The sequence below is a fragment of the Microbacterium sp. CR_7 genome (assembly GCF_041954755.1).
Classification (GTDB): domain Bacteria; phylum Actinomycetota; class Actinomycetes; order Actinomycetales; family Microbacteriaceae; genus Microbacterium.
Genome location: NZ_JAVAYF010000005.1, coordinates 1 through 56,068 on the forward strand (window position 1 = coordinate 1; position 56,068 = coordinate 56,068).

At 69.7% G+C, this 56,068-nt stretch carries 56 protein-coding genes and 1 pseudogene (1 of these 57 cut by a window edge); 23 read left to right on the forward strand and 34 right to left on the reverse strand.

All coding sequences use genetic code 11. The annotated features are described in order from the left end of the window. Positions 1–128 precede the first annotated feature (128 nt). From RAC81_RS11835 to RAC81_RS11845, 3 genes are read right to left on the reverse strand one after another with little or no spacing between them, the layout of a single operon-like run. Complete coding sequence (locus tag RAC81_RS11835) at positions 129–785, reverse strand: hypothetical protein (protein ID WP_375082527.1); 657 nt, start codon at positions 783–785, stop codon at positions 129–131. Next, positions 782–1,249, reverse strand: coding sequence for a MarR family winged helix-turn-helix transcriptional regulator (locus tag RAC81_RS11840; RefSeq protein ID WP_375082528.1), 468 nt, complete (start codon positions 1,247–1,249; stop codon positions 782–784). The genes RAC81_RS11835 and RAC81_RS11840 overlap by 4 nt, the downstream gene beginning before the upstream one ends. Positions 1,250–1,300: 51 nt before the next feature. Continuing rightward, on the reverse strand, positions 1,301–1,891 hold the full coding sequence (locus RAC81_RS11845; RefSeq protein WP_375082529.1) for a hypothetical protein: 591 nt from the start codon (positions 1,889–1,891) through the stop codon (positions 1,301–1,303). A 154-nt stretch (positions 1,892–2,045) separates the two neighbouring features. On the opposite strand from RAC81_RS11845, the gene RAC81_RS11850 reads away from it, so the two are divergent. Together RAC81_RS11850 and RAC81_RS11855 are read left to right on the forward strand one after the other, a co-directional pair. Beyond that, positions 2,046–3,284, forward strand: a complete 1,239-nt coding sequence (locus RAC81_RS11850) for a glycosyltransferase (protein ID WP_375082530.1) — start codon at positions 2,046–2,048, stop codon at positions 3,282–3,284. Positions 3,285–3,293: 9 nt separating this feature from the next. Further along, positions 3,294–4,499 (forward strand): glycosyltransferase, encoded by a 1,206-nt coding sequence (locus tag RAC81_RS11855; protein WP_375082531.1) that lies wholly within the window; start codon positions 3,294–3,296, stop codon positions 4,497–4,499. Here RAC81_RS11855 and RAC81_RS11860 read toward each other — a convergent pair. From RAC81_RS11860 to RAC81_RS11870, 3 genes are all read right to left on the reverse strand, one after another. After that, positions 4,493–4,978 carry a hypothetical protein gene (locus RAC81_RS11860; RefSeq protein WP_375082532.1) on the reverse strand — a complete coding sequence of 162 codons (486 nt, stop codon included), beginning with the start codon at positions 4,976–4,978 and terminating at the stop codon, positions 4,493–4,495. The genes RAC81_RS11855 and RAC81_RS11860 overlap by 7 nt on opposite strands. A gap of 13 nt (positions 4,979–4,991) precedes the next feature. Further along, the gene (locus tag RAC81_RS11865; RefSeq protein ID WP_375082533.1) at positions 4,992–5,669 is read right to left on the reverse strand and encodes a hypothetical protein; all 678 of its coding nucleotides are present in this window, start codon (positions 5,667–5,669) and stop codon (positions 4,992–4,994) included. Between the two features lie 81 nt (positions 5,670–5,750). Beyond that, positions 5,751–5,912, reverse strand: coding sequence for a hypothetical protein (locus RAC81_RS11870; protein WP_375082534.1), 162 nt, complete (start codon positions 5,910–5,912; stop codon positions 5,751–5,753). 87 nt (positions 5,913–5,999) lie between these two features. On the opposite strand from RAC81_RS11870, the gene RAC81_RS11875 reads away from it, so the two are divergent. Next, positions 6,000–6,971: a helix-turn-helix domain-containing protein gene (locus RAC81_RS11875; protein WP_375082535.1), complete on the forward strand. Its 972-nt coding sequence runs from the start codon at positions 6,000–6,002 to the stop codon at positions 6,969–6,971. Between the two features lie 83 nt (positions 6,972–7,054). Here the strand turns inward: RAC81_RS11875 and RAC81_RS11880 are convergent, their stop codons facing one another. Next, complete coding sequence (locus RAC81_RS11880) at positions 7,055–7,753, reverse strand: NRDE family protein (RefSeq protein ID WP_375082536.1); 699 nt, start codon at positions 7,751–7,753, stop codon at positions 7,055–7,057. A 67-nt stretch (positions 7,754–7,820) separates the two neighbouring features. On the opposite strand from RAC81_RS11880, the gene coaBC reads away from it, so the two are divergent. Both coaBC and RAC81_RS11890 read left to right on the forward strand, forming a co-directional pair. Beyond that, positions 7,821–9,035 (forward strand): bifunctional phosphopantothenoylcysteine decarboxylase/phosphopantothenate--cysteine ligase CoaBC, encoded by a 1,215-nt coding sequence (gene coaBC, locus RAC81_RS11885; RefSeq protein ID WP_375082537.1) that lies wholly within the window; start codon positions 7,821–7,823, stop codon positions 9,033–9,035. 70 nt (positions 9,036–9,105) lie between these two features. After that, positions 9,106–11,322 carry an ATP-dependent Clp protease ATP-binding subunit gene (locus tag RAC81_RS11890; RefSeq protein ID WP_375082538.1) on the forward strand — a complete coding sequence of 739 codons (2,217 nt, stop codon included), beginning with the start codon at positions 9,106–9,108 and terminating at the stop codon, positions 11,320–11,322. Between the two features lie 124 nt (positions 11,323–11,446). Here RAC81_RS11890 and RAC81_RS11895 read toward each other — a convergent pair whose 3' ends face one another. The 4 genes from RAC81_RS11895 to RAC81_RS11910 form a co-directional block, all read right to left on the reverse strand. Further along, entirely contained in the window at positions 11,447–12,952 is a 1,506-nt protein-coding gene (locus RAC81_RS11895) for an amino acid permease (RefSeq protein ID WP_375082539.1), read from the reverse strand. Positions 12,953–13,019: 67 nt separating this feature from the next. After that, on the reverse strand, positions 13,020–13,949 hold the full coding sequence (locus tag RAC81_RS11900) for an acetamidase/formamidase family protein (RefSeq protein WP_375082540.1): 930 nt from the start codon (positions 13,947–13,949) through the stop codon (positions 13,020–13,022). After that, positions 13,946–15,361: an APC family permease gene (locus tag RAC81_RS11905; protein WP_375082541.1), complete on the reverse strand. Its 1,416-nt coding sequence runs from the start codon at positions 15,359–15,361 to the stop codon at positions 13,946–13,948. Before RAC81_RS11905 ends, RAC81_RS11900 begins: the two co-directional genes overlap by 4 nt. A 16-nt stretch (positions 15,362–15,377) precedes the next feature. Next, a complete protein-coding gene (locus RAC81_RS11910; RefSeq protein ID WP_375082542.1) occupies positions 15,378–16,271 on the reverse strand; it encodes a proline iminopeptidase-family hydrolase in 894 nt (297 codons plus the stop codon). A 78-nt stretch (positions 16,272–16,349) separates the two neighbouring features. Here RAC81_RS11910 and RAC81_RS11915 point away from each other — a divergent pair, with 78 nt between their 5' ends. Then, entirely contained in the window at positions 16,350–17,069 is a 720-nt protein-coding gene (locus RAC81_RS11915) for a FadR/GntR family transcriptional regulator (protein ID WP_375082543.1), read from the forward strand. A 181-nt stretch (positions 17,070–17,250) separates the two neighbouring features. On the opposite strand, the gene RAC81_RS11920 is transcribed toward RAC81_RS11915, so the two are convergent. The 4 genes from RAC81_RS11920 to RAC81_RS11935 all read right to left on the reverse strand — a co-directional run bounded on the left by RAC81_RS11920 (position 17,251) and on the right by RAC81_RS11935 (position 19,969). Further along, on the reverse strand, positions 17,251–17,838 hold the full coding sequence (locus tag RAC81_RS11920) for a nitroreductase family protein (protein ID WP_096714510.1): 588 nt from the start codon (positions 17,836–17,838) through the stop codon (positions 17,251–17,253). A gap of 260 nt (positions 17,839–18,098) precedes the next feature. Continuing rightward, a complete protein-coding gene (locus tag RAC81_RS11925) occupies positions 18,099–18,467 on the reverse strand; it encodes a hypothetical protein (protein WP_375082544.1) in 369 nt (122 codons plus the stop codon). After that, positions 18,460–18,981 carry a hypothetical protein gene (locus RAC81_RS11930; RefSeq protein WP_375082545.1) on the reverse strand — a complete coding sequence of 174 codons (522 nt, stop codon included), beginning with the start codon at positions 18,979–18,981 and terminating at the stop codon, positions 18,460–18,462. The genes RAC81_RS11925 and RAC81_RS11930 overlap by 8 nt, the downstream gene beginning before the upstream one ends. 79 nt (positions 18,982–19,060) lie before the next feature. Continuing rightward, on the reverse strand, positions 19,061–19,969 hold the full coding sequence (locus RAC81_RS11935; protein ID WP_375082546.1) for a LysR family transcriptional regulator: 909 nt from the start codon (positions 19,967–19,969) through the stop codon (positions 19,061–19,063). 142 nt (positions 19,970–20,111) lie between these two features. Between RAC81_RS11935 and RAC81_RS11940 the strand changes: the two genes are divergently transcribed. After that, positions 20,112–23,576: a bifunctional proline dehydrogenase/L-glutamate gamma-semialdehyde dehydrogenase gene (locus RAC81_RS11940; protein ID WP_375082547.1), complete on the forward strand. Its 3,465-nt coding sequence runs from the start codon at positions 20,112–20,114 to the stop codon at positions 23,574–23,576. Positions 23,577–23,687: 111 nt separating this feature from the next. On the opposite strand, the gene RAC81_RS11945 is transcribed toward RAC81_RS11940, so the two are convergent. From RAC81_RS11945 to RAC81_RS11970, 6 genes are all read right to left on the reverse strand, one after another. Continuing rightward, positions 23,688–24,803 (reverse strand): ABC transporter permease, encoded by a 1,116-nt coding sequence (locus tag RAC81_RS11945; protein ID WP_375082548.1) that lies wholly within the window; start codon positions 24,801–24,803, stop codon positions 23,688–23,690. Next, positions 24,800–25,693 carry an ABC transporter ATP-binding protein gene (locus RAC81_RS11950; RefSeq protein WP_375082549.1) on the reverse strand — a complete coding sequence of 298 codons (894 nt, stop codon included), beginning with the start codon at positions 25,691–25,693 and terminating at the stop codon, positions 24,800–24,802. Before RAC81_RS11950 ends, RAC81_RS11945 begins: the two co-directional genes overlap by 4 nt. A gap of 122 nt (positions 25,694–25,815) precedes the next feature. Then, entirely contained in the window at positions 25,816–26,991 is a 1,176-nt protein-coding gene (locus tag RAC81_RS11955; protein ID WP_375082550.1) for a hypothetical protein, read from the reverse strand. 9 nt (positions 26,992–27,000) lie between these two features. Then, the gene (locus RAC81_RS11960; protein ID WP_375082551.1) at positions 27,001–28,209 is read right to left on the reverse strand and encodes a benzoate/H(+) symporter BenE family transporter; all 1,209 of its coding nucleotides are present in this window, start codon (positions 28,207–28,209) and stop codon (positions 27,001–27,003) included. Between the two features lie 23 nt (positions 28,210–28,232). Beyond that, positions 28,233–28,940, reverse strand: a complete 708-nt coding sequence (locus RAC81_RS11965) for a response regulator (RefSeq protein ID WP_375082552.1) — start codon at positions 28,938–28,940, stop codon at positions 28,233–28,235. Further along, positions 28,937–30,232, reverse strand: a complete 1,296-nt coding sequence (locus RAC81_RS11970; protein ID WP_375082553.1) for a sensor histidine kinase — start codon at positions 30,230–30,232, stop codon at positions 28,937–28,939. The genes RAC81_RS11965 and RAC81_RS11970 overlap by 4 nt, the downstream gene beginning before the upstream one ends. 79 nt (positions 30,233–30,311) lie before the next feature. On the opposite strand from RAC81_RS11970, the gene RAC81_RS11975 reads away from it, so the two are divergent. The 4 genes from RAC81_RS11975 to RAC81_RS11990 all read left to right on the forward strand — a co-directional run bounded on the left by RAC81_RS11975 (position 30,312) and on the right by RAC81_RS11990 (position 33,349). Then, positions 30,312–31,472 carry an MFS transporter gene (locus tag RAC81_RS11975; protein ID WP_375082554.1) on the forward strand — a complete coding sequence of 387 codons (1,161 nt, stop codon included), beginning with the start codon at positions 30,312–30,314 and terminating at the stop codon, positions 31,470–31,472. 69 nt (positions 31,473–31,541) lie between these two features. Beyond that, positions 31,542–31,991, forward strand: a complete 450-nt coding sequence (locus tag RAC81_RS11980; protein ID WP_375082555.1) for a VOC family protein — start codon at positions 31,542–31,544, stop codon at positions 31,989–31,991. Further along, positions 31,991–32,689, forward strand: coding sequence for a winged helix-turn-helix transcriptional regulator (locus tag RAC81_RS11985; RefSeq protein WP_375082556.1), 699 nt, complete (start codon positions 31,991–31,993; stop codon positions 32,687–32,689). The genes RAC81_RS11980 and RAC81_RS11985 overlap by 1 nt, the downstream gene beginning before the upstream one ends. A 33-nt stretch (positions 32,690–32,722) precedes the next feature. Continuing rightward, positions 32,723–33,349 carry a dihydrofolate reductase family protein gene (locus RAC81_RS11990; RefSeq protein WP_375082557.1) on the forward strand — a complete coding sequence of 209 codons (627 nt, stop codon included), beginning with the start codon at positions 32,723–32,725 and terminating at the stop codon, positions 33,347–33,349. Positions 33,350–33,384: 35 nt separating this feature from the next. Here the strand turns inward: RAC81_RS11990 and RAC81_RS11995 are convergent, their stop codons facing one another. Both RAC81_RS11995 and RAC81_RS12000 read right to left on the reverse strand, forming a co-directional pair. Further along, positions 33,385–34,194, reverse strand: coding sequence for a Cof-type HAD-IIB family hydrolase (locus tag RAC81_RS11995; RefSeq protein WP_375082558.1), 810 nt, complete (start codon positions 34,192–34,194; stop codon positions 33,385–33,387). A gap of 7 nt (positions 34,195–34,201) precedes the next feature. Continuing rightward, positions 34,202–35,062 (reverse strand): exodeoxyribonuclease III, encoded by an 861-nt coding sequence (locus RAC81_RS12000; protein WP_375082559.1) that lies wholly within the window; start codon positions 35,060–35,062, stop codon positions 34,202–34,204. A 37-nt stretch (positions 35,063–35,099) separates the two neighbouring features. Between RAC81_RS12000 and pyrE the strand changes: the two genes are divergently transcribed. Continuing rightward, positions 35,100–35,660 carry an orotate phosphoribosyltransferase gene (gene pyrE, locus RAC81_RS12005; RefSeq protein ID WP_375082560.1) on the forward strand — a complete coding sequence of 187 codons (561 nt, stop codon included), beginning with the start codon at positions 35,100–35,102 and terminating at the stop codon, positions 35,658–35,660. After that, the gene (locus RAC81_RS12010; RefSeq protein ID WP_375082561.1) at positions 35,657–36,559 is read left to right on the forward strand and encodes an ROK family protein; all 903 of its coding nucleotides are present in this window, start codon (positions 35,657–35,659) and stop codon (positions 36,557–36,559) included. The genes pyrE and RAC81_RS12010 overlap by 4 nt, the downstream gene beginning before the upstream one ends. A 25-nt stretch (positions 36,560–36,584) precedes the next feature. Here RAC81_RS12010 and RAC81_RS12015 read toward each other — a convergent pair whose 3' ends face one another. Then, positions 36,585–36,815 carry a hypothetical protein gene (locus tag RAC81_RS12015; protein ID WP_375082562.1) on the reverse strand — a complete coding sequence of 77 codons (231 nt, stop codon included), beginning with the start codon at positions 36,813–36,815 and terminating at the stop codon, positions 36,585–36,587. Between the two features lie 210 nt (positions 36,816–37,025). Between RAC81_RS12015 and RAC81_RS12020 the strand changes: the two genes are divergently transcribed. Continuing rightward, complete coding sequence (locus tag RAC81_RS12020; RefSeq protein ID WP_375082563.1) at positions 37,026–38,192, forward strand: anhydro-N-acetylmuramic acid kinase; 1,167 nt, start codon at positions 37,026–37,028, stop codon at positions 38,190–38,192. An 18-nt stretch (positions 38,193–38,210) separates the two neighbouring features. Here the strand turns inward: RAC81_RS12020 and RAC81_RS12025 are convergent, their stop codons facing one another. From RAC81_RS12025 to RAC81_RS12050, 6 genes are all read right to left on the reverse strand, one after another. Beyond that, a complete protein-coding gene (locus tag RAC81_RS12025) occupies positions 38,211–38,384 on the reverse strand; it encodes a hypothetical protein (protein WP_375082564.1) in 174 nt (57 codons plus the stop codon). Next, positions 38,381–38,947, reverse strand: a complete 567-nt coding sequence (locus RAC81_RS12030; protein ID WP_375082565.1) for a YdeI family protein — start codon at positions 38,945–38,947, stop codon at positions 38,381–38,383. The genes RAC81_RS12025 and RAC81_RS12030 overlap by 4 nt, the downstream gene beginning before the upstream one ends. A 1-nt stretch (position 38,948) precedes the next feature. Beyond that, positions 38,949–39,758 (reverse strand): HAD-IIA family hydrolase, encoded by an 810-nt coding sequence (locus RAC81_RS12035; protein WP_375082566.1) that lies wholly within the window; start codon positions 39,756–39,758, stop codon positions 38,949–38,951. Between the two features lie 63 nt (positions 39,759–39,821). Then, positions 39,822–40,454, reverse strand: a complete 633-nt coding sequence (locus tag RAC81_RS12040) for a metal-dependent transcriptional regulator (protein ID WP_375082567.1) — start codon at positions 40,452–40,454, stop codon at positions 39,822–39,824. 38 nt (positions 40,455–40,492) lie between these two features. After that, positions 40,493–40,795 carry a hypothetical protein gene (locus tag RAC81_RS12045; protein WP_375082568.1) on the reverse strand — a complete coding sequence of 101 codons (303 nt, stop codon included), beginning with the start codon at positions 40,793–40,795 and terminating at the stop codon, positions 40,493–40,495. Positions 40,796–40,862: 67 nt separating this feature from the next. Beyond that, complete coding sequence (locus RAC81_RS12050) at positions 40,863–42,146, reverse strand: Nramp family divalent metal transporter (protein WP_375082569.1); 1,284 nt, start codon at positions 42,144–42,146, stop codon at positions 40,863–40,865. Positions 42,147–42,215: 69 nt separating this feature from the next. Between RAC81_RS12050 and RAC81_RS12055 the strand changes: the two genes are divergently transcribed. Beyond that, positions 42,216–42,893, forward strand: coding sequence for a TrmH family RNA methyltransferase (locus RAC81_RS12055; RefSeq protein ID WP_375082570.1), 678 nt, complete (start codon positions 42,216–42,218; stop codon positions 42,891–42,893). An 18-nt stretch (positions 42,894–42,911) separates the two neighbouring features. Here RAC81_RS12055 and RAC81_RS12060 read toward each other — a convergent pair whose 3' ends face one another. Both RAC81_RS12060 and RAC81_RS12065 read right to left on the reverse strand, forming a co-directional pair. Continuing rightward, positions 42,912–43,211: a hypothetical protein gene (locus RAC81_RS12060; protein ID WP_375082571.1), complete on the reverse strand. Its 300-nt coding sequence runs from the start codon at positions 43,209–43,211 to the stop codon at positions 42,912–42,914. Between the two features lie 134 nt (positions 43,212–43,345). Continuing rightward, entirely contained in the window at positions 43,346–44,665 is a 1,320-nt protein-coding gene (locus tag RAC81_RS12065) for an MATE family efflux transporter (protein WP_375082572.1), read from the reverse strand. An 89-nt stretch (positions 44,666–44,754) separates the two neighbouring features. Here RAC81_RS12065 and RAC81_RS12070 point away from each other — a divergent pair, with 89 nt between their 5' ends. From RAC81_RS12070 to RAC81_RS12105, 8 genes and pseudogenes are all read left to right on the forward strand, one after another. After that, positions 44,755–45,324: a DUF1992 domain-containing protein gene (locus tag RAC81_RS12070; protein ID WP_375082573.1), complete on the forward strand. Its 570-nt coding sequence runs from the start codon at positions 44,755–44,757 to the stop codon at positions 45,322–45,324. A gap of 45 nt (positions 45,325–45,369) precedes the next feature. Continuing rightward, complete coding sequence (locus tag RAC81_RS12075) at positions 45,370–47,334, forward strand: M13 family metallopeptidase (RefSeq protein ID WP_375082574.1); 1,965 nt, start codon at positions 45,370–45,372, stop codon at positions 47,332–47,334. Positions 47,335–47,523: 189 nt separating this feature from the next. Continuing rightward, a complete protein-coding gene (locus tag RAC81_RS12080; RefSeq protein ID WP_375082575.1) occupies positions 47,524–48,447 on the forward strand; it encodes a serine hydrolase in 924 nt (307 codons plus the stop codon). A 783-nt stretch (positions 48,448–49,230) separates the two neighbouring features. Then, on the forward strand, positions 49,231–50,091 hold the full coding sequence (locus tag RAC81_RS12085) for a hypothetical protein (protein ID WP_375082576.1): 861 nt from the start codon (positions 49,231–49,233) through the stop codon (positions 50,089–50,091). Continuing rightward, a complete protein-coding gene (locus tag RAC81_RS12090; RefSeq protein WP_375082577.1) occupies positions 50,088–51,302 on the forward strand; it encodes a peptidoglycan-binding protein in 1,215 nt (404 codons plus the stop codon). Before RAC81_RS12085 ends, RAC81_RS12090 begins: the two co-directional genes overlap by 4 nt. Positions 51,303–51,327: 25 nt before the next feature. Beyond that, entirely contained in the window at positions 51,328–53,187 is a 1,860-nt protein-coding gene (locus RAC81_RS12095; protein WP_375082899.1) for an ATP-binding cassette domain-containing protein, read from the forward strand. Beyond that, positions 53,183–53,302, forward strand: a pseudogene (locus RAC81_RS12100) (serine hydrolase); the annotation flags it as partial. The gene RAC81_RS12095 and the pseudogene RAC81_RS12100, both read left to right, overlap by 5 nt. A gap of 58 nt (positions 53,303–53,360) precedes the next feature. After that, positions 53,361–53,756, forward strand: a complete 396-nt coding sequence (locus RAC81_RS12105; RefSeq protein ID WP_375082578.1) for a hypothetical protein — start codon at positions 53,361–53,363, stop codon at positions 53,754–53,756. 30 nt (positions 53,757–53,786) lie between these two features. On the opposite strand, the gene RAC81_RS12110 is transcribed toward RAC81_RS12105, so the two are convergent. Together RAC81_RS12110 and RAC81_RS12115 are read right to left on the reverse strand one after the other, a co-directional pair. Then, a complete protein-coding gene (locus tag RAC81_RS12110; RefSeq protein ID WP_375082579.1) occupies positions 53,787–55,229 on the reverse strand; it encodes an MFS transporter in 1,443 nt (480 codons plus the stop codon). 57 nt (positions 55,230–55,286) lie between these two features. Further along, positions 55,287–56,068, reverse strand: the 3' portion of a protein-coding gene (locus RAC81_RS12115; RefSeq protein WP_375082580.1) for a peptide MFS transporter. It continues 682 nt past the right edge of the window; the window shows 782 of its 1,464 coding nt (coding positions 683–1,464); its start codon lies off the right edge, out of view; the stop codon is at positions 55,287–55,289.

A 56,068-nucleotide genomic window follows, 5' to 3' on the forward strand; every position in this document is an offset into this window, starting at 1 on the left:
GACGGTCTCCCCCAAGTCCGCGGACCCGCCTGGTGGGACCCCACCAGACGATGGCACACACCCACCCACAGCGCTCCAGCACTGGCCAGGTCGGCGTGATGAGCGAGCGCCGGTCACTCATCACGCCGTCAGGACGCTTCGAGCAGGAAGGGGCGCGCAGCGTCGAGGAAGAGCTTCGGATCGTCCGCCCACAGCCGCACACGATCGACGGATTGAATTCCACCGCGAGGGTGTGCACCGGGAAGACGGATCGCCACCTCACGCTCCAGCTCGATCTCGATATTGGTCTCCGACTGCACGCGTTCGGCGTACTCCGTCCCGATCACGCGGGGCTGCTTCGGCTCGTCCACCCGACGCGAGATCGCCACCGACCGGATGTCATCCCAACGCAGGAGTACGTCGAGCTCCAAGCCGCCGCGCACGCGCACCCCCTCCGGACCGACCGTGTGCGGTCGCATCAGCATCGCGCAGAGCAGCCCCAGCATCCACGTGATGCCCCAGATCCCGAGGATCAGCATCGCGATGCGCACCGCCGGCCACTGATGAACGATCAGGTCGATGATCGGGATCTCCACCGCCGACAACCCGAGGAAGATGAACAGCAGGGTCAACACCGGGCGATGGAACGCCACCCCGGTCGCGCCAGGGGCGATCGCCGGACGGCGGGCGACGGCGCGGGCGATGCTCGTGTACACCCGGACCTCGCTGACGAGCGCGCGACGCAGCAGGATGCCGACGCGGGCGAGCCGAGTGGGCGGCGTCAGCTGCCCGGTGCGCGAGGTCATCCCGCACCTCCGCCGCGAGATTCCCCAGTAGCCGCCGCATCCGTGACGAGCTTCTCGAGGCGTGAGCTGATCGCCGCGAGGCCCCGCACGACCGCGTCACGATCACTCGGCGCCACGGCGTGCAGCAGCGACTCGTTCAGCTCGGCGTGCTCGCGGTGCATCCGCTCCATGAGGTCGCGCGCCGGTTCCGTGAGTTCCACGAGCACGGCGCGTCGATCGGTCGGGTGCGGTGTCCGTCGCACATGTCCCGAGCCGACCAGAGCATCGACGAGCCCGGTGATGTTCCGCGGCGAGACCCCGCACAGCCGTGCCAGCGTCTGCTGCGTGGACGGGCCGCTGTGATGCACCGTCCACAGCAGATGCACGCGCGCCGTCGTCAGTGCGGTGCCGGCGAACGCTCGTTCCATGTCCTTCCGGAACAGCTCCCCGATGAGAAGCAGGCGATCGACGAGAAGAGGCTCCACGATCGTGAGCCTACTACATCATTACCCTACTTCACGATATGTGAGCGAGGCTCAGGCCGGTCCCAGGCGGAGCACCTCCGGCGACTCGCCCCCGGTGAGCTCGTCCGCGATCCGCACGCTGCGCGCCAGGTCGTCGAGCGCGCCGTCGAGTGTGCCGAACCGCTCTCGGTCACTGCAGACCGCGGTGACGGTGATGAGGTGAGTTCCCGTGTCCCACGTGTAGGTAGCGAAGGGCGGGGCCGCGGGCGATGGCGGCATCGCGACGACCAGCTTCTCGCCTGCGCCCAACCAGCGGCTCGAGAACGACTGTGTGTCGTCGTAGTCCATCGGCATCGAGGCGCGGGCGATCCGGACATCCGGGGTCAGTACCTGCGCCGTCGCCATCGCCACGACGAGCTCGGGATCCGCCTTCCACGTCCACACGAGAACGCGGCCGTCGGCGCGGCGCATGAGCATCGGCGCCGCCTGGCTCATCGCCCACGCCCCGAACCGGGATCCGGGTCGCTCGGTCGCGCCGAGCGCGGCGTTCGCCTGGCCGAGCAGCATCCTGATCGCGGCCTTGCGATGGCGACGCCCCTTCCACCCGAGAGAGTCGGTCACGGGGATCCACAGCTGCGGGTCGGCGTCGGCTGTCAGTCGCATGACACCACGGTACGGGGCGAACCTGAGCGGTCCCGTCGCCGGCGCGGCAGCCGATCCGCCGCAGTCCGGCCCGCCTCGGCGGCGCGATCAGAGGCCTCGGGTAGAGTGGCCACCGCCCAGATCGGGCTTCCTGGCCGCCAGACCGATAGGCAGAATGTCTCCCTCTCCTTCCGATCCGACGAGCGCTCCCGACGCCGCCACCGACGCTGCCCCCACGACCGGGTCGCGTCCGCTGCGCATCCTGATCGGCTGCGACACCTTCTCGCCCGACATCAACGGCGCAGCCCGCTTCGCCGAGCGTCTCGCGGCCGGCCTCGTGCAGCGCGGTGACGACGTCCACGTCGTCGCCCCCAACCAGGCCTACCGTCGCACCCCGGCACGCACCGAGGTGATCGAGGGCGAGCCGATGACCCTGCATCGGCTGCCGTCGGTGCGCTGGGCGCCGCACGACTGGCTGCGCTTCGTGTGGCCATGGCGCTCGAAGCACTACGCCCGCAAGGTGCTCGATGCCGTGCAGCCCGACGTGGTGCACATCCAGTCGCACATCGTCATCGGACGCGGTCTCGCCCGCATCGCACACGAGCGCGGCATCCCCGTGATCGCGACCAACCACGTGATGGCCGAGAACATCCTCGACCACACGACGATGCCGAAGGTCATCGACGACCTCGTGCTGCGGTTCGCGTGGGCCGATGCGAAGCGCACCTTCTCGCTGACCCGCGCGATCACGACGCCGACGCGCCGCGCCGCCGACTTCCTCGAACGCACCGTCGCGGTGCAGAACGTCATCCCGGTCAGCTGCGGCATCGACCGCACCCAGTACACCCCGGTGATCGGGCCGCGCGAGAAGAACCGCATCGTCTTCGTCGGTCGCCTCACCGCCGAGAAGCAGGTCGATGTCATCCTGCAGGCGATGACCAAGCTCGACCCGGCGCTCGACGTCACGTTCGACATCGTCGGCGGCGGAGACCAGCGCAAGCAGCTCGAGAACCTCACCGGGCAGCTCGGCCTCGCCGACCGCGTCACGTTCCACGGTCGCACGACCGACGAGGAGCTGCGTGCGCTGCTGTCTCGCGCGTCGGTGTTCACGATCGCCTCGATCGCCGAACTGCAGTCGATCGCGACCATGGAGGCCATGGCCTCCGCCCTGCCGATCGTCGCCGCCGACGCGGTCGCCCTCCCGCACCTCGTGCACGACGGCGAGAACGGCTACCTCTTCGAGCCGGGCAACGCGGATGCTCTCGCGGCCCGTCTCACGGATGTGCTCACCGCCGACCAGGCCGAATACGAGCGGATGCAGCAGGCGTCTCTCGACGGCGTCGTCATCCACGACATCAACCGCACCCTCGACACCTTCGAGGCGCTGTACCGCGACGAGCCGCTGCCGCAGTAGCGGCCGACCATGCACGTCGTCTTCTTCGGCGATCAGCACCTCGACTCCCTCGGCGGCGCCCAGGTGTCGATGCGGCTGCAGCGCGAGTTCCTCGAACGCGCCGGTCACACCGTCACGGTCGTCGCGCCGCGCATGCACGGACCCCGCGCCGCGCGCACCCCCGACCCCGCGAACGTCGACCTGCCGTCGATCCCGATCACCGTCGACCTCGAGTATTCGATGACGTGGCCGGGGCGGGCGACCGACCGCGCACTCGACCGCGCCCTCACCCGCCGGCCCCCGGTCGACCTCGTGCACGTGCAGGCCGACTTCTGGGGCGCCTTCATCGGGCACCGCTACGCGGCTCGCCACGGCATCCCCGTCGTGCACACAATGCACAACCGGGTCGACGTGGGCATCGCCGCCGTGACCCCGCTGCACCGGCCGGTCCTCGCCGTGCTCAACGGGTGGCGGAGCCTCGCCCTGCGCGGAGTCGCCGCACCCGTCCGCGGCTCGGACGGCTGGGCGTTCCTGCGCGGACTCGCCGGCGGAGCGGATGCCGTCACCGCGCCGTCGACCCATTTCGCCCGCCGACTCGAAGAGCACGGCGTGTTCTCGCCCGTCGACGTCGTGTGGAACGGCATCGACGACGACATCCGCGAGCAGACCCTCGCCGCCGCGCCCGCGCAGCGCGAGCCGGGTCGCCCGAGGTTCGTGTGGCTCGGACGCATGAGCCCGGAGAAGCGTCTGCTGCCGTTCCTCGAGGCGTTCGTCGAGTCCGGCGTCGATGCCGACCTGGAGATCATCGGCGGCGGCGCGCAGCGCGCGGCGGCCGAGAGGATCGTCGCCGGGCTGCCGCACGTCCGCTTCGCCGGCCGACTCAGCTATCCGCAGACTCTCGCGCGGATCGCCGCGGCCGACGCGCTCGTCCAGACGTCGATCGGGTTCGAGACGCAGGGCATGACGCCCTTCGAGGCCGCGACCCTCGGCACGCCGTCGATCATCAGCGATCCCGACATCGCCGCAGAACTCGGCGGCGGGCTGTGGGGCGTCCCCGGCGCGGCCGGCACGGAGCCGCAGCGGCGCGCCGGACTCGTCGAGACGCTGCGGCGCGCGGCATCCGACATCGCCTCCGGGATCGCCCCCGTGCCGTCACGCGAGGTCGCCGAGGCGTTCCGCCAGTCCTCACGGACCGCCGCGATGATCGACGTGTACGAGCGGGTGCTCGCTCAGTAGGGCAGCCAGGAGAACATGCCGGAGAGGCCTGTGGCGAGGTACCCCACGAAGGATGCTCCGGCGAGGCCGACCGCGATCGCGGCCAGCAGATGCGGGCCCGAGCGGCGGAGGGCGACGATCCCGACCGCCAGCGCTGCTGCGTTGCCGAGGAACACGATGAACCCCACGAGGCTGGTGACACCCATCCAGACGCCGTAGTAGTCGCCGGTGTACAGGAACGGGGAGAGCAGCGACGAGAAGAGACGGATGCCGAGTGCCACCAGCGCGATGATGAACGCGATGCGTCCGAGCGGGCCGGCCGCGGCGCGGGGAGCCGAAGGGGCGGCGGGGTAGCCCTGGCCCTGGTACGGCTGGCCCTGGTACGGCTGGCCCTGGTGCGGCGGATACTGGTGGCTCTGGGGTGGATGTCCGTGGGGCTGTCCGGGCGGCGTTCCTCCGGGCTGCGGGGCCTGTGGATGCTGCTGATGCGGATCGGTCATGAGGGCTCCCGGGTCAGCTGTAGGTCAAGGTGAGGGCGAGATTCGAGATCCACCCCACCAGGATGCCGAGGATCTCGGACGCCGCGATGCCGATCGCGATCCCGGCGAGGATCTGCTGCCCGCGGCGTCGCACGGCGACGATCCCGAGAATCAGAGCGATGACGGCCACGATCAGCACCAGCCCGTTGCCGACCGCGGAGACCGCGCCGTACAGGGGAGCGCTGAAGTCGACCGTGCGGATCACGATCGGGAGGCTCAACGCGGCGAGCACCCCGATGGCGAGCGAGACGAGCGCGAGGATGAAGGCCAAACGGCCGAGCCCACCGCCTGCGGATGCCGGGGGAGCGGTGGGTGACGAGGCGCCGGGGTAAGGGTACGGCTGGCCCGGCTGTCCGTATGGCTGACCCGGCTGCTCGTACGGCTGACCCGGCTGCCCGTATGGCTGAGCGGGACCCGGCTGCCCGTATGGCTGAGCGGGACCCGGCTGGCCGTATGGCTGAGCGGGACCCGGCTGGCCGTATGGCTGAGCGGGACCCGCCTGGCCGTACGGCTGAGCGGGACCCGGCTGGCCGTACGGGTGAGCGGGACCCGGCTGACCCTGTGGCGGCCCCGGTTGGGGGTGGTGCTGACCGTACGGCTGCGGGGGAGTTCCCTGCGGGTGCGCGGGTGGCTGCTGCTGCGGCTCGCTCATGCTGACGAGCGTAGCCGTGCGGCGCGTCGGGCGGGGGCTGGTGCGGCGCGTCGGACGAGCGCGCCGCGCCGTGCCGCCTGATCAGCGATAGACGCGGCCGGGGTGCGCGGTGTCGAGCGGGTCGGGACCGGGGACCTGCGTCCAATCGGTGGGCTGGCGGCGGTATCCGTCGCGACGGAGTTCGACGATCGTGGCGACGAACGCCCACGTCACGAGGGCGAGGACTGCGATGAGAAGGAACATGGCAGAAACGCTACGATCAGTCTTGATCCGCCACGAGTGGCAGAATAGACTTGTGTCGTACGAATACTGCCAACTCGAGGAGTCGCCATGAAGACCGTCGCCTGCGTGATCCACGACGGATTCTCGCCGTTCGAGTTCGGAGTCGCGTGTGAGGCTTTCGGGCTCGACCGCACGGACTCGGGGGTGCCCAACTTCGACTTCCGCGTCGTCGCGCCGCAGCCCGGTGCCGTGGCATCGACGATGGGATTCTCGGTCAACGTCGAACACGATCTGTCGTTCGCATACGAGGCCGACCTCGTCATCTTCTGCCCGGTGCCCAAGTCGTCGTGGGCGTCCATCGACCAGCGACTCATCGATCTCGCCCGAGACGCCGTGGCACGTGACGCCTGGGTCCTGACCGTCTGCAGCGGCTCCTTCATCCTCGCGGCGGCGGGCGTGCTCGACGGTCGCCGGGCCACCACGCACTGGCGCTACTCCGACGTGATGGCCGACATGTATCCGCAGATCGACATCGACCCGGATGTGCTCTTCGTGCAGGACGGTCGCATCATCACGAGCGCCGGCACGGCCGCCGGGATCGACGCCTGCCTGCATCTGCTGCGTCTGGAGCTCGGCGCCGAGCTCACGAACCGCATCGCCCGCCGCATGGTCGTCCCCCCGCAGCGCGACGGCGGTCAGGCGCAGTTCATCGACCGCCCCATCCCGGTGGTCCCCAACGACTCGCTCGCGGCGGTGGCCGACTGGGCGGTCGAGCACCTCACCGAAGACCTCGGCGTCGACCAGCTCGCCGCTCGCGCGCTGATGTCGCCGCGGACCTTCGCCCGTCGCTTCAAGGCCGAGTACGGGGCGACGCCCGCCGCGTGGCTCGCCCGTCAGCGGGTGCTTCACGCGCAGCGGATGCTGGAGCGCAGCGACCTGCCCCTCGACCGCATCGCCGAGGAGTGCGGGTTCGGCTCCGCGGCCGTGCTGCGGCAGAACTTCGCCCGCGTGCTCGGCACGACCCCGACCGCCTATCGCGCCCGGTTCTCGTGCGCCGATCCCGAGACGTCGGCGGCCTGATGCCGGCCGACCCGGCGGCGGCCTGATGCCGGCCGATCCCGAGACGTCGGCGGCCTGATGCCGGCCGACCCGGCGGCGGCCGGCTACTCCCAGTGGCCGGGACTCGGCAGCGCCCGGTAGTCGAGCTCGACCCCGTGCGGGGTCACGGCCGCCGTCGAGTACAGCAAGGACTGCGTCGGAAATCCGTAGGGCCGGTTGTCGCGGATGATGGCGCGATCGTCCTCCGGGTCGAGTCGCGCCGACACCCCGAGCAGGGCCGTCCAGTCCGCCGCCCAGTCGGCGCTGTCGGCCGCAGGGCCCAGCGCGCGGAACTCGGGCAGCCACGTCGCGATGCGCGGCGTCTCCGGATCGTCGAGGTCGTCGTGGGCCACCATGTGGATGCCGGGATCGATCGCGGTCGAGCGCAGCTCGACGCCGTCCCAGCTCAGAACGCGTGCGCCGTCGGGGCCCACTTCGAGGAGGTTGAAGCCGTGCATCGGAAGTGGTGCTTCGGGAGAGCGGCCCATCACCGACTCCAACGCGAGCGAGCCGCGTGACTGCGCGAGCTCGTCGGGAAGCGCGGCCACGTCGGCGCGGTTGAGGAGCACGGCCAACCGTCGCTCCGCGGGGTTCACCGCCAGCCAGGCGCCGCCTGCTCGTCGATCCCGGATTCCGGAGACGCCGGGGTACTGCTCCGGCCACCATTCGCCAGGGGCGTCCCACGCCCGCTGCGGGTCTTCATCGCGCACCGCGAGGACCCGGGCGTTCGCGGCATCCGCCACATCGATCACCACCGTGCACACCGTGCCAGTCTAGGTCGGGATGCAGGATGCCGGCCGTCTGGCTGATCCTGTGCGGCAGAATCGAACCGTGAACATCGTCGTGGGAGTCACCGGAGGAATCGCCGCCTACAAGACCGTGCATCTGGTGCGGCTGCTCACGAAGGCGGGCCACGATGTCACAGTCGTGCCGACGGAGGACGCGCTGCGCTTCGTCGGTCTGCCGACGTGGGAAGCCATCAGTCGCCACGCGGTCACGACGAGCGTGCACGAGGACGTCGCGCGCGTCCGGCACGTCGCGCTCGGCCAGGGCGCGGATCTCGTCGTGGTCGCCCCGGCGACCGCGAACTCGATCGCCAAGATCACGGCGGGCATCGCCGACGACCTCCTCGGCACCACGCTGCTCGCGACCGAGGCCCCGGTGCTGCTCGCGCCCGCGATGCATACCGAGATGTGGCGCAACGCCGCAACGCAGGCGAACATCGCGACCCTGGTGAGCCGCGGCGTGCACCTCGTAGGCCCGGCGGAGGGGGAGCTCGCCGGTGGAGACAGCGGCCCCGGACGGATGGCCGAGCCGGAGCAGATCCTTGCTGCGGCGCTCGACCTCCTCGCACCGCGCGACCTCGACGGCCTGAACGTCGTCGTCTCCGCGGGCGGCACGCGCGAGCCCATCGATCCGGTGCGCTTCCTCGGCAATCGTTCCAGCGGTCGACAGGGCGCGGCGATCGCCGGGGAGGCCGCCGCCCGGGGTGCGACCGTGACGCTGGTCGCCGCGAACGTCTCCGACGACGTGCTCGCCGCGGCGCGGCATCCGCAGCTCGAGGTCGTGCACGTCGGCACGGCGTCCGAGATGGCCGAGGCGATGAAAAATGCCGCGGTCGCGGCGGACGTGATCGTCATGGCCGCCGCCGTGGCGGACTACCGACCGGCCGAGGCATCCGATCAGAAGCTCACGAAGGAGCTCGGCGGGTTGGGTCGGATCGAGCTCGTCGAGACCGAGGACGTCGTCGCCGCGCTCGCCGAGGCGCGCGCGGCCGGGCGTGCTCCGGCCGGGCAGGTCATCGTCGCCTTCGCCGCGGAGACCTCGGAGGATCCCGAGGAGCGGCTCGATCGGGCGCGCCGCAAGCGGGAGCGCAAGGGCGTCGAGCTTCTCGCCGTGAACCTCGCCGACGCCGGGCACGGATTCGAAGTCGCGCACAACGCCGTCGAGATCGTGGGGGCGGGCGGCACCGTCGTGGCCTCCGCGTCGGGGACGAAACGCCAGGTCGCGCGGGCGATCCTGGACGCCGCCGTCGCAGTGCGCTAAACTTGAGTCAGCTCCACTCAACTTTCCGAGTGGAGCACGCGACGACAAGGAGTCTCCTCAGGAGGAACAGATGCCAGGCCCACAGAGCACCCCGCAGAACGACGAACAGCAGTCCGCCCTCGAGCAGTTCGGGATCAACCTCACCGACCGCGCCCGCCAGGGCAAGCTCGACCCCGTGATCGGCCGCGACAGCGAGATCCGGCGCGTGAGCCAGGTGCTCACCCGTCGCACGAAGAACAACCCGGTGCTCATCGGCGAGCCCGGGGTCGGCAAGACCGCCGTCGTCGAGGGCCTCGCGCAGCGCATCGTCGCCGGCGACGTCGCCGAGTCGCTCAAGGACAAGGAACTCGTCTCGCTCGACATCTCGGCGCTCGTGGCCGGTGCCATGTACCGCGGGCAGTTCGAGGAGCGCCTGAAGAGCGTGCTCAAGGAGATCACCGAGTCCGACGGCCGGGTCATCACGTTCATCGACGAGCTGCACGTGCTCATGGGCGCCGGCGGCGGCGAGGGATCGGTCGCGGCGTCGAACATGCTCAAGCCGATGCTCGCCCGGGGAGAGCTGCGCCTGATCGGCGCCACCACGCTCAACGAGTACCGCGAGTTCATCGAGAAGGATGCCGCGCTCGAGCGCCGCTTCCAGCAGGTCTACGTCGGCGAGCCCTCCGTCGAGGACACGATCGCGATCCTGCGCGGTCTCAAGGGCCGGTACGAGGCGCACCACGGGGTGACGATCTCCGACAGCGCTCTGGTCGCGGCCGCCGCACTGTCGAACCGCTACCTTCCGGCGCGACAGCTTCCGGACAAGGCGATCGACCTGATCGACGAGTCGATGTCGCGGCTCAAGATGGAGATCGACTCCTCGCCCGTCGAGATCGACCAGCTCAAGCGGCAGGTCGACCGCATGAAGCTCGAGGAGCTCGCGCTCAAGCGCGAGAAGGACGCCGCGTCCAAGGAGCGCCTCGGCGCGCTGCGCGAGCAGCTCGTCGGCATGGAGGCGCAGCTCGCGGAGCTCGAGGCCCGGTGGGCGCGCGAGCGCCAGGGCCTCAACCGCGTCGGCGAGCTCAAGAAGCAGCTCGACGACGCCGTCACCCAGCGCGACCTCGCGATGCGCGAGGCCGACTACACGCGCGCCTCGAAGCTCGAGTACGAGACGATCAAGCGCCTCGAGCGGGAGATCGCCGAGGCCGAGCAGGCAGAGCAGACGGTGTCGACCGAGGGGCGGATGGTCAACGAGCAGGTCACCGACGAGGACATCGCGGCCGTGATCGCGGCGTGGACCGGCATCCCCGTCGGGCGCCTGCTGCAGGGCGAGAGCGAGCGGCTGCTGCACCTCGAAGGAGAGCTCGGGCGCCGGTTGATCGGACAGAAGGATGCCGTGAAGGCCGTGTCGGATGCCGTGCGCCGCTCGCGGGCGGGCATCAGCGATCCCGGTCGCCCGACGGGATCCTTCCTGTTCCTCGGTCCGACCGGTGTCGGCAAGACCGAGCTCGCGAAGGCGCTCGCCGACTTCCTCTTCGACGACGAGCGCGCCATGGTGCGCATCGACATGTCGGAGTACGGCGAGAAGCACTCGGTGTCGCGGCTCGTCGGCGCCCCTCCCGGGTACGTCGGCTACGAGCAGGGTGGTCAGCTCACCGAGGCCGTACGGCGTCGCCCGTACAGCGTCGTGCTGCTCGACGAGGTCGAGAAGGCGCATCCCGAGGTCTTCGACGTGCTGTTGCAGGTGCTCGACGACGGTCGGCTGACCGACGGGCAGGGGCGCACGGTCGACTTCTCGAACGTCATCCTGATCCTCACGTCCAACCTCGGCTCGCCGATCCTGATCGACCCGACGCTGTCGCCCGACGAGAAGCGCGACCAGGTCATGGCTCTCGTGCGGCAGGCGTTCCGACCGGAGTTCCTGAACCGTCTCGACGACGTCGTGATGTTCCAGGCGCTGAGCGAGGACGACCTCGCGCAGATCGTCGAGCTCTCGGTCGATCAGCTGCACGACCGGCTGCACGACCGTCGGCTCTCGCTCGCGGTCACGCCGGATGCGCGGTCGTGGCTCGCCGAGCGCGGCTACGACCCGGTGTTCGGTGCGCGCCCGCTGCGGCGGCTCATCCAGACCGAGGTGCAGAACAAGCTCGCCACGGCGCTGCTCTCGGGCGGCGTGCACGACGGCGACACCGTGCGGGTCGACGTGTCAGCCGACGGGTCGGGGCTCGTGCTCACGGCCACGAGCCCGGAGCCTGCCCCCGCGGCGGACGACGACGACGTGATCGAGGCCGAACTCCTCGACGACTGATCGCGAGTGCCGCGCGCGTAACGAAGGAGATCACACGCTGCGAAGGACGGGATCCTGCGGATCCTCCTTCGTTGCGTGAGATCTCCTTCATCGCGTGGCCGGGCGGGGTGAGCGCCGCCCGGGGTCAGAGACGCGTGCCGCGCGCGGCGATCGCGTCGCGTTCGAGCTCCTGACCGATGATCGAATGGCGCCGCGAGTACGCGAAGTAGATCACGATGCCGACGAGCAGCCAGACGCCGAACCGCACCCAGGTCTCGGTGCTCAGGTTCAGCATCAGCCAGAAGCAGGCGATCGCCGAGATCCAGGGCAGCCATGGCGACAGCGGCACCGTGAACGGGCGCTCGAGGTCGGGGCGCGACTTGCGCAGGATCGGCACGCCGATGCTCACGAGCACGAACGCCGACAGGGTGCCGATGTTGATCATGTCGCCCAGAACCTGCACGTCGGTGAAGCCCGCGATGATCGCGATGATCACGCCGACGATGAGCTGGATGCGCACGGGCGTGCCGCGCTTGGCGTCGGTGACGCTGAGCGACCGCGGGAGCAGGCCGTCGCGGCTCATCGCGAAGACGACGCGGGCGAGGCCCATGAGCAGCACCATCACGACGGTCGTGAGTCCCACGAGGCTGCCGATCGCGATGACCTGCGCGGCCCAGGTCGCGCCGACCAGCTCGAACGCGCTCGACAGCGACGGCTCGTCGAGCTTCGCGAGCTCGGTGTACGACACCATGCCGGTGATCACGATCGCGACGAGCACGTAGAGCACCGTGACGATCACCAGTCCGAGCATGATGCCGCGGGGCACCGTGCGCTTCGGGTCCTTGGTCTCCTCCGCGCTCGTCGCGACGACGTCGAAGCCGATGAACGCGAAGAACACGAGCGCGGCGCCGGAGAGGATGCCGAACACGCCGTACAGCGTCGGGTCGGCGCCGGTGAGGAACGAGAACAGCGACTGCGTCCAAGCGCTCTCGGACGCCGCGCCCTCCTGCGCCGGCGGGACGAACGGGGTGTAGTTCGCGCCGTTGACGAAGAAGAAGCCGACCACGATGACGAACAGCACGATCGCGACCTTGATCACCGTGAAGACGCTGTTCACGCGGCTCGACAGTCGGGTGCCGAGCGCGAGGAGCGTCGTGAAGATCGCGACGATGACGACCGGACCCCAGTCGAACGAGAGCGGCCCGAGCTGCAGCGTCATCGGGATGTCGAGGTCGAACAGCGACACCGCGTCGCCGAGATACACGCCCCAGTACTTCGCGATGACGGCCGAGGCCATCAGCATCTCGAGGATGAGGTCCCAGCCGATGATCCAGGCGAGGAACTCGCCCAGCGTCGAGTAGGTGAAGGTGTAGGCGGAGCCCGCGACGGGAATGGATGACGCGAACTCGGCGTAGCAGAGGATCGCGAGGCCGCACACGACTGCGGCGATCACGAAGGAGATGATCACCGCCGGGCCGGCGTGTCTGGCGGACGCTTCGGCGCCCACCGAGAAGATGCCCGCGCCGACGGCCACCGCGACACCCATGACCGCGAGGTCCCAGACGCCGAGGGAGCGCTTGAGCGAGCGCTTCTCGTCGTGTGTCTCCGCCATGGACTGCTCGACCGACTTGATCCTGCGCAGAATTGCCATGCCGACGAGTCTAGGTCGCACGCGTCGCGCAGTGTTCCTGACAAATCGCGAGGGGTGCGTCTCGCGGCTACAGCACCGACTTCGGCACGCGATGCAGCGTCACCGCTCCGATCGCCGCGAACGGATGCAGCGGGTCGGGTTCGCTCGATCCCGTCGGTCCGCCCAGCTTCGAGTCGACGAGGGCGCTCATCACCGCGAACGCGTCCATCCGGTCCCACCCCTGGTCGCCGACGAGGAAGTCGAAGGCGTCTTCGTAGCCGCGCGTGATGCTCTCCTGCACGGGGTCGCCGAGCCCGACGAACAGCCACGAGTCCGGCGTCTCGATGCGCGGGGCGCGCAGCGTGAGCCCGGGGATCACGTCGACGCTCACCACGGCGATCCCTTCGGCCTCGATCGCGACGAACGACGACTCTCCCTCGCTCATGATCGCGTGGATATCGCCGATCGACAGCAGGGCGCCCTCGACCTCGACGGGAAGGTAGACGATCGAGCCGGGGGCGACCTCGGTCACGTCCATGTTCCCGCCGAGCGCGGTGGTGGGCATGACGGTCGAGTGCACTCCCGATGCAGGGGCCGTGCCGATGCATCCGATCATGGGCCGAGCCGCGACCACGTGTCGATCCGTGAGGTGCACGCCCGCCTCGTCTATGGCGATGCGCCGGGTCAGCACGGCGTCTCCCATGCGGTGGCGCAGCGCCCCGGTGCCGGGGAGGCTCACCGACCATCCGCACTCCTTCAGGCGGATCTCGTGGACGGTCACCGCGAGCGTATCTCCGGGTTGGGCGCCCGCGATCCACACCGGACCGGTGACGGGGTTGATCGGCGCCGACAGGGCGCCGAGGTCGCCGTGATCGTGCAGTTCGCGGTAGACCGCGTCATCCGTCTCGAAGCCGATCCGCTCGCCGGTGCCGGCCGGGATGCGCAGCACCGGCTCGACGTCGGCGCGGAAACCGGGGCGACCGAGCTCCTTGCCGAGGAAGTGATCGATGTCGGTCATGCTGACGTCTTCTCTCCCGCCGCGCCCGTGGCGGAGTGCTCCGAGAGCAGCTCCGGGTTCGCGCCGTGGCGGATCCGGAAGACGAGGAACACGACGACGCCGACGACGAGCCACACCGCACCGCCGATCTTCGCCTCCGCGGAGGCGTTGAACAGGACGTAGCCGATGATGAGGAATCCGCACAGCGGGACGACCAGGTGCAGCAGCCAGTTGCGCGACTTCTGCCGCACGATGTAGTGCCAGAACACGGCGACGTGCAGCAGGAGGAAACCGAACAGCGCGCCGAAGTTGACCAGCGACGAGATCACTCCGATCTGACCGACGAAGAACAGCACGAGGACGATGCTCAGCGCGCTGACGACGAGGATCGCGAAGACGGGGACCTGTCGGGCGTTGATCTTCGAGAAGAACGCCGGCAGCTGCCGATCGCGGCTCATCGAGTACAGCAGACGGGAGGTGGCCGCCTGGGCGGCGATCGCGTTGGCGATGCCGACGGCGATCACGTTCACGGCGAGGAACGCCGTCGCCCATCCACTGCCCGCGGCCTGCGCGACGATCGAGAAGAACGCGTTGTTGACCTCGTCGTCGTCGAACGCGATCGTGCCGGCGGCCAGCGCGCTGGCGAGCCACGTCTGCAGGATGAAGAGCGTCGCCACGATGAAGAGCGCGATGACCATCGCCCGACCGGCCGGGTTCTTCCTGCCGGTCGTCTCCTCCGACAGGGTCGAGATGCCGTCGAAGCCGAGGAAGCTCAGCACCGCGATCGACAGTGCGGCGGCGATCAGCGGCGGGTCGACCTTCGCGGGGTCCCACAGCTGCGCGAGCGAGAAGGACGAGCCGGCGATGGTGTCGCCGGTGAGGGCGGAGACCGCGATGACGACGAAGATCGCGACGAAGACCAGCTCGATCGCGAGGAAGATGCGGTTCGCGACGGTGATCGAGCCGATCCCGAGCACGTTGATGACCGTGTTGACCGCCACGCAGAGGATGGCCCACAACCACTCGGGCGCCTCGGGGAAGATGCCGCGCATCGAGGAGGCCGCGAACACGTAGAGCAGCGTCGGCACGAGCAGGTAGTCGAGCAGGATCGACCAGCCGGCGAAGAATCCGGCGACCGGATGCGTACCCCGACCCACGTAGGAGAAGACGGAACCGGCGAGGGGGAACGACTTCGCCATCTGTGCGTAGCCGAGGGCGGTGAAGATCATCGCGATCAAGCCGACGAGGTAGACGAGGGGCACCATGCCCTTCGACTCGTTGAAGACGACGCCGAAGATCGCCCAGGGCGCGATCGGCACCATGAAGACGAGGCCGTAGACGACGAGGTCGACGGTCGAGACGGAGCGCTTGAGCTCCTGCTTGTAGCCGAACGACTCCAGCCGTGGCTGGTCTCCGGATGCGGTGGTGGTCATGGTGTCTCCTATCGGGTCACGGGTGGTGCGCGAGGAAGTCCGCGACGACGCGGAGGAACTCGCGGGGCTGTTCGAGATGGACGCAGTGGCTCGCGCCGGGGAAGACGTGCGAACGCACATCGGGGATGCGATCGACGAAGGGCTGCCACGTCGCGGGGGTGGCCTCGTCGAACTCGCCGGCGACGACGAAGGTCGGGGCCTGGACCCGCTCGAGTCGGTCGACGACCGACCAGTCGCGCAGGGTGCCGACCACGTGGAACTCGTTCGGGCCGTTCATGGTGTGGTAGACCGTCGGGTCGGCGAGCATCTGCTCCTCGCTGTCGACGAAGGCCTGCGGCATCGGCACGATGCGGCATACGTGGCGCTCGTAGAACACCTGCGTGGCCGCGAGGTAGTCGGGGTGGTCGATCGTGCCGTCGGCCTCGTGCCGGTCGAGCGCCGCGCGAGCGGCATCCGGCAGTTCCGCGCGCAGCCGCGCCGCCTCGCTCGTCCACAGCGGCATGGATGCGGGGGAGTTGCAGATCAGAAGGGCCAGGATGCCGTCGGGCTGACGCACGGCGATCTCGGCGCCGAGCATCCCGCCCCACGACTGACCGAGCACGTGATATCCGTCGATGCCGAGGTGGGCGCGCAGCGCGTGGAATTCCTCGACGAAGAGCTCCGGCGTCCAGTGCTCCGCGGGAGCATCGGGGTGGTGGGAGCTGCGGCCGCAGCCGATCTGGTCGTAGTGCACGATCGTTCGACCGGTGAGGTCGGCGAGATCCTCGAGGTTGCGGACGTAGTCGTGGGCCATGCCGGGACCGCCGTGGATGATGAAGACAGGGGCGAGGTCGCGGGGCTCGTCGGGTTCGCTGACCCGGTACCAGGTGTGGCCCGAGCGAAAGGGGACCGTTGATTCGCGCTGATGCATGTGGACATCGTGGACCGGAATGGTCTGCGAGTAAACCATTCCGACGTGATTTCACATCGATGTAACACTGGAACCGATATGACGGAGACCGAAGACACCCTGATCGACCGCATCACGGACCGGCTGGTGACGGCCGTGGCGATCGGAGAGTTCCTACCGGGGACGCGGCTGCCCGCCGAGCGCGACCTCGCCGTGTCGCTCGGCGTCGGCCGCACCACGACCCGAGCGGCGCTCGAACGGCTCGTCGCGCGCGGCATCCTCGAGAAGCAGCGGGGCCGCACCGGCGGGTCCTTCGTGCGGGAGGAATGGCCGACCTCGGAGGCGGCGGCCGTGACGCGGTGGCTCGAGGAGCAGTGGCCGCAGCTGGTCGATGCCGCCATCGCCGGCACTCACCTGCACGGCGCGATCGCGCGGCTTGCGGCGGTGAATCGCACGGAGCGCGACATCGTCGCGATGCGTGCGCGTCTCGACGACTTCGCCGAGGCGGCGACGGGCGCCGCGCGCCAGCACGCCGACAGTCTGCTGCACCTCGCCATCATCGCCGCGGCGCACAATGACACGCTGTCGGAGGTCGTGCGCGAGCACGAGCGGCGCTTCACGATCGTGGCGCCGGCTCATCTGTGGGGCGACTCCGACAGTCGCCCTGCGATGGAGGAGCGTGCCGCGAGAGAGCACTCGGAACTGGTCGACGCGATCGTCGACGGGCGGTCGGAGGATGCCGGCCGCATCGCGCAGCATCACGTCGAGATCGACCTGGAACTGCTCGAGGCCGTGCGCCGCCGCGCCATCGGGCGCTGACGCGGTATCTGCGGCACCTGCGGCAGCCGCATCCTGCGTGTCCTGCGTCTCTCGCTCGTTTCGTCCAGACCTCACGGGAACGCCGAAACCCCATCCGAGATACGTAGCTCAGATGGGGTTTCGGCGCGCGTGTGGGGTGTCGAGGTGTGCGGCGGCGGCAGCGCCGAGACGGGACTCCGCGTCAGGCGCTGAGGACGATCGTCTCGTCGATCGGGCGACGGACGCGCGGGGCGACCTCGCGCTCCTGCAGCACCTCGGGCAGCGACTCGACATCGCCGAACTCGCCGACCGCGAAGACGGTGGCCGGCACGAAGCGCTCCTCGAGGTCGGCGAACTCGCGCACGACCTCGGGGTCGAAGCCGCTCATCTGGTGCACGACGAGACCGTCGTGGTGGGCCTGCACCGAGAAGTGCGCCACGGCCTGGCCGAGGTCGTAGAAGGCGTGGGTGAGGGGGGTGCCGTCGGCCGTCGCGGTCTCGGCGATCGCGACGACGAGCACGGCGGCGTTGCGGGCCCAGGTCTGGTTGAAACCGACGAGCGAGTCGACCACCTGAGCGTGGAGCGCGGTGCCGCGACGGGCGACGATGAAGCGCCAGGGCTGCGAGTTGTTGGCGGAGGGGCTCCAGCGGGCCGCTTCGAGGGCGGTGGCGAGCTTGGCCTCGTCGATCGCGTTCTGTGCGTCGTAGGCGCGAGGGCTCCAGCGGCCGGCGAGCACGTCGAGGACGGGGTGCTCGGTGGGGGCGGTGCGATCGATCAGGGGAGTGCTCACGAGGTATGCCTTTCAACAGGAGTCGGATCCGGACTCCGTCGTCCGCGTACGAGGGTGCCAACGGATGTATGTGAGTGCATATTCCCGTGACGTTCTGTGACGGGCGGGCATCCAGTGCGTCGGACGTCGGACGTCGCGGATCCGCGGCATCCGCCCGGTCAGTCGAGCCGGCCGGGCGAGGGGGTTTCGGATCCGAAGTCGGAAGCGGCAGTCCGCTACAGCGCTATTGTCGAACGCCCGGTGCGCCCAGGCGTCGAGGGTCAGCCGCGATCCTCAAGTCCTTTCAGATCTGTTAGGAGGGATGAGAAAAGCCGATCCGTTCCGGTAGCGGCGCGTCGCACGCGCTTGTACAGGTCAGGAATGAATTGGGCGGCGGTAAGCCTCTCGGTTTGACTCGCGTCTGGGCGCGGTTGCGACTCGAGCCTTGCGACATACTCTCTGGATTCCGGGTTCCAGATACCCAGAAAGTAGGGAGCGCGCTGATCGTTGTCCACGCTCCCCATCACATACTCCATCGGCCCGACCTTGGCGACAAACACTGTTTCCTCGGGTGCCCAATGGAGCTTTTCGGCGTCAGTCAGTCGACTGATCTCCGCCACCAGCGCTTCCCACTGAGATTCATCAAACATCCTGTGTTGCTCCAATCTGGTAGCGGTCTCTTGCGACGAGTCCCGAGATCTCTACACAAAGTCCGGCGATCTCGTTACCGACGGACTTCGCGGTCCGAGCGACGTCGACTGACTTCTTTCCCACGATCGATGACTTAGTATCTAAGGCCTTGGTTGCAGCACCTTCGAGTCTGCTTTCGAGCTCATCATGGTTCGCAGTCAGGTTGCCCAGCAAGGCGATCGATTCGTTGGCGACGTAGCTGAATCGAAGCAGCGCCCTATGCGCGACCTCTCGATCATTCTGTTCAATCGCGAAGTCGATGTCAGCGACGATCATCTGCATCTGAGTCACGACAGCGCTGAGTTGATCCGAATTGAGCTTCGTCCGTGCCTTGCGCAGCTCGATCGCAGCCGCTTCCGACGCTGAGCGCGTCTTTTTCAGTTGCACCATAGCGATCCAGAAGCCGATTCCCGTGAGTCCGATAGCGAACCAATCGTGCCACCCAGGCGCAGACAGGGCATCGAACCAACGCATCGCCGTCCAAACTCTCAGATCCTGAGGAAAAACTAGCAGTCCGAGAAGGCTGTGGCTGCAATCCCGCTCGCTGCCCTTCTCAGTCCAGCAGATTGCGGGATGCCGTCGACGCGAGCGCCCGCCGCACCGCGCGGATCGACGGCGCCGCCGCCGAGACCCGCCGCGCGGAGGAGAAGATCTCGCGCCGGGGCTCGTCGGGGAGTGGGGACAGGTCGACGGTCGGCGTCTCGCCCGCCCACACGAGCTCGGGCAGCAGACCCACCGCGAGCCCCGCCCTGATGAGACGCACGTGCGCGGTGAGGTCGGCGACCTCGAACCGCACGTCGGGCTCGAAACCCGCCGTGCGGCAGAGCTGCTCGGCCCAGGCGCGCGACGCCGTGCCGGCGGGTTCGAGCACCCAGGGCTCGTCGCGCGTCGACCACAGCGCCGCGACGGCATCCGCCTCCGCCGGGCTCCCCGGCCGCCGGGCGAGGGCGATCGCGTCATGGGCGAGCACGACGCGGTCGAGGTCGGCGTGCAGGGGGCGCGTGCGCCCGGGGTACTGCTCGGCGAGGATCAGATCGAAATCGCGGCTCGAGACGCCGACGAGTCCGGTCTCGGGGTCGCTCTCGGTGACCTCGACCCGGAGGGAGGGATGCTCCGCCCGGAGCGCTGCGAGGGCGCCTGGCAGCAGCGAGTGCGCCGTCGACTGGAACACCGCGAGGTGCACGGTGCCCGTGACCTCGGTGAGCGACTCGGCGACCGCGACCTCGGCCTGCTCCAGGCGGTCGAGGATGCCGATGGCCTCGGTCACGAGCACGGTGCCCTGCGGGGTGAACTGCACTCCGCGACCGACCCGCCGCAGCAGCGGGACGCCGACCTCGCGCTCCAGTGCGGCGAGCTGCTGCGACACCGTCGCCTTGCTGTAGGAGAGGGCGTCGGCGACGGCCGAGAGGGTGCCGAGGCGCGACAGCTCCACCAGCATCCGCAGGCGATTGACATCGAGCATCGGGCTCCCTGCGTAGTCGAGGATCGTTCAGCTCAGCTGAACGGTCAGCGCTCGAATCGATTGATAGACGTAGCCTACTGCGCCGTCTGACAATGATCGAGCCGCGCGCACCCGGACGCGCGATCCCCCTGGAAGGTCCCCGATGACTGTCGCCGCCGACACCGCCACCACCCCGAGCACCGAAGAGGTCGCCGCCCTCGTGCAGCGCTGGCTCGCCGAGAGCGAGACCCACCCGGTCGAGCCGGCCGCCCAGCGCCTCTCCGAGGTGCTGAAGGATCCGAACGGCCTCGCCTTCACGGTCGGCTTCGTCGACGGCGTCATGCGCCCCGAAGACCTCGGCGTCGCCGGCCGCAAGCTCGCCGAGCTCTCCGACATCACCCCGACGCTGCTGCCGGGCTATCTGCGCGCAGCGATCAAGGCCGGCGGCTTCTTCGCACCCAAGCTGCCCGGCGTCGTCGTGCCTATCTCGCGCCGCGTGCTGCGTGCGATGGTCGGACACCTCGTGCTCGACGCGACTCCCTCGAAGCTCGGTCCCGCGATCGCGAAGCTGCGCAAGACCGGCAACCGACTGAACCTGAACCTCCTCGGCGAGGCCGTGCTCGGCGAGCGCGAGGCCGGCCGTCGCCTTCAGGGCACCTACGACTTCCTCGCCCGGAAGGACGTGGACTACGTCTCGATCAAGGTGTCGAGCGTCGTGAGCCAGCTCTCCATGTGGTCGTTCGACGAGGCCGTCGCCGACGTCGTCGAGAAGCTCACCCCCCTCTACCGCCTCGCGGCGGAGGCGGAGGCCCACGGCAAGGCCAAGTTCATCAACCTCGACATGGAGGAGTACCGCGACCTCGACCTGACCATCGCGGCGTTCACCAGCATCCTCGACCAGCCGGGTCTCGAAGACCTCGAGGCGGGCATCGTGTTGCAGGCCTACCTGCCCGACGCGCTCGCCGCCATGCAGCGCCTGCAGGAGTGGGCCGCCGCGCGGCGCGCGAAGGGCGGCGCCCCCATCAAGGTGCGCGTCGTCAAGGGCGCGAACCTCGCGATGGAGGAGGTCGACTCGAAGATCCACGACTGGCCGCTCGCGACCTACGGCACCAAGCAGGACTCCGACACCAACTACAAGCGCGTGCTCGACTGGGCTATGACGCCGGAGCGACTGGATGCCGTACGCATCGGCGTCGCCGGTCACAACCTCTTCGACATCGCCTACACCTGGCTGCTCGCGAAGGCGCGCGGCGTGACCGACGCCGTGGAGTACGAGATGCTGCTCGGCATGGCTACCGGTCAGGCAGAGGCCGTCCGCAAGGACGTCGGCCGGCTGCTGCTCTACACGCCCGTCGTGAACCCCGCCGAGTTCGACGTCGCCATCGCCTACCTCGTGCGCCGACTCGAAGAGAACGCCAGCCCCGAGAACTTCATGTCGGCCGTGTTCGAGCTCGCCTCGAACCCGCAGCTGCTGACCCGCGAGCGCGAGCGCTTCGAGCGGTCGCTGGCCGCACTCGTCGCCGACCCGTCGGTGCCGTCGCCGAACCGCGTGCAGAACCGCGCGGCCGAAGAGCTGACGGATGCCGTGACCACCGGGTTCCACAACCAGTCGGACACCGACCCCGCCATCGCCGCCAACCGCGCATGGGGCCGCGAGATCCTGCAGCGCTCCGTCGGCTCGACCCTCGGTCTGGACGCCATCGCCGCAGCGCGCGTCGACGCGGAGGCGCAGCTCGACGGCGTCTTCGCCACCGTGCAGAGCGCTGCCGAGGAGTGGGCCGCGCGCCCGGCATCCGAGCGTGCCGAGATCCTGCACCGGGCCGGCGACGAGCTCGCCGCCCGTCGTGCGCAGCTCATCGAGATCATGGCGCACGAGGCGGGCAAGACCATCGCCGAGGCCGACCCCGAGGTCAGTGAGGCGATCGACTTCGCGCACTACTACGCCGAGCGCGCGCTCGACCTCGAGAACGTCACCGGGGCGGAGTTCGTGCCGTCGAAGGTCACGGTCGTGACTCCGCCGTGGAACTTCCCCGTCGCGATCCCCGCCGGCGGCGTGCTCGCCGGCCTGGCCTCCGGCTCCGGCGTCATCATCAAGCCGGCCAAGCTCACCCAGCGCTGCGGCGCCGTCATGGTCGAGGCCCTGTGGGCGGCCGGTGTGCCGCGCGAGCTGCTGGCCCTCGTCGACCTCGCGAACCGCGACCTCGGCACGCAGCTCGTCGCGAGCCCCGCGGTCGACCGGGTGATCCTCACGGGCGCGTACGAGACGGCGCAGCTGTTCCGCTCGTTCCGCTCCGACCTGCCGCTGCTCGCCGAGACGAGCGGCAAGAACGCGATCATCGTCACCCCGTCGGCCGACCTCGACCTCGCCGCCGCCGACGTCGCCCGCAGCGCCTTCGGGCACGCCGGGCAGAAGTGCTCGGCCGCATCGCTCGCGATCCTCGTCGGATCGGTCGCCGACTCCGCGCGCTTCGAGCGCCAGCTCGTCGACGCCGTCACCTCGATGCGCGTCGGTCTGCCTGAGGACCCGGCGACACAGATGGGCCCGATCATCGAGCCGGCGAACGGCAAGCTGCTCACCGCGCTCACGACGCTCGACAAGGGCGAGCGCTGGCTCGTCGAGCCGAAGAAGCTCGACGCCGAAGGTCGGCAGTGGACGCCGGGTGTCAAGATCGGCGTCGCGCCGGGATCGACCACGCACCTGACGGAGTTCTTCGGACCGGTGCTCGGCATCATGCGCGCGAAGGACCTCGACGAGGCCATCCGGCTGCAGAACGCCGTGGACTACGGCCTGACCGCCGGCATCCACTCGCTCGACTCCGACGAGGTCGCAACCTGGATCGACCGGGTCGAGGCGGGCAACCTCTACGTGAACCGCGGCATCACTGGCGCGATCGTGCAGCGGCAGCCGTTCGGCGGCTGGAAGCGCTCCGCCGTCGGCGCCGGCGCGAAGGCCGGTGGACCCAACTACCTGTTCGGCCTCGGCGACTGGGCTCCTGCCGAGCTGCCCGCCGCCGCTGCGGGAGCCGCCACCACGCCCGTGGTCGAGTCGGTGCTGAGCGCCGCCGCGGCCGACCTCGACGCCGTCGAGATCGAGTGGCTGCACCGCGCGGCCGCCGCCGACGAGCGCGCCTGGACCTCCGAGTTCGGGGTCACCTCCGACAAGTCCGGTCTCGGTGTCGAGCGCAACGTGTTCCGCTACCGTCCGGTCGAGGTCGACGTGCGCATCGCCGAGGGCGCGACGCTCGCCGACGGCATCCGGGTGATCGCCGCCGCCCTGCGCAGCGGCAGCCCGTTCACGGTGTCGGCCGCCGCACTGCCCTCGCGCGTCGAGAAGGCGCTCCGCGCCGCGGGCGTGACCGTGTCGAGCGACAAGGACGCGGCGTGGGTCAAGCGCTATGCCAAGGCCGCCGCGAAGGCCGAGCACAGCTGGCGCCGCGTGCGTCTGGTCGGCGGCGACGCCTCTGCGCTGTTCGAGGCGCTCGGGGGGACCCCCGACGTGGCCGTGTGGTCGCACGCCGTGACCGGCGCCGGCCGGGTCGAGATGCTGCCGTTCCTGCACGAGCAGGCCGTGTCGATCACGAACCACCGCTTCGGCAACCCGACGACGCTCTCCGAGGGCGTGCTCTGAGCGTCCCTGCTCTCTGACGCCGAGACCCATCACGAGCGCCGAGACCCACCACCGCAGACGTTCGCGGTGGTGGGTCTCGACGTGGGTGGTCGGTCTCGACGCAGGGGAGGCTCAGCCTCGCAGCGCCTCGCCCAGCTTGACCCGGCTGCCCATGCGCAGCAGCGAGTTCTCGTAGATCTTCGCGCCGACGGCGATCGCCGCCACGCAGCTCGCGAGCAGGATCACGAGGCTCAGCAGCGGCTCCCACCACTGCGCTTCGCCGACGAACAGCCGCATCGGCATGCCCACGGGCGCCGAGAACGGCACGTACGACATGATCGTCAGCACCAGCGGGTTGTCGTTGAACACGATCACGAGCACGTACGGCGCCATGATGAGCATCGTGATCGGGGTCGTCGTGGAGCCGATGTCCTCCTGGCGCGACACCATCGACGCGGCGGCGGCGAACATCGACGCGAGCAGGATGAACCCGAACAGGAAGAACACCGCGAACCAGACGATCGGGGCGCCGAGCGTCGCCAGCACCTCGCTCTGACCGGTCGCCGTGAGCCCTATCGTCGCGATCGCCGCGATCGCGAGGATCTGGCCCATCGCGAGGATCGTGTTGCCGATGACCTTGCCGGCGAGCAGGGTGCGCGAGGAGATCGTCGACAGCAGGATCTCCACCACCCTGGTCTGCTTCTCCTCCACGACGCTCTGCGCGATCGTGCCGCCGAAGGTCGCTGCGGCTCCCATGAAGACGATGCCGAACGCGATGGCGATGAAGTAGCGCAGCAGCGGGTTCGTGGTCGCCGGTTCGAGGATCTGCACCTCGGGCGCCTGCGACAGGGCCGACACGAGTCCGCTCGGGGCATCCTTCAGCGCGATGACGGTGAGCCCGGTCGCGCCCTCGCCGGGAACGACGGCCGCGTCGACCTTCTCGGAGCGGAGCAGCTCTTCGGCAGCTGCGGTGTCGGCGACCTCGGTCGCCTCGACGTTCGGCAGGGCCGACACGACGGATGCCGTCTCGGCCGTCACCGCGACGGGCATGGTCTCGGCGGCGGCGTTCTTGCTCGCGAAGCCGCCGATCACGATGCCGGCGAGCGCGATGAGCAGCAGCACGCCGGTCGAGATCAGGAAGGCCTTGCTGCGCAGCTTCGAGCCGATCTCGCGCTCGGCGACGAGCCAGATCATCGACGCCTGGGCGCCGGAACGAGCGGGACGGCGGGAGGGGGCTGGGTTGCTCACTGGATGACCTCCTTGAAGATCTGGGCGAGGGACGGATGCTTCGGCGCGAAGCTCGCGACGTCGCCGCGCTCCACGGCGGTGCGCAGCACGCGCTGCGCGGTCTCGGGTCCGTCCGCGTCGAACAGGGCGTAGCCGCCCTCGAAGTCGACGACGGTGACGCCCGGTTCGGCGCGCAGCCACCCGGCATCCCCGGAGGAGACGAGTTCGTAGCGGTTGCCGGCGTGCTCGGCCCGCAGGCCGTCGCGGGAGCCCGCGGCCCGGATCTGCCCGCCCGCGAGGATCACGAGGTCGTCGCACAGCCGCTCGACCACGTCGAGCTGGTGTGAGGAGAACACGATCGACGCTCCCTTGGCGGCGGACGACTGCAGCACCGACGCGACGACGTCGACGGCGAGGGGGTCGAGCCCGGAGAACGGCTCGTCGAGGATCAGCACCTCCGGGTCGTGCACGAGGGCGGCGGCGATCTGCGCGCGCTGCTGGTTGCCGAGCGACAGCGACTCGATCGTGTCGTTCAGGCGCTCCTCGAGTCCGAGCTCGGTGAGCAGCGCGGTCGCGCGGGTTGTGGCATCCGGCTTGCTGAAGCCGTGCAGTCGGGCGAGGTACACGATCTGCTCGAGCACCTTCATCTTGGGGTAGAGCCCCCGCTCCTCCGGCATGTAGCCGAAGTGACTGCGCTGATCGCCGGTGAGCGGCTGCCCGTCGAGGGCGACCGTGCCTCCGTCGGCGGAGAGCAGCCCGAGGACGATCCGCATGGTGGTGGTCTTGCCTGCGCCGTTGCCGCCGACGAAACCCGTGAGGCGGCCGGGGGCCACCTCGAACGAGACGTCGTCGAGCACGCGCCGAGAGCCGTAGCTCTTGGTGATGCCGGTGAGTACGAGCTGTCCTGTCATGCCCTTCACGCTAGGGCGGGGGCGCGGGACGCGGCATCCCCCGTGCGGCGGATCGTCGTGGCGAGTCGGCGGCGCCGGTCCACCGCGCGGCGGACGCCACCTTCCCCCGGGGAGCGGCGCGCTCAGCGCGAGGTCAGCATCACGAGGATGCCGAGGGCGAACGGCGCCGTCGTCACGAGGAACATCGCGCCCAGCACGATGCCCACGATGATCCACGGGCTGCGCCGACGCAGACGTCGCCCGGGCGGTGCGACGCCGACCGGAGGGGGAGTGAGCAGCGTCGCCGGAGCGGTGAAGGGGAGCGCCGGCGCGCCGGGCGCCGGCGAGGCGAGCGCCGCCGGAGCCGCCTGCGCCCGCAGCCGCTCGTCGCGCCAGCGAGCCCACTGATCCAGCTTCACGAGCAGCGCGCCGACAGCCCCGAACAGCCACGCCCAGGTGGCCGGATCGAGCGTCGATGCCTCGCGCTTCGTGTACAGGAAGAGCCAGTCGTCGACGATCTCGACGTCAAGCTCGGCGGAGTGATCGATGAACCGTGCCATCACGTCGGGGGTGAACAGGTACAGCGCGTCGACCTCGTAGCCTTCGGGGCAGTACAGCGAGAAGTACCGGTCGAAGTCGCCCTCGAGCGACAGCCGCTGGTCGCGGCGGAATCCCGCGGCGAGGCTGCTGCCCAGGGTGTTGTTCCCCAGCGCGTCGAGGATGATGTTCGGCAGCGGCACATCGAGCTTCACCGCGACGTACCCCCACCGGTGGGTCTGGCTCTGCTTGCCGTTGCTCGTCGTGTACTGGTAGTTGCCGAACTCGACGAACCGGGGAGCGGTGCCGCGCAAGACGTCGGTCGACATCCGGCCCGACCCGGCCTGGAAGATCAGCCCGGGCAGCGGCGGTGCGTCGATCCGGTCGAGATAGGTCATGGCGTTCGCGGCGGCGAAGCGCGACAGCCGGAAGCGGGTGAGGGCGCGCTGCCGGTTCGCCCGCCGCACGAGCGCGATCACCCCCACGCTGAGACCGCCCAACAGGAGCAGACCGACGAGGCCGCCGAGCAGCACACCACTGTCCCTGCCGATCGCGTATCCGATGCCCATGAGCAGCACGCCGGCCACCGGCACGATCAGGAGCAGGGCAACGATCACGAACACCCACGCGACGATCTGCCCCGCGGTCGTCGGATTCGCCCGTCGGTGCGCCCGCGCGAACTCGTCGACCTCGGCGGGGTTCACCGGCTCGGTCAGCGCCCGGGCATCGAAGAACCCGGCCGGCGTGCGGGAGGGCGGGGTGGCGGGCGGAGGAAGGGTCACGCGTCCACGCTAACCCGCCGGGCCGCGGCGCCCGACGTGCAGCGCTCCGCGCACGAGGAGTCCGGCGACGAGCGCCCAGAACGCCGCGCTCACCCCGAGCACGGCGATGCCGGATGCCGCGACGAGGAACGTGACCACGGCGGGGATGCGCTCGCCGGGGTCATCGATGGCCTGCTGCACCGAGGAGCCGAAAGCCCCGAACAGCGCCAGCCCGGCGACCGCCGGGATGACGGCATCCGGTGCCAGCAGCACGAGCGCGGCGAAGGCCGCCGAGAACGCGCCGAGCACGAGGTAGGACGCGCCCGTCGACACTCCCGCGACCCAGCGGCGCTCGCGATCGGGGTCGGCCTCGGGGGATGCCGCGAGCGCGGCGCTGATCGCGGCGAGGTTGATCGCGTGTCCGCCGGCGGCGGCTCCCACCGCGGTGCCGACGCCGGTCACGAGCATGGCGGGCCGCCACGGCACCTCATAGCCGAAGCTGCGCATGATGGCGATGCCCGGCACGTTCTGCGAGGCCATCGTGACGATGAAGAGCGGCAGAGCGATGCCGACCAGCGCGCCGACGGTGAAGACGGGTGGGGTGAGCTCCACGCGGGGGAGCAGCAGACCGGCATCCACGGGCGCACCGGCCTGGATGAGCGAGATCGCGACGACGACGGCCGCCGCGACGAAGGCGAGCGGCACGGCCCACCGGGGTGCGAGACGCGCGAAGACGAGCCACGTCACCACGACCGGGACGACTCCCCAGGGGTTGGCGACGAGTCCGGTGACGGGAGCCAGACAGAGCGGCAGCAGCACGCCGGCGAGCATGGCCTGGGCGATGGACGGCGGGATCCGGGCGATCAGCGCGCCGAGCGCAGGCCAGAGTGCGGTGAGCAGGATGAGCGCCGCGGCGACGAGGAACGCGCCGACCGCCGCGGCCCAGCCGCCCTCGACGGCGCCGGTCGCCGCGAGGAGCGCTGCGCCGGGGGTCGACCAGGCGGCAGTGATCGGCATGCGGTACCGCCAGGCGAGCACGATGCACGCGAGACCCATCGTGAGGCACAGGGCGAGCAGTCCGCTGGCCGCCTCGGCGGGGGAGGCGCCGACCGCGCCGAGACCGGTGAGCACGACCGCGAACGAGCTCGTGAAGCCGACCAGTGCCGTCACGACCCCTGCGAGGATCGGACGGGCCAGGGTGGACCGGGGCTGGTCGGATCGAGGCGAGCGGGCGGTCACCCTCCGAGAGTAGCGGGATGCCGTCAGGCGAGCCCGAGCCGGTAGGCGAGCACGACCGCCTGCACGCGGTCCCTGGCGCCGAGCTTCTGCAGGATGCGTGAGACATGCGTCTTCACGGTGGCCTCGCCGATGAACAGCGCGCTCGCGATCTCGGAGTTGGTGCGGGCGTCGGCGAGCAGCGTGAGGACCTCGGCCTCGCGGTCGGTGAGCGGCTCGCTGAGAGCAGGTGCCGGGGTGGCCGGCGCCGAGGAAGAGGGGCGCGGAGCGGCGGTGTCCGCAGGCCTCGTCGAGTCGGATGCCGTGGCGAACCGCGCCAGCACCCTCCGCGTGACCTCCGGGGCGAGCATGCCGTCTCCCGCCGCGAGTGCCCGGACCGCGGCGATGAGATCCTCGGCTCCGGCGTTCTTGAGCAGGAAGCCGCTCGCTCCGGCATCCAGCGCCTGGTACAGGTAGTCGTCGCGATCGAACGTGGTGATGATCGCGATGGCGGCCGAGACGCCCGGGTCGGCGACGATGCGGCGGGTCGCCTCGATGCCGTCCATGTCGGGCATCTGCACGTCCATCGTGATGACGTCGGGGCTCAGCGCCCTGGCCTGCGCGATCGCGTCGGCGCCGGTCGCCGCCTCGCCCACCACCGAGATGTCGGGCTGGCTGTCGAGGATGGTGCGGAAGCCGGCGCGCAGCATCGCGTGGTCGTCGACGAGCAGCACGCGGGTCTGATCCGCGGTCATGACGGAGCGTCCTTCCGATCGATGCCGGCGTTCTGATCGACGATCCCGACAGGACTGCCGAGCGGCACCCGCGCCCGTACGCGCAGACCGCCGGCGCTGCGCGGGGCCACTTCGAGGGTGCCGCCCGATGCGGCGGCGCGCTCCCGCATCCCGAGCTGGCCGAGCCCGGGGCGGAGGGCCGAGACGGTGCGTCCGGTGTTGACCACCTCGACCTCGACGGCATCCGCGTCGTAGCGGACCCTGACGTCTGCGGTGGCGCCGACGCCCGCGTGCCGGCGGGCGTTCGTGAGCGACTCCTGCGCGATGCGGTAGAGGTTCACGGCGACGACCGACGGGACGGCGACGGGCTCGCCGATCACGGCGTAGTCGGTGGGCAGGCCGGCCTCCGACGACGCCCGAGCCAGGTCGGCGATGTCGTCGAGGGTGACGGTCGACGCGGTCTCGGTGCTGTCGCCGCCGGGCGTGCGAAGGGTCTCCAGCAGCTGTCGCAGTTCATGGATCGCATCGCGCGCCGACCCCTCGATCCCGGACAGGATGCCGCGGGCCTTCTCCGGATCCTGATCGATCACGAGCCGAGCGGCGCCGGCCTGCACGCCCATCACCGAGACGTGGTGTGCGACGACGTCGTGGAGCTCGCGGGCGATGCGCACCCGGTCGAGCGCCACGGCCTGCGCGGCGGTGACCTCGCGCTCGCGTTCGAGTTCGGCCGTGCGCAGCTCGAGGATCTCGCGGGCCTGCGCGGCGTTCCACGAGCGGTCGCCGAAGTAGTAGGCCCCGCCGAAGTAGAGCGCGTTGAGCAGCACCTGGATGAGCATGAACGCGATGTACGGCGACATCAGACCGGCGGCGACCTCGGCCTCATCGGCCTGCTCGATCGCCTCGCGGTACATCGTGACGAGCAGCCAGACGAACATGCCGACGATGATCGCGACGCGCACGATCATCGCGGCCCGTCGTTCGTTCATCCACGCGCCGACCGTGTACAGAGCCACGAACATCGCGATGTTCCCGACGTAGATCTCAGGCACCTGGAGCGAGACCGCGGTGAAGTAGGCGAGGCAGACGACCACGGCCACGGGGGCCGGGAAGCGGCGACGGAGGGCGAGGGGCGCGGTGATGACCGCCGCGTACACGAGGGCGGTCCACGGCTCCGCGCGCGTGTCGCCGTAGATCTCGGAGATCGTCGACAGCGCGGCACTGAGGATCGCGCCGACGAACATGATCGCGGCGAGCACGAGGTCGGCGCGCTGCTCGCGCGCGCTCGGCGTGCGGGTGAACGTCGCGGCGGGCATCCTCCCACCGTACGGGGGCTGCGGATGCCGCGGCATCCCCCGCGAGACGGATCATGCCCGCGGCCTGCGACAATCGAGCGTGACCACCGCGCCGCGACTCGCCCCCCTGTACCTCGCCGGTTTCACCACAGCCTTCGGTGCGCACGGCATCGCCGCCGCGCTCGGCGCCGAGACCGACGACATCGGGTGGACGCTCCTCGCCTTCGGCTTCGCGCTCGCGCTGTACGACCTCGCCGAGGTGCTCCTCAAGCCGCTGTTCGGCGCGCTGAGCGATCGCGTCGGCGTGCGGCCGGTGATCATCGGCGGTCTGCTGGCCTTCGCCGCGTTCTCCGTGGTGGGCGCTGTGGTGCCGGGGATGGTCGGGCTGGTGATCGGGCGCTTCGGACAGGGCGCGGCGGCATCGGCCTTCTCGCCCTCGTCGTCGGCGGCCGTCGCGCGGCTCACCGACGACGCCACGCGCGGAAAGTACTTCGGCCGGTACGGCTCGTGGAAGAGCCTCGGCTACGCCCTCGGGCCGCTGCTCGGAGCTGTGCTCGTCGTGTGGGGCGGACTCCCCGCGCTGTTCTGGGCGCTCGCCGCGCTGGGCCTCGTCGCTGCGGCCTGGGTCGCGGTCGCGGTGCCGCACGTCCCTGTGCTGCCGCGCAAGCGCGTGACCCTCGTCGACCTCGGACGCGAGCTCGTCGCGCCCGGTTTCCTCGTGCCGACCCTCGTGCTGGCGGCGACGACCGGGGCGCTCGCCGTGGCGGTCGGATTCCTGCCGCTGCTCGGTCGCCAGGCCGGGCTCGACACCGTGTGGAGCATGGCGATCGTCACGGTGCTGGCCATCGCGTCGAGCGTGGCGCAGCCCCTGGTGGGATCGGCCCATGACCGCGGGCGGGTCTCGGTGCGCGGCGGCACGGTCGGCGGGCTGCTTCTGATCGCTGTCGGCATCGCGCTGTCGGCGGTCACGGATCATCCCGCCGCGCTGATCGCGACGGCCCTGCTCGTCGGACTCGGGGTGGGGGCGGCGACGCCCGTGGCGTTCTCGCACCTCGCGGCCTCCACCCCGCCGGAGCGCATGGGACGCACGATGGGCAGTGCCGAGCTGGGACGCGAGCTCGGCGACGCGGGCGGCCCGCTGGTCGCGGGGGCCGTGGCGACGGCATCCGTTCCCGGAGTCGGACTCGGCGTGGTGGCCGTTCTCACGGCCGGCGCCGGCGTGCTCGCTGCCGTGGGGACGAGACGCTTTCGGGACAGCTGACTTGCTCTTGACAAGCATGCTTGCTTTTTGCAAGTATCGAGCATCATCACCCACGACAAAGGAGTCATCGTGACCAGCGTCTTCGTCAACCTGCCCACCACCGATCTCGAGCGTGCCAAGGCGTTCTACACGGCTCTCGGCTGCGAGATCAATCCGAACTTCACCGACGAGAACGCCGCGTGCGTCGTCTGGTCGAAGGACATCTACTTCATGGTCCTGAAGCGCGAGTTCTTCCAGACCTTCACCGACAAGCCGATCGCCGACCCGAACGAGGTCGTCCAGGTCTCGGTCTCGTTCAGCCGCGACTCGCGCGACGAGGTCGACGCCATCCTCGAGAAGGGCCTCGCCGCCGGCGGTGTCGAGCCGCGGCCCGCCCAGGACTACGGCTTCATGTACTCCCGCGACCTCGACGACCCCGACGGCAACTCGCTCGGCTTCCTCTACATGACACCGGAGGCGGCCGAGAACGGTCCCGACCACGTGGTCGATCACGCCGCGGAGCAGAACGCCGCATCCTGATGGCGGCGCGCAGCTACGGCCAGTACTGCGGGGTCACGACGGCCGTCGAGCTGATCGGGGAGCGGTGGGCGTTGCTCATCGTCCGTGATCTGCTCGTCGGGCCCCGTCGGTACACCGATCTCAAGCAGGGCCTGCCGCGCATCCCCACCAACATCCTCTCCTCGCGTCTCACGGAGCTGCAGGACGGCGGTGTCGTTCGACGCATCCCGCTGCGACGCGGTCTCGCCTACGAGCTCACACCGTACGGGCAGGCGCTCGAGTCGGTCATCCTCGAGCTCGGGCGCTGGGGCTTCCAGACCATGGGCGACCCCCAGGAAGGTGACGTCGTCACGCCCGACTCGCTCACCATGGCCCTGCGCACGGCGTTCCAGGCGGATGCCGCGGACGACGCGGAGTACGAGCTGCACGTCGGCGAGGTCGCGCTCCGCGCGTCGGTGCGCGGCGGTGATCTCGTCGTCGCGCAGCTCGCGCCACCTGCTCCGCCCGGGCCACCCCTCGACGGACGCCAGCCGGAGGGAGAGCCGGATGCCGTGATCGTCGCCGGCCCCGGCATCCGTCGTCTGATAGCCGGCGAGATCACGCCGGATGAAGCGATCGCGCAGGACGTGCTCGCCGTCGTACGCGGCGACGTCTCGCACCTCGAGTCGTTCGCGCGCACGTTCCACATCGCGCCGCTCGGCGCAGCCCTCACCGTGTAGTTCCGCTGTTCCCTCGTGCAAAGGAGCACCATCATGACCGGACGCATTCTCATCGACCTCTTCTCGACTCTCGACGGCGTGGCCCAGGGCCCGGGCGGTGTGGGGGAGGACACGTCGGGCGGCTTCGCCTTCAGCGGCTGGCAGGCCGGCTACCCGTCGTCGGGCGTCGGTCCCGAGATCACGAAGGGCATGGAGGGTCTCGACGCTCTGCTGCTCGGTCGCCGCACCTACGACATCTTCGCGGCGTACTGGCCGCACCACACCGACGGGCCGTCCGGCGAGATCGGACAGCTGTTCGACCGGGTGCCCAAGTACGTCGCGTCGCGCGACGCCGACCTCGCGCTCGAGTGGCAGGGGAGCTCTCGCGTGGGTGCCGACCTGGCGGCGGAGATCGCCGATCTGCGCGCCCGTCACCGCGAGGTGCACGTGATCGGCAGCATCGACTTCGTGCACACCCTTCTCGCCGAGGGCCTGTTCGACCAGCTCAACCTCTGGGTGTACCCGATCCTGCTCGGGGCCGGCAAGAAGGTCTTCGATGACGGCGCCCTGCCCTCGGTGCTGGAACTGCTCGAACCTCCCGTGACGGATGCCGAGGGCGTGACGCTGCTCCGCTACGGTCGCACCGAGCGGACGCCGCAGGTCGACACCTTCGAGGACTGATCCCACCAGTGTTCATCGGCCGAGCGCGGCCGGTCTCAGGCCAGCATCCGCTCGATCACCCGGGCGACGCCGTCGTCGTCGTTCGACGCGGTCGTCTCGTCAGCGGCATCCTTCACGGCATCCTGGGCGTTCGCCATCGCGACGCCGTGCCCCGCCCAGTGCAGCATCTCGACGTCGTTGAGCGCGTCGCCGAAGGCCACGACCTCGGCACGGTCGATCGCGAGGTGCTCGCAGAGGCGCGCGAGACCGGTGGCCTTCGTGACGCCCTCCGCCATGACCTCGACGAACGGCGCTCCGGACAGAGTGGCCTCGAAACCGGTGAGCCCGAGGTCCCGGAGCGCCTCGAACAGCACGGGAGGTGCGAGCTCCGGATGCCGGATCACGAGTTTCAGACTCGGTGCCGCGAGTACCTCGTCAAGATCCACGCCGCCCATCGTGCCGGGGTCGCGCTTGTGGTCGGACAGATCGGCGACGGCGGCGTAGCCGTGCTGGGCCACGAACGTCTCTCCGCCCTCTCGCACACTCGCGAAGAGCAGATCGGGGATGCTGTCGCCCAGCGCCTGAGCCAGCGTCCGTATCGTCTCGGCCGGCAGCTCCTCGGCGAACAGCATCCTGCCCTCGGTGAGGTGCGTCGCATACGCCCCGTTGCTGCACAGCGCCCAGCCGTCGAAGCCTGCGCCGGACGCGATCGCCCGCAGGCCGATCGGCTGACGGGCGGTCACAGGGACGACGTGGATGCCGCGCTCCCGCGCCGCATCGAGAGCCGCCCTCGTGCGGGCGCTCACCTCTGAGGCGGATGTGAGCAGCGTGCCGTCGAGATCGGTCGCGATCAGGCGCAGGGTCACGCGACTGTCACGAGAAGATCATCGGGAGGTCGTCGTCGTCATCCGGGGCGCCCGTTCCGAGGCGGCTGTTGTCGAGCTCGACGACGACGGGCACGTGGTCGCTCGGCTGCTCGCCCTTCCGCTCCTCGCGGTGGATCGACGCGCCGGTGACCGCATCGGCCAGCGTCTTCGAGCCGAGGATGAAGTCGATGCGGATGCCCTCGTTGCGCGGGAACTTGAGGCGCTGGTAGTCCCAGTACGTGTAGCCCTCGGGCAGCAGCGGCCGCACGACGTCGGTCACGCCCGCCTCGGCGAGGGCGAAGAAGGCGGCGCGCTCGGGCGGGGAGACGTGCGTGGAGACGCCCTCGACGATGTCGGGGTCGCCGTTGTCGGCGTCGAAGGGGATGATGTTGAAGTCGCCGACGAGGGCGAGCGGCAGATCGGGATCGGCGGCCAGCTCGGCGGCCGTCGACTTCTTGAGCTCCTCGAGCCAGTGCAGCTTGTACGCGTAGTGCGGGTCGCCCAGCGACCGGCCGTTGGGCACGTACAGGCTCCACACGCGAACGCCGTCGACGAGCACGCCCAGCGCGCGGGCCTCGAGCGGAGCATCCGGTCCCTCGTGTCCCTTCGCGAAGCCCGGCATCCCGTCGAAGGCCGTGCGCACGTCGGTGATCGGCAGGCGGCTGGCGATCGCGACGCCGTTCCACTGGTTCAACCCGTGCACCTCGACGTGGTAGCCGGCATCCTCGAACGGGCCGTAGGGGAACTGCTCCGGCTTGCACTTGATCTCCTGCATCGCCAGCACGTCGATGTCTTCCCGGACGGCGAACTCGACGGTGCGGGTCACGCGGGTGCGGATGGAGTTGACGTTCCAGGTGGCCAAGCGCATGCGTCAAGCCTAGGGCGTGCCTCCTACACTGGATGCCGTGACCGCACTCGACGCAGACCGCCAGACACTCCTCGATCTCATCACCGACGAGGCGGTGTTCCACGGCGACTTCACCCTCTCCAGCGGCAAGAAGGCGACGTACTACGTCGACATGCGCAAACTCACGCTCGACCATCGCGCCGCGCCGGCCATCGGGCGGGTCATGCTCGACCTGATCGCCGATCTCGACGTCACGGCCGTCGGCGGACTCACGCTCGGCGCCGACCCGATCGCGAACTCGGTGCTGCACGCCTCCGTCGCGACCGAGCGCCCGCTCGACGCCTTCGTCGTCCGTAAAGAGCCGAAGGACCACGGCCGCGGCCGCCAGATCGAGGGCGCCGAGGTGAAGGGCAAGCGCGTCGTCGTGCTCGAGGACACGTCGACCACCGGGCAGTCCGCGCTCAAAGCGGTCGAGGCGCTCCGCAAGGAGGGCGCCGAGGTGGTCGCGGTCGCCGTGATCGTCGACCGCAAGACCGGTGCGCAGGCCGCCATCGAAGCCGAAGGGCTCGAATGGCGAGCGGCCTTCGACCTCGACGACCTCGGACTCGACCCCCAGTGACCCGCTACGCACTCGCCGTCGACATCGGCGGCACGAAGATGGAGGCCGCGCTCGTCCGCGAGGACGGCACGCTCCTCGACGGCAGCCGAAGCCGCCAGGCGACCGGCCGTGAAGCGACGTTCGCGTCGCTCGATCTCGCGGTCGCAGCCGTCGTGTCGCGGGCCCTCGCGCCGCTGCCGGCGGATGCCGAGCTCGTCGGCGCCGGAGTCGGCAGCGCCGGACCCATCGACCGCGCCGCCGGTGCCATCCTCCCCGTGAACATGCCGCTCGCGCGTGGCTACGGTCTCGCGGCCTCCGTGCACACCGCCGCGTCGGCGATCCGCGGAACCGACGTGCGCACGGTGCTCGGCCACGACGGCGGCGCCCTCGCACTCGCTGAGTCATGGCTCGGAGCGACGCAGGGCGCCGGAGCGTCGCTGTCGATCGTCGTGTCGACCGGCGTCGGCGGCGGCTTCGTCGTGGGCGGGGCCTACATCCCGGGTGCGACCGGTAACGCCGGTCACCTCGGCCAGGTTCGCCGCGAGGGCGGACTCACGCTCGAGGAGATCGCCTCCGGACCGGCCAGCGCCGCGTGGGCGCAGCAGCAGGGCTGGACGGGATCGACGGGAGAAGACCTCGCCAGGGATGCCGCGGCGGGTGTTGCGGTCGCTCGGGCGGCGATCGAGCGATCGGCCACGGCCGTCGGACAGGCGCTGGCCGATGCGGCCACCCTGGTCGACCTCGACGTCGTCGCGATCGGCGGCGGGTTCTCCCGGGTGTCGGCCGACTACATCGACCTCGTGCAGGAAGCCCTGACCGCGAGCGCCGCGCACGAGTACTCCCGTCGCACCCGCGTGGTGCGGTCGGGACTGGGCGACGAGGGGCCGCTCATCGGTGCGGCCGCCCTCGTGCTGCGCTGAGGCGCGCGCCCTCTCGGAGCGCCGGTCAGCGGGCGCGCGTCAGCAGACGCGGCACCGGACCTTCGAGGCGGGCGACGGCGATCTTCACTTCTGTTGTCTCATGTCCCACCGCGTCGATCCGGTCGTTGAGCCTGCGTTCGACAGCATCCGTCCGACGCACGCACCACGCGAAGCCTACGAACATGCTCGCGCCGAGCGTCACCACGATGCCGACCGCGCTGAGCACGACCGCGATGATCTCTGCGGACACGAACATGCTCCTATTCTGACGGGGCCCTGGCGGGTTTCGCAGAATGCTAGCTGGCCCCCGGTGACCGCTCGTCCGGCCCGACCGCTCGTCTGCCCGAGCGGGGGAGAACCCAGGATGAGCCAGGCACGTGCAGAAGAGGCCGCGGCGTTCCGTCTACATCCCTAACAAATTCCACGTAGGCTCGGATCACGCCACTCACGCAGCGGAAGGACACTCATGCGCGTACTCGGACTGCTCTCCGGCACCTCGCACGACGGGATCGACGTGACCGTCGTCGACTTCCGCGAGGAGGGGGGAGCGCTGCACGGCACTGTGCTGCACGAAGACAGCGTGCCGTACGAATCCGCTCTCCGGACCCGCCTCGTGGCCGCCCTCCCTCCCGCGCAGACCACGCTGGCCGAGGTGTGCGAGCTCGACACGCTGATCGGCCAGGCGTTCGCCGAGGTCGCCGCAACCGCATCCGAGGCCGTCGGCGGAGTCGATGCCGTGTGCACGCACGGCCAGACGGTCTATCACTGGGTCGACGGCGACCATGCGCTCGGCACCCTGCAGATCGGCCAGGCGGCCTGGATCGCCGAGCGCGTCGGTGCTCCGGTCGTGTCGGACGTCCGCATCCGCGACATCACGGTCGGCGGGCACGGCGCACCGCTCGTATCGTTCCTCGACGAGCTGCTGCTCCGGGACCGTGCGGGTGTCTCGGCCGCCGTGAACCTCGGAGGCATCGCGAACATGACCGTGGTCGGACCAGACGGTCTCGTCGCCTACGACATCGGACCCGCCAACGCGCTCGTGGACGCGGTCGTCGTCGCCGAGGGACTCGACTCGCGTGGCTACGACGCGGACGCCGCGATCGCGCGAAGGGGAACGGTCGACGACCCACTCCTCGCCGCGCTGCTCGCGGACCCGTACTACGCGCTCCCGGCGCCGAAGAGCACGGGCAAGGAGCACTTCCACCTCGACTACGTGCGTGCCCACGTCGACGACGCGCGCCGGCAGGGGCGCGAGATCTCCGCACCCGACCTCGTGCGCACGCTCACAGAGCTCACGGTGCGCACGGTCGCGCAGGACGTCCGCGCCGCAGGCATCGGGTTCCTCGCCGTGTCAGGTGGCGGCTGCCACAACCCGCTCCTGCTGCAGGGGCTGCGCGACGCGCTGCCGGGTGTCGAGATCGTGCTCGCCGACGAGCTCGGGGCGCCCGTCGACAGCAAGGAGGCGATCCTGTTCGCTCTCATCGGCTGGTGCACGATGCACGGCGTGGCTGCGGTGACGCCGGGAGGGACGGGCGCGCGCGATGCGCGCATCCTCGGCACGATCACACCGGGTCGCGGTCCGCTGCGGATGCCGGAGCCGGTGGAGACGGTGCGGAGTCTCACCCTGAGCTGAGTCGCGCAGGCCGTCGGGTCAGCGCCTGCGGTCGTCGTCGTCCCAGGGGCCTTCCCACCAGCCGGCGCGGCCGTCGCCCTCGCCGGCACCCGGTCCGCGGCGGCGGGAGCGCACGAACTGCACGACGAGCACGACGAGCGATGTCGACATGATCGCGATGATGGTCAGGAAGAGCAGGTCGGACTGGTTCACGGGCGCTTCCCCTCCGCCGCGTCGGCGACGATCTTGGCGATGCGAGCTGCACGGGTATCCGGTCGCTTCGCCATCGCGATGTGCGTGAGGCCGAACTTCTTCACGGACTTCGGGAACGCATCCCAGTTCTCGCGCGCCGCAGGCACCGCATCCAGAGCTGCCGCGAGCTCCGGCGGCTCGATGCCCGCCTCCGGGCCGTCGAGCACGGTCCACGACCCGTCGGCGCGCGCAGCCTCGAGCACGCGGATCCCCGCCGCCGCCATCTGCCCCGCTGCCTCGAGCTCGGCGATGCGCGCCTTGTTCGTCGCCGCCCATCCACTGCCGCGTCGGCGTGGACTGAACCACTGTCCGACGGTCGTGTCGTCGAAGGTGCGCACCGGACCGTCGATCCAGCCGAAGCACAGCGCCTGCCGGACGGCGTCGTCGTAGCCCACGCCCGTCGAGCGGCCTCGCACGCTGAGCAGCCAGACGCCCGCCGTGCGCTCGTGGTTCTGCTCGAGCCAGGCGCGCCAGGCCGCGGCATCCGCCGCCGAGATCCGTTCGCCGTCGTCGAGCGCGCCCATGTCAGTCCTCGTCGAGCGTCGGAATCGACTCGGTGACCGTGGGCAGCAGGTCGGCGACCGAGTCGACGACCTCGTCCGGACGGAACGGGTACTTCTGGATCTCCGCCTCGTCGCTGATGCCCGTCATCACGAGCACGGTGTGCAGGCCGGCCTCGATGCCCGCGACGATGTCGGTGTCCATGCGGTCGCCGATCATGCCGGTCTTCTTCGAGTGGGCGCCGATCTTGTTCAGGGCAGACCGGAACATCATCGGGTTGGGCTTGCCGACGACGTAGGGCTCCTTGCCCGTCGCCTTCGTGATGAGCGCCGCGATCGCACCGGTCGCCGGCAGCACGCCGTCGGCTGACGGGCCGGTCGCATCGGGGTTCGTGACGATGAAACGCGACCCGTTGTTGATGTGCCGGATCGCCTTCGTGATCGCCTCGAAGGAGTAGTTCCGCGTCTCGCCGACGACGACGAAGTCGGGGGCCGTCTCGGTCATGATGAACCCGGCCTCGTGCAGGGCCGTGAGGATGCCCGCCTCGCCGATCACGAACGCCGAGCCGCCGGGCAGCTGCTGCTTGAGGAAGTCCGCCGTGGCGAGAGCCGAGGTCCAGATGCGCTCCTCGGGCACGACGAGTCCGCTGGCCCGCAGCCGTGCCGACAGGTCGCGCGCCGTGAAGATCGAGTTGTTCGTGAGCACCAGGTAGGGGATCTCGTTCTGCTCCCATCCCGCGAGCAGCTCGGAGGCGCCGGGGATGGCGGTGTTCTCGTGCACGAGCACGCCGTCCATGTCGGTCAGCCAGCACTCGATGTCGTCGCGGTGTCCCATGTGCACAGCCTATTGGGCGAGTGTTGCCCCGAGGTGACAGTCTGCTGGCGGTCCGTGCCGGTGCTAGGCGGTCAGCCAGACGACGTCGGCTGCTCCATCGGGGAGCTCGACGTCGCCGCCGTCGAGCCGGACGCCGGATGCCGTCGTCTCGACTGTCGCCGCCACGACCAGACCCAGCGAATCGAGGGTGCGCAGCAGCGCGGGGTCGCGATCGTCGACGCGCAGCACGCGACCGGTGTGACCGGCCGGAGCGTCGGCGAGCAGCACGAACGGCTCCCGGTCGACCTTGCCGTCCGCATCCGGGATCGCGTCGCCGTGCGGATCGAACCGCGGGCGTCCGAGGCGCTCGTCGATGCCTTCGAGCAGGCGGTCGCTGATGGTGTGCTCGAGCACCTCGGCCTCGTCGTGCACCTCGTCCCAGCCGTAGCCGAACTCCTGCACGAGCCACGTCTCGATCAGCCGGTGACGCCGCACCATGGCGAGGGCTCGCTGCGTCCCGGCATCCGTCAATCGCACCGCCCCGTACGGGACGTGTGAGACGAGACCGGCGGCGGCGAGCTTCTTCACCATCTCCGTGACCGACGACGGTGCGATGCCGAGCTTCGCCGCGAGCACCGACGGGGTGATCGGCGCGTCCTGCCATTCGGTGTGCGCGTAGACCGTCTTCAGGTAGTCGTCTGCTGCCGGGGATGCCACCGCTCCAGCTTAGGCGAGGCGGTTCGGGCGCTCAGAGGTCAGGGATTGGCGACCGCGACGAGGATGCCGAAGGCCACCTGACCCGCGAAGAACACCACGAGGAACCCGAGCAGCGCCGCGAACAGGGAGAGTCGCCCGTCGAAGCCCTCGACCTCGGCGATCCCGATCTTGCGCGCGCGGAAGGCGAGCACGAGCGTCGCGACGCCGAGCGCGAGCTGCACCCACGGGCCGCCGACGGGCAGCACCTTCGGGAAGGCGACGAGCAGACCGCCGATGATGCCGGTCGCGAGTCCGATCCAGGTGAGGATGCGGACGGTGCGGCGCGCGGAATCGGCAGACATGTCATCGAGCCTAATCGTCGGCGGCGAGTCGCCAGGCTCCTCTGCTCTCCTCTGCGCTGTCGACGGCTCAGGCCCCGGTGAGCACCAGCCAGAGCAGCGCGCCGTTGAGTGCGATGAGCAGAACGGAGGCGGTCACGCCGGCGGCTGTCGTCCACGCCCGGTTCGCCCACGCGCCGAGCGTGCGCTTCTGGGCGGTCAGTGCCACGAGCGGGATGAGCGCGAACGGGATGCCGAACGACAGCACGACCTGGCTCAGCACGAGGGCGAGCGTCGGGTCGACGCCGGCTCCGAGGATCGCGAGCGCCGGGATCAGCGTCACGAGCCGTCGGGCGAGGAGCGGGATCCGCACGCGCAGCAGGCCGTGCATGATCTCGGCGCCAGCGTAGGCGCCTACTGAGGTCGAGGCGAGGCCCGAGGCGAGCAGGCCGACCGCGAAGAAGGTCGCGACGACCGGGCCGAGACCGGCGGCGAGAGCGGCGTGCGCTCCTTCGAGCGAATCGGTCCCCTCCACGCCGGCGAGATTCGCCGCGGCCAGCAGCAGGATGCTGAGGTTCACCGATCCGGCGATGAGCATCGCGATCGAGACGTCCCACCGGGTCGCAGTGAGCAGCCGGCGGATGCGCGAGGTCTCGGTGCGCGCCGCCTCGGTCGGCGCGTGCGCGGTGGCGGACCCGAAGCGGTCGCGGGTGAGTGACGAGTGGGCGTAGATCGCGTGCGGCATGATGGTCGCCCCGAGGATGGACGCGGCGAGGAGCACCGACCCGGTGTCCTCGAAGCGCGGAACGAGACCGCCGACGACCCCGGACGGGTCGGGCGGGGCGATGAAGAGGCCCGCGACGAACCCCACGGTGATGATCGCCATGAGGCCGATGATGACGAACTCGAACGGACGGGGGCCGCGACGGCTCTGCACGGCGAGCAGGATCATCGAGACGGCGCCGGTGATGACTCCGCCGAGGAGCAGCGGCACGTCGAACAGGAGATTGAGCGCGACCGCGCCCCCGATGACCTCGGCGAGATCGGTCGCCATCGCGACGAGCTCGGCCTGCAGCCAGTACGCACGGCGGGCCCAGGGGCGCCGGATGCGTGCGCCGAGCACCTGCGGCAGGCTCTGACCCGTCACGACGCCGAGCTTCGCCGAGAGGTACTGGATGAGCCAGGCCATGACGTTGCCGACGACGACGATCCAGACCAGCAGATAGCCGTACTGGGCGCCCGCCGTCATGTTGCTGGCGACATTCCCCGGGTCGAGGTAGGCCACCCCGGCGACGAGGGCGGGGCCCAGCAGCCACAGGCTGCGAGTCGGGGCCACGTGAGACGTCGGCGTCGCGAGCACGTCATTTTTCGGCATGCCGAAATCCTAGCCGAAATTTCGGTGTACCTAAATATGAGTGCGAGAGACGCGGGATACCCTGACGGAATGGACGAGCAGCCCCTCTCCGAGCACCCCGTGCCACGCGGAGCGACCGACGGTGAAGCGGTCTCACCCCAGCCGGGCTACGGCGTCGGTCCCTGGCCAGGGGGAGAGGGCGCATGGCCGGAGGGAGCACAGTACGACCACGAACTGCTCGCCACCGGCGACACGCGAAACGTCGTCGACCGGTACCGCTATTGGCGCATGGAGGCAATCGTCGCCGACCTCGACACGCACCGACACCCGTTCCACGTCGCGATCGAGAACTGGCAGCACGACATGAACATCGGGTCGATCGTGCGCAGCGCGAACGCGTTCCTCGCCGACACGGTGCACATCATCGGTCGGCGTCGCTGGAACAAGCGCGGAGCCATGGTCACCGACCGCTACCAGCACGTCGTGCACCATGTCGACGTCGAGGGGTTCGCCGCATGGGCGCGCACGCAGGAGCTCCCGATCATCGCGGTCGACAACGTGGAGGGCGCGGTGCCGGTCGACCGTGCCGACCTCCCTTCGCGGTGCGTGCTGTTGTTCGGGCAGGAGGGGCCTGGGCTGTCGGCGGAGGCGCTCGCCGCGGCATCCGCTCACGTCGAGATCACCCAGTACGGTTCCACGCGGTCGATCAACGCGAGTGCCGCGGCCGCCGTCATCATGTACGAGTGGTGCCGGAGGCACGCGGACTGAGCGAGGCGCGCAGCGGGGTCACCCGCGGTCGATGCCGAAGAGGTGACGATAGATCGCGTTGACGTCGCGATCCAGGGCGTCGATGCGGCCGTGCACGGCACGGAACTCCGTGCGAACGGCCTCGAAGCCGAGAGCCATCTCCGTGCGCACGCTCGCGATCTCGGTGCGCACGCTCGCGAACTCGCTCGAGAACTCGTTCCGCACGCTCGCGAACTCCGTTTTCATGATGTGCGCGAACATCGTCACGACCAGAGTGATCGTGCCGCACATCCCCGCAGCGAAGACGCCGATCAGTGTCCACACCTGTGGTTCGTTCATCCCCAGCATCCCTTCAGTGTCCCTCGATGATGCGGGGCGGCGCGAGCCGTGCGGACGCTGTATCCCGGAAAACTTCGGGTTCTGTGAACAGCGTTTTCCGCCGGAGACATGTGCAGGAGGGGACAGCCGAGGGATCAGCCGCCCGCGGCCACCCAGCGGCCTGAGCGCACGCGCCACCCGAGAGTCGCGAGGCGGGCGAGCAGGTACACACCGAAGAACGCGACGGCCAGCCAGATCAGCCCGGCCGCGCCGTCCACTCCGGTCGCGGCGATGATCCACAGCGCGGGAAGGAAGGGCACGAGGTTCAGCCCGCCGGCGATCGCCAGGTACCGGGCGTCGTCCGCCCCCATCAGCACGCCGTCGAGCACGAACACCACGCCGGCAATGGGCTGCGCCACCGCGAGCACGAGGAGGGCGGGCTGCACCAGCCTCGCGATCGCCGTGTCGCCCGTGAACACGATGCCCAGCACCCCCGAGAGCGCCGCGATGACCGCGCCGACGATGACGCCGAACCACACACCCCACGCGACCGTGCGCTGCAGCACCCGGTGCACCTGCTGCTCGTCGCCGGCACCGAGCTCCTTGCCGATGAGGGCCTGTGCGGCGATGGCCAGGGCGTCGAGGGCGAAGGCGGCCGCGGAGAAGATCGTGAAGACGATCTGCCAGCCCGCGAGCTCCGATGTGCCGATCCCGGTCGCCACGGCGACCGTCGCGAGCAGCGCGACGCGCAGGCTCACGGTGCGCACGAACAGCCAGCCGCCCGAGCGCGCCGTGCGTCCGAGACCCTCGCGCTGCACGCGCAGTGACGCCCGGTGCCTCGCGGCCAGCCGTCGGACGACCAACACGTACGCGCCGACCATGCCCCACTGTGCCACGACGGTACCGGCAGCCGACCCGGCGATGCCCCAGCCCAGGCCGTAGATGAACACGACGTTGAGCAGCGCGTTGGCGCCGAAGCCGAGACCGGCGATCCAGAGGGGTGTCACCGTGTCCTGCATCCCGCGCAGCAGACCGGTCGCGGCGAACACGATCAGCATCGCCGGGAGACCCCACATCGACACGACGAGGTACGCGCCTGCCTGTTCCGACACGGCCTCGCTCGCGCCGAAGAGCGACACGAGCCACGGCGAGGAGGCAGCTCCCGCGGCGGCGAGCACCGCGCCGAGGGCGAGCGCGAGCCACATGCCGTTCACACCGACCGACACCGCGTCGCCAGGGCGCCCGGCACCGAAGTGGCGGGCGACGGCGGGGGTCGTCGAGTAGGCCAGGAAGACCATGAGACCGACGATCGTCTGCAGGACGGCCCCGGCGATGCCGAGACCGGCGAGCGGTGTGGTCCCGAGGTGGCCGACGAGTGCGGCATCCACGATGAGGAACGCGGGCTCCGCGATCAGCGCTCCGAGCGCGGGGACGGCGAGCCGCAGGATCTCGCGGTTGAGGGTGCGCCCGGTCATCCTCCGAGCCTATGGGGTGACGCCGACGCCGGGCCCGCGCGCGTGCTCTGCGTCCTAGGGTGGAAGGACCGGAGGCACGGAGGTGCGCCATGACCGATCCACGCGAGGCCGCGGCGAGATACCGCGCGCAGAGGCAGGCCGACGAGGGGGACGAGGAGTCCCGCGTCGCCACGACTCCCGGCGCCGCCGCGGCCGTCGACCGGGCGGCTTTCATCGAGTCGGCGATCCAGGTCGCGATCCGCCGCGGCGACTTCGACGACCTGCCCGGTGCGGGCAAGCCGATCGAGGGGCTGGGGGCGCACCACGACCCGGACTGGTGGATCCGTCGCAAGATCGAGACCGAGAACCTCACCGGGCTCGGCCCGCCCGCGATCATGCTCCGCACCGAGGATCGCGAGCTCGACTCCCATCTCGACCTGCTCGGACGCGAGGACGACGTGCGCTCCGTGCTCGAGGACTTCAACCGCAGGGTGATCGAGGCGCGCCGCCAGTTGCAGGGCGGCCCACCCGTGGTCACGGCCACGCGCGACGTCGAGGCCGAAGTGGCGGCGTGGCGCGAGCGACGCGCTGCACGCTCCGCCGCAGCATCCGCCCCGTCGGTCGATGAGCCGCGGCGCAGGCGTTTCCGCCTGCGCCGCAAGGCCGAACCGCGCGACTGAGACACGCACCGCCGCCGATGTCGGAGGCCCGCATAGGCTGTTCGCATGACCGACGTGCTTCCCTCTGGCCTTGAGACCTCCGAGTTCAGCTCCGACATCCGTCCGCAGGACGATCTGTACCGCCACGTCAACGGAGCGTGGCTCGCGCGCACCGAGATCCCCGGCGACAAGGCGCGGTGGGGCTCGTTCCACCTCCTCGCCGAGCAGGCCGAGAAAGACGTGCGCACCATCATCGAGGAGTCGCAGGATGCCGAGGACGGCACCCTCGCCCGGAAGATCGGCGACCTCTTCGCGAGCTTCATGGACACCGAGCGCATCGCCGCGGCCGGTGTCTCGCCCCTGGCCGACACGCTCGCGCAGATCGACGCGATCGACGGCATCCCCGCGTTCCTCCGCACCGTCGGCGAGTACGACCGCGACGGTCGTGCCCACCTGATCGGCCTCTACATCGAGCCCGACCCCGGCAACCCCGAGCGGTATGTGCCGTTCCTCGTGCAGTCGGGACTCTCGCTGCCCGACGAGAGCTACTACCGGCTCGACACCTTCGAGGGAACGCGCGCGGCCTACCGGGCCCACCTCGAGCGCCTCCTCGCCCTGGCCGGGGTCCAGGATGCCGCGACGCAGGCCGACCGCTCCATCGCTCTGGAGGGCGAGCTCGCGACTCACCACTGGGACAACGTGCGCAGTCGCGATGCGGTCGCGACCTACAACCTCAAGACCTGGGAGGAGATCCAGTCGCTGGTGGGCGTCGACCTCACTCCCTGGCGCGAGGCCGTGGCGCCGACGAACCCCGACGCGTTCGCAGAGGCCGTCGTCTACCAGCCCAGCTTCCTGGAGGGGCTCGGCACCCTGCTCACCGCCGACCGCCTCGACGACTGGAAGGCCTGGCTGCGCGCGCAGGTCGTGCACGCGGCCGCACCCTACCTGACCGACGAGATCGTGCAGGAGAACTTCTCCTTCTACGGCACCGAGCTCACCGGCGTGCCGACGATCCGCGAGCGGTGGAAGCGCGGCGTCTCGGTCACGGAGGGGGCGCTGGGCGAGGCGATCGGCAAGGTCTACGTCGAGCGCCACTATCCGCCGACGGCGAAGGCCGCGATGGACGAGCTCGTCGCGAACCTCATCGAGGCGTACCGGCAGAGCATCACCGACCTCGAGTGGATGACCGCGGAGACGCGCGAGCGCGCTCTCGCCAAGCTCGACGCCTTCACGCCGAAGATCGGTCACCCCGAGGTCTGGCGCGACTACTCGACGCTCACGATCGATCGCGACGACCTGTTCGGCAACGTCCGTCGTGCGGCGATGTTCGAGCACGACCGCAACGTCGACAAGGTCGGCAAGCCCATCGACCGCACCGAGTGGTACATGCCACCCCAGATGGTCAACGCGTACTACAACCCGCTCATGAACGAGATCGTGTTCCCGGCGGCGATCCTGCAGTACCCGTTCTTCGACGCCTCGCGCGACGCGGCGGCGAACTACGGGGGGATCGGCGCCGTGATCGGACACGAGATCGGCCATGGCTTCGACGACCAGGGCAGCCGGTACGGCGGCGACGGCAAGCTCGAGGACTGGTGGACGGATGCCGATCGCGCGGCGTTCGAGGAGCGCACCGCGGCGCTGATCTCGCAGTACGACGAGCTCGTGCCCGAGGGTCTCGACGCGGAGCACCACGTGAACGGCGCTCTGACCATCGGCGAGAACATCGGCGACCTCGGCGGTCTCGGCATCGCGCTCAAGGCCTACGAGCTGTCGCTCGGGGGAGCGGAGGCGCCGGTCATCGACGGTCTCACCGGGGTGCAGCGGCTGCTGCTGTCGTGGGCGCAGGTGTGGCAGCAGAAGAGTCGGGAGGCCGAGACGCTGCGCCTGCTGACGATCGATCCGCACTCGCCCAACGAGTTCCGCTGCAACCAGATCGTGCGGAACATCGACGCGTTCTACGAGGCGTTCGGTGTGACGGAGAGCGACACGCTGTGGCTGCCGACGGAGGCCCGCGTCACCATCTGGTGACTCCGGGTCGCGAGGTTCTGCGCGACCGGTCCGCCCCGGAGGGGGTGCCCCGGCGTCCGGCATGTGACGTTCTGATGACCGATCACCGTCGTCTGTAGGGCATCCTCACCCCCGGGGGTTACGATATCCGTGCTGTGGGCCGCCAGCCCCCGGCATCCCGCCAATCCGACCCCCCTTTAAGGATCACGCGTGGGCGCTCCCGAGCCTCTCGATGGGCCTCCCCTGACCTCGCTGCGCCGCTCCCAGCGAGCGGGGCGCCGCCTGCCCCGACGCGCTGCCGAGGGGCGCAGATCTTTCACGTCGACGCTCCGGGCACTCGAGCAGCTCGCCGATGCCGGCGCTCAGGTGTCGGTGCACGTCGTCGATCTCGACAGCCATGTGCACGTGCTGGCCGGCGACGACCACGTCACGATGCCGGTGGCGGGTCTCGGCGTCGTCCCGCTGCTGATCGAGGTCGCGGCAGCCTTCGAGTCGGGTGCGCTCGACCCGCTCGAGATCGTCGACCGGTCCGCCGTCGACTCGGTCTCGACCTCGGGCGTGTGGCGTCATCTGCATGCCCCCGCGCTGCCGCTCGAAGACCTCGCGGTGCTCGCGGCGACGGCCGGCGATCCCATCGCGGTCAACGCGCTGCTCACCCGCGTAGGCCACGACCGCGTGCGGCACCGCATCGAGGAGCTGGGCCTGCGCCGCACGGCGCTGCTCGACCGGTTCCGCGACGAACGGGGGCCCGACGACGCGCCGCAGGTCGCCGTCGGCTCGGCGCGGGAGTTCGCCGGTCTCTTCTCGGCGCTCGTGAACTCGCAGGTCGTCGGGGCTGCCGTCAGCGCCCAGGTCTCGGAATGGCTGAGCCTCAACCAGGACCTCAGCCTCGTGGCGGCCGCGACGGGCCTCGACCCGTTCGCCCACGATCACGACGCCCACGGCCTGCTGTTCATCAACAAGACCGGCCGCGACCGGGGCGTGCGCGCCGAGGCCGGCGTGCTCGCGGGTCCGCGCGCCGGTGTGGCCTACTCCCTGATCGTGTGCTTCGACGACCTCTCGATCACGCACCGGCTGCGGGCGCACGACGCGTTCCGCGTGCTCGGGGTCGAGCTGATGGAGTACACGCACTGACTGCGACGAGATGTCCTGATCGCGCCCGCACTCCATGAGGAGCACGCAGGGGCTCCGTGTTCAGTGAGCTCTCCGTTTCGACCGATGGGCTCGCCACCGGGCTGAATCAGCGCGAAGAGGAACGGTTCGGTGACGTCGAATCGGATGCGACACTCATGATGGGCCCCGTGCGCGGCGAAGGAGACCGCGACTGGCGCGGATGGGGAGGGTCGGCGCGTCGCTAAATATTGCTTGCTCGCTCGAGGTCAGTTTATCGTCGAAAGATCGGTCGCGCCGATCGATGATATCTATCACTAGCCGGGGGGTAATTGTGGTGCACATGAATAGGTTGCGGCGAAAAGTGACGAGTTCTCTCGTCGCGATCGCTCTCGGGGGCGCAGGTGTTTTCGCACTCGCGGCGCCGGCCGCGGCAGCGCCGAGCGATTGTGGACCGGGGCTGCATTGCAGCTATTCGGGATACAACTACGGTAATGACGCGTTCCAGCAACCGTCCACGCACAAGTTCGAGAACTGTGTGGACGACATGTACATCGGGTGGAGGACTTACAAGAACGTGGCGTCCTCCGCTTTCAATAATGGTCGCAGTCAGACGTCCTACCTATACGCAGGTACCAGTAAAACCGGAAATTCCATCTCCTTCGCACGGGGGACCGGAACGGTGAATCTGGGAAATCGCGGGTTCAACGACACGGCCGAATCCGGGTACTTCGCTTCAACGCTCGGCAGTGTCCGCTCCGCCTTATGCCGCTGATGAGTACGCATGGGCGCGGCCGATCCCTCGGGGTGGCCGCGCTCGTCACGATCGCGGCCTCAACGTTCGCCGGATGCGCTACCTCAGGCGCGCCGGAAAACGCTGCAATCAAGAATCAGGCCGAATGGACGATGCCTCTCAATGAGTTCTTCGTGTACTCGCCGGAGCTCGACAACTATGCGGAACAACTCCTGATCTCGACCTGCATCGAGTCCCGCGGGTACGAGTGGCCGGTTCCGTGGCAGGACACTGAATATCCGCAGCCCCAGGACTTCAATTCGATCGGTTTCCGCCTGTTCACGGTCGAGATAGCCAAGAAATGGGGCTACGACTTCGCGCCGCCTGCGAATGAGGAGAGCGCGCGGCTGTGGCGAGAGTTCGTCGAGGTCACCGATTCCTACTTTCCGAACGCCGAACTGGATCAGGCCCTTCTCGACTGCACAGACGAAGTGCGTTCGATCGACACAGAGTTCATGAGCAACTTCGACGGAGTCAACTATCTCTCGAGTCTGGCAGTCCAAGCAGACCGGATCGCGCTCCAAGACGAGTCTGTGATCCAGGCGACCGCCGAATGGCGCGAGTGCCTGGAGCCTCAGGTCGACTTCCCGCTGCCCGATAATCCTCGAGAGGGCATGCCTCCCGTGGAGGCCCGAAAGAATTGGGGCTCCAACGAAGACGGAGCGTCCCCCGCTGAGATAGCGGACGCGGTTGCTGACGCGGAATGTCGTGAGTCCAGCGGTCTCACTGAGGCCGCGTATGAACGGAACTGGGAGGATCAGGAGAAGCTGGTGGCGGAGAACCGCGACAAGCTCGAGCGGATCCGCGCAGAGGCCGTCGAGCGGAAGAAGATGCTGCTCACGATCGTGGCGGAGAACGCGCCGGAAGCTCCGTGATCGCGCGGGAGAATGCCGCGCGATCGCGATGGGTCGTCGCGATCGCCGCGATGTCGATCGTCTCCGTCATCGGTGTAGGGTTCTGGTTCGCCACGCAGTTCCAGTCGGCAGCGCAGCAGGAGGCCGACGCGAAGGCTCCTGCACCCGGTGCGGTGCTGGCCGAGGTCACGCAGGGATCACTTGCCGCAGAGGTGGGATTCACCGGCGAGGTCGGTCCGTCGACCCAGACTCCGGTGACCGTGGTCGCTCCTCCCGATGCATCCCTTGCCGTCGTCACCGGCCGCCCCCTGGAGGTGGGAGAGACAGCGTCATCGGGTCACGTGCTCACCGAAGTCAACGGACGCCCTCTCTTCGGCGTGCACTCGCCATTCGCCTTCTATCGCGACATGGGCGTCGGCGACCGCGGTCCTGATGTCGCGGCGCTGCAGTCCGCCCTCGCGGCGCGCTCGTACCCGGTCAAGGCGGATGGGCGCTTCGGCAGCGAGACCGCTGCCGCTGTCGTGCGCTGGTATCGGGATGACGGCTACGAGGCGCCCACCCGCGTCTCCACGGTCGCGGAGCCCGATGGCGCGGAAGACGACGATGGCGCGAGAGACACCAGCACGCCGCCGCCGCCCACGGGAGGCTTCGTGCCCGTCGCCGAGATCCAAGCCATGCCCGCGAGCAATGCCCAGGTTGTTCAAGGCCTGAAGGTCGGGCAGCAGCTGGCCGTCGAAGGGCAACCCGATTTCATACTCGGGTCGGCGGATCTCGTCATCACAATCACGGTGCCGGTCAGCGATCTCGGCGAAGTGGTGGCCGGGGACATGGCGACCATCTCCGTGGATGGCGGGGAAGTCGAGGGCACCGTGGGCGACATCCGCTCCCCCGACGCCGCGGAGACCCCCGAAACGGAGACCCCCGGCGGACAGGCGGGGAGTGCGGAGTCGGAAGTCACGTTCACCGTCTTGCCGAAGACACCGTTGCCGGTCTCGACGGGGCGAGCGCGGGTGACCGTGGTCAAACAGATTGTCGCGGAAGACGCCTTGATCGTTCCGGTCCTCGCGGTGTCGGATCGTGGCGCCCACAAGAACGTGCTGACGAAGAGGCAGCAGGACGGAACCTTCATCGAAGTCGCCGTCACCGTTCTGGGCACGTTGCAGGGCGAGGTCGCGATCGAGCCGGTCGAACAAGGCGCCTTGGCACCGGGCGACCGGGTTCGAGTCGGTTGACGTGGCACTGATCCAGCTGCGCGGAGTGCGTCGAACGTATTCTTCGGCGGGCCGCCCGGATGTCGAGGCACTGTGCGGGATCGACCTCGACATCGAGCAGGGAGAGTTCGTCGCCATCGTCGGGCCTTCGGGCGGGGGCAAGACGACGCTGATGAACATTCTGGGTCTGCTCGACGATGCGACCGAAGGCACCTACGTCCTCGACGGCGACGAAACGCGCGCCGCCGACGGACACCGTGCCGCGAGCGTCCGCGCGCACAAGATTGGCTTCGTGTTCCAGGCGTTCCACCTGCTCGAGGCGAGGCCGGCATTCGACAGCGTGGAGTTGAACCTGCTCTATCGCGGTGTTTCGCGTGCAGAGCGGGAGGCGCGGGTCCTGAGCGGCCTCGAGTCGGTCGGTCTCGGCGATCGGGCCTGGCAGAGCACGTCGACCCTCTCCGGCGGGCAGCGCCAGCGCATCGCGATCGCCCGAGCGATCGCCGCCGACGCGAAACTCATCCTCGCGGATGAGCCGACAGGCAATCTCGACTCGGTCAGTGCCTCCCGCGTGCTGGACGAGCTCGAACGACTCAACAGCGACGGGGCGACGGTCATCGTCGTGACGCATTCGTCCGAGGTCGCAGCGCGCGCCCGGAGAGTCATCCACATCGCGGACGGCACCCTCATGTCCGATGTGGGGCAGACGGATGCGGTCGCGTCGCGACCCGCACGCGAGAGCGAACACCAACCCCGGAAGCGGCGCATCCGCCTCCCCGACATGCTGCGCGACGCTTGGGCCTCCGTGTTGTCGCGGAAGTACCCGTCGATCGGGCAGGGACTCGCCGTCGCCATCGCAGTGGCGTTGACGATCACCACCCTGGGGCTTTCGGCATCCGCCCGTGCGCAGGTCTCCGCCACTTTTGATGCTCATCTGAATCGCGAGGTGTCGGCGACATGGTCCACAAGGGTGCAGAACTCCCTCGCCCCTGAGGATGTCTCCGACAGGGTGGAAGCGCTGAGCGGTGTGGACGCTGCGGCCGTCGTGGTGGATCTCGACGTCAGCACGGTCTCGACCTTCGCAGAGGCTCGGCAGGTCCGCCCCCACGTCGCGATCGGCGACATCGAGGGTGCGGCGCGTCTTTCGATCGACGACGCGCCGTGGCATCACGGGCCGCTGAGGTCAGGTGAGGCGTACATCGGAGACCTACTAGCGAATGATCTGCAGCTCAGCAGCCTCGCCGGAGCGCCGACCATCCTCGTCGACGGCGTCACCTTTGTCGTGGCGGGCGTCATCACCGAGTCCTCTCGTCTTCCGCTGCTCCGCGGCGAGGTGGTCGTCGGGCCCCGCGACGATCTCACCTCGAGGGGCCCGATCGATGTGACCATGTTGGCCGTGACCTCATCCGGAGCGGCGCAGCAGGTCGCCCGTCAACTGCCCGCCACGCTCAACCCGTTCCAGCCGGAGAAGGTCTCGGTCGCTGCTCCGACCGACGCGACGCAGTTGCGCGGCCAGATCGAACAGGGGGTGCAGACGACGCTCACCGCATTCACGCTGCTCGCCCTGATCGTCGCGGTCGCCGCTCTCATGAACGCCACACTCCTCGCGGTCAACGCGCGGCGCGGGGAGATCGGCATGCGCAAGGCGCTCGGCGCGCGCGATAGGCAGATCGGCGCGCTCATCACTCTCGAGTCGGCGTGCATCGGAATAGGCGGGGGAGTCGTCGGGCTCGTGCTCGGGATGGCCGCGATCCTCGTGGTGACGGTGTCGCAGCGATGGGCGCCCGTGTTCGATGTTGTCCTGCTGCCGGTGGCCATCGCCGTCGGATTGATCGTCGGAGCAGGCGGTGGGGGGCTCGCGTCGATACGCGCGGCACGTCTGCGCCCGGCGGAGAACCTCCGCAGCTGAGCCGAGAATCGGTTCCCTGATCGTGTGCTTCGACGACCTCTCGATCACACATCGACTGCGGGCGCACGACGCGTTCCGCGTGCTCGGGGTCGAGCTGATGGAGTACACGCACTAGCCCCCTCCGGAGCCGCCACGACCGGCGACCCGCGACACCGGGTCGCTAGCATCGAGGGATGCCGCGCACCGACTGGACTCCGCACCGCCGCGACGACGGCGAGCTGCTGGGCTGGATCCGTCCCTCCGGCGACGACTGGGTCGCCGTCGACGTGCTCGGGAGGATCTGCTCCGACCCGACCGACTGGCTCGATGCCGAAGCCTCTCTCGACGACCGGGGGATCGCCTGGCTCGCCGACCCCTGGGTGCTCGACGACGAGACGGGCGGACCGCTGCGGGTACGCATCCTTGAGGTCACTCCCGACGACGACGCGGCACCCGGGCGCATCGTGGTGAAGGTCGACGACTTCGGCGACGTCAACCGACCCCCGACGCAGCAGTACGTGCTGCCGTGGCCGATCCCGACGCGTCTGCGCCCGCCGCGCGCCGACGACCCCGATCCGCGCGTGTTCTGAGGTACGGCCCGACCTGCCCCGCCCCGGCGCTCAGCCCGGGAGCGACGGGTGCTGCTCGCTCGCGCGCTGCCGGGGGATGAACAGCGACAGGACGACCGCGACGATGCCGGCCGCGATCGCGAGCCAGAAGCAGACGGCGAACGCGTCGCGGGTGGGCACCGCCACCCCGCCGACGTCGACGCTCATGGCCGCGAGCACGCCGCCCATGACAGCGGAGGCGCTCGACGTGCCCACCGAGCGGAACAGGGCGTTGAGTCCGTTCGAGGCGCCGGTCTCGTGCGCCGGCACCGACCGCATGATGATCATCGGCATCGCGGCGAACGTGAAGCCGATCCCCACGCCGATCAGGAGGTTGGCCACGAGGATGTGCCACACCTCGCTCGACCACAGCAGCACGAAAACGTACGCCAGCACGATCGCCACGGCACCGACCGTGAAGAGCGGCCGGGGCCCGACGGTGCGTTCGAGCCATCCGGACAGCGGCGAGATGACCATCATCACGAGACCCGCCGGCATGATCACGAGCGCCGCCGACACCATGTCGAGGCCGAAGCCCGACCCCGTCGCGACGGGCATCTCGAGCAGCTGCGGGAAGGTGACGTTCGAGGCGAACAGCGCGAAGCCCATGCCGATGGCGGCGATGTTCGTGAACAGCACGGCGGGACGGGCGGCCACCCGCAGGTCGAGCAGCGGGTCGTCAGTGCGCAGCTGGTACCAGCCCCAGATCAGCAGCACGGCGACGCCGCCGATGATGCTCGTGAGCGTCAGCGGCGCGGTCCAGCCCCATTCGGCACCGCGGGAGACGAACAGGAGGATGCCGGTGAGGCCGATCGCGAGCCCGATGGCGCCGAGCACATCGAGGCGGCCGGGGAAGCGCAGCACGTCCTCGGGGATGACGAGAAGCACGAGCACGAGGCCGATTACGCCGAGTCCGGCGGCGAGCCAGAACAGCCAGTGCCAGTCGGCGTTCTCCGCCAGCAGGGCGGCGACCGGCATCCCGATCGCGCCCCCGACGCCCATGGTCGCGCTCATGAGCGCGACGGCCGTGCCGAGGCGCTCCGGGGGCAGCACGTCGCGCATGATCGCGATGCCGAGCGGAACGACGCCGGTGACTGCGCCCTGCAGCGCACGGCCGATGATCACGCCGACGATCGAGCCCGACAGGGCGGCGATCAGCGAGCCGGCGATGAGCAGGCCGAGCAGCACGATCACGACGCGGCGCTTGCCGTACATGTCACCGAGGCGCCCCGAGATCGGCGTCGCGACCGCGGCGACGAGGAGGGTGATGGTCACCACCCAGGTGGTGTCCTCGCGCGAGGCGTTCAGCAGCCGGGGGAGTTCCGCCTGCAGGGGTACGACGAGCGTGAACATGAACGAGGAGCAGAGACCGGCGAAGGCGAGCACCGCGACGATCGCCCAGCGCGGGACCTTCCGGGAGAGTTTCCTGCGCGCGCGATCATCGGTCTCTCCCATCCCTTCAGGCTATCGGCGGTGTGGGACGCCGGGGCCCGATCGGCCAGCGGGATCCCGTCAGCTGACACCCTTCATGAGCCTGAGCACCGGCTTGACCGACAGCAGCAGTCCCGCGCCGACGGCGATGGCGATCAGGCCGAGGATCGAGAAGTAGGGCACCTCGTTCTTCGGGTCGTAGAAGCGCACGAGCCAGCCCGAGATCGCCGTGCCGAGCGCGACGGAGAGGAAGAACAGAGCCACCATCTGCGTGTGGAAGACCTTCGGGGCGAGCTTCGTCGTCACCGACAGACCGACCGGGGAGATGAGCAGCTCGGCGATCGTGAAGACGAACAGGATGCCGACGATCGCGAGCAGCGGCGTGGAGTTGGCGCTGCCGTTCGCGAAGAAGAGGAAGAGCAGGAAGGCGGCCCCCATGATCATCGCGCCGAAGGCGAACTTGACCGGCGTCGACGGCTGGCGCTTGCCGAGCCGGGTCCAGATCGCGGCGAAGATCCCGGACAGGATGATGATGAAGACCGGGTTGATCGACTGCACCCACGACACGGGCATCTCGAATCCGAACAGGTTCCGGTCGAGGCGCTCGTCGGAGTACACCGTGAGCACCGTGAACTGCTGCTGGTACAGCGACCAGAACGCGACGCTCGTGATGAACAGCGGCAGGAACGCCCAGACGCGTGACCGCTCTGTCGCGTCGATGCGGCGGCTGCCGAGGATGACGGCGAAGTAGGCGATCGCGGCGACGACCGTGGCGATGATCACGATCGTCGAGAGGTTGTCGGCCCTGATGACCCCGAGCAGCACGAGCACGGCGATCAGGAGCACCGCGGCCGCGGCGATGA

Bases quoted from the DNA above. Each gene is read 5' to 3' on its own strand.
- RAC81_RS11915 (WP_375082543.1), top strand. From the start codon at position 16,350: ATGACGGAGACCGAAGACACCCTGATCGACCGCATCACGGACCGGCTG.
- RAC81_RS11990 (WP_375082557.1), top strand. From the start codon at position 32,723: ATGACCGGACGCATTCTCATCGACCTCTTCTCGACTCTCGACGGCGTG.
- RAC81_RS11930 (WP_375082545.1), bottom strand. From the start codon at position 18,981: ATGCGTTGGTTCGATGCCCTGTCTGCGCCTGGGTGGCACGATTGGTTC.
- RAC81_RS12045 (WP_375082568.1), bottom strand. From the start codon at position 40,795: ATGTCTGCCGATTCCGCGCGCCGCACCGTCCGCATCCTCACCTGGATC.
- RAC81_RS11965 (WP_375082552.1), bottom strand. From the start codon at position 28,940: ATGACCGCGGATCAGACCCGCGTGCTGCTCGTCGACGACCACGCGATG.
- RAC81_RS12050 (WP_375082569.1), bottom strand. From the start codon at position 42,146: ATGCCGAAAAATGACGTGCTCGCGACGCCGACGTCTCACGTGGCCCCG.
- RAC81_RS11835 (WP_375082527.1), bottom strand. From the start codon at position 785: ATGACCTCGCGCACCGGGCAGCTGACGCCGCCCACTCGGCTCGCCCGC.
- RAC81_RS12035 (WP_375082566.1), bottom strand. From the start codon at position 39,758: ATGGGACACCGCGACGACATCGAGTGCTGGCTGACCGACATGGACGGC.
- RAC81_RS11890 (WP_375082538.1), top strand. From the start codon at position 9,106: ATGCCAGGCCCACAGAGCACCCCGCAGAACGACGAACAGCAGTCCGCC.
- RAC81_RS12075 (WP_375082574.1), top strand. From the start codon at position 45,370: ATGACCGACGTGCTTCCCTCTGGCCTTGAGACCTCCGAGTTCAGCTCC.
- RAC81_RS11935 (WP_375082546.1), bottom strand. From the start codon at position 19,969: ATGCTCGATGTCAATCGCCTGCGGATGCTGGTGGAGCTGTCGCGCCTC.
- RAC81_RS11875 (WP_375082535.1), top strand. From the start codon at position 6,000: ATGAAGACCGTCGCCTGCGTGATCCACGACGGATTCTCGCCGTTCGAG.
- RAC81_RS12015 (WP_375082562.1), bottom strand. From the start codon at position 36,815: ATGTTCGTGTCCGCAGAGATCATCGCGGTCGTGCTCAGCGCGGTCGGC.
- RAC81_RS12055 (WP_375082570.1), top strand. From the start codon at position 42,216: ATGGACGAGCAGCCCCTCTCCGAGCACCCCGTGCCACGCGGAGCGACC.
- RAC81_RS11870 (WP_375082534.1), bottom strand. From the start codon at position 5,912: ATGTTCCTTCTCATCGCAGTCCTCGCCCTCGTGACGTGGGCGTTCGTC.
- RAC81_RS12105 (WP_375082578.1), top strand. From the start codon at position 53,361: ATGCCGCGCACCGACTGGACTCCGCACCGCCGCGACGACGGCGAGCTG.
- RAC81_RS11845 (WP_375082529.1), bottom strand. From the start codon at position 1,891: ATGCGACTGACAGCCGACGCCGACCCGCAGCTGTGGATCCCCGTGACC.
- RAC81_RS11850 (WP_375082530.1), top strand. From the start codon at position 2,046: ATGTCTCCCTCTCCTTCCGATCCGACGAGCGCTCCCGACGCCGCCACC.
- RAC81_RS11900 (WP_375082540.1), bottom strand. From the start codon at position 13,949: ATGACCGACATCGATCACTTCCTCGGCAAGGAGCTCGGTCGCCCCGGT.
- RAC81_RS11970 (WP_375082553.1), bottom strand. From the start codon at position 30,232: ATGCCCGCCGCGACGTTCACCCGCACGCCGAGCGCGCGCGAGCAGCGC.
- RAC81_RS11985 (WP_375082556.1), top strand. From the start codon at position 31,991: ATGGCGGCGCGCAGCTACGGCCAGTACTGCGGGGTCACGACGGCCGTC.
- RAC81_RS11905 (WP_375082541.1), bottom strand. From the start codon at position 15,361: ATGACCACCACCGCATCCGGAGACCAGCCACGGCTGGAGTCGTTCGGC.
- RAC81_RS11940 (WP_375082547.1), top strand. From the start codon at position 20,112: ATGACTGTCGCCGCCGACACCGCCACCACCCCGAGCACCGAAGAGGTC.
- RAC81_RS12060 (WP_375082571.1), bottom strand. From the start codon at position 43,211: ATGAACGAACCACAGGTGTGGACACTGATCGGCGTCTTCGCTGCGGGG.
- RAC81_RS12000 (WP_375082559.1), bottom strand. From the start codon at position 35,062: ATGCGCTTGGCCACCTGGAACGTCAACTCCATCCGCACCCGCGTGACC.
- RAC81_RS11910 (WP_375082542.1), bottom strand. From the start codon at position 16,271: ATGCATCAGCGCGAATCAACGGTCCCCTTTCGCTCGGGCCACACCTGG.
- RAC81_RS11950 (WP_375082549.1), bottom strand. From the start codon at position 25,693: ATGACAGGACAGCTCGTACTCACCGGCATCACCAAGAGCTACGGCTCT.
- RAC81_RS12070 (WP_375082573.1), top strand. From the start codon at position 44,755: ATGACCGATCCACGCGAGGCCGCGGCGAGATACCGCGCGCAGAGGCAG.
- RAC81_RS12020 (WP_375082563.1), top strand. From the start codon at position 37,026: ATGCGCGTACTCGGACTGCTCTCCGGCACCTCGCACGACGGGATCGAC.
- RAC81_RS12065 (WP_375082572.1), bottom strand. From the start codon at position 44,665: ATGACCGGGCGCACCCTCAACCGCGAGATCCTGCGGCTCGCCGTCCCC.
- RAC81_RS12110 (WP_375082579.1), bottom strand. From the start codon at position 55,229: ATGGGAGAGACCGATGATCGCGCGCGCAGGAAACTCTCCCGGAAGGTC.
- RAC81_RS12030 (WP_375082565.1), bottom strand. From the start codon at position 38,947: ATGGGCGCGCTCGACGACGGCGAACGGATCTCGGCGGCGGATGCCGCG.
- RAC81_RS11895 (WP_375082539.1), bottom strand. From the start codon at position 12,952: ATGGCAATTCTGCGCAGGATCAAGTCGGTCGAGCAGTCCATGGCGGAG.
- RAC81_RS11855 (WP_375082531.1), top strand. From the start codon at position 3,294: ATGCACGTCGTCTTCTTCGGCGATCAGCACCTCGACTCCCTCGGCGGC.
- RAC81_RS11925 (WP_375082544.1), bottom strand. From the start codon at position 18,467: ATGTTTGATGAATCTCAGTGGGAAGCGCTGGTGGCGGAGATCAGTCGA.
- RAC81_RS11865 (WP_375082533.1), bottom strand. From the start codon at position 5,669: ATGAGCGAGCCGCAGCAGCAGCCACCCGCGCACCCGCAGGGAACTCCC.
- RAC81_RS11860 (WP_375082532.1), bottom strand. From the start codon at position 4,978: ATGACCGATCCGCATCAGCAGCATCCACAGGCCCCGCAGCCCGGAGGA.